57 protein-coding genes, 4 tRNA genes, 3 rRNA genes and 3 pseudogenes (1 of these 67 cut by a window edge) are annotated in these 57,252 nt (G+C 41.1%); 47 read left to right on the top strand and 20 right to left on the bottom strand.

The window, feature by feature from the left end; genetic code table 11:
• Positions 1-17 precede the first annotated feature (17 nt).
• From MHH54_RS02845 to MHH54_RS02880, 8 genes are all read left to right on the top strand, one after another.
• Positions 18-623, top strand: a complete 606-nt coding sequence (locus MHH54_RS02845) for a TetR/AcrR family transcriptional regulator (RefSeq protein ID WP_106030194.1) — start codon at positions 18-20, stop codon at positions 621-623.
• 31 nt (positions 624-654) lie between these two features.
• Entirely contained in the window at positions 655-1,851 is a 1,197-nt protein-coding gene (locus MHH54_RS02850; RefSeq protein WP_106030195.1) for an MFS transporter, read from the top strand.
• Between the two features lie 131 nt (positions 1,852-1,982).
• Positions 1,983-3,014 carry an acyltransferase family protein gene (locus MHH54_RS02855; RefSeq protein WP_342500649.1) on the top strand — a complete coding sequence of 344 codons (1,032 nt, stop codon included), beginning with the start codon at positions 1,983-1,985 and terminating at the stop codon, positions 3,012-3,014.
• Positions 3,015-3,154: 140 nt separating this feature from the next.
• Complete coding sequence (locus tag MHH54_RS02860; RefSeq protein WP_342500650.1) at positions 3,155-5,332, top strand: MMPL family transporter; 2,178 nt, start codon at positions 3,155-3,157, stop codon at positions 5,330-5,332.
• A gap of 103 nt (positions 5,333-5,435) precedes the next feature.
• Positions 5,436-6,620 (top strand): sensor histidine kinase, encoded by a 1,185-nt coding sequence (locus MHH54_RS02865; RefSeq protein ID WP_106030198.1) that lies wholly within the window; start codon positions 5,436-5,438, stop codon positions 6,618-6,620.
• A gap of 5 nt (positions 6,621-6,625) precedes the next feature.
• Positions 6,626-7,276, top strand: coding sequence for a response regulator transcription factor (locus tag MHH54_RS02870; protein ID WP_106030199.1), 651 nt, complete (start codon positions 6,626-6,628; stop codon positions 7,274-7,276).
• A 25-nt stretch (positions 7,277-7,301) separates the two neighbouring features.
• A complete protein-coding gene (locus MHH54_RS02875) occupies positions 7,302-7,670 on the top strand; it encodes a hypothetical protein (RefSeq protein WP_342500651.1) in 369 nt (122 codons plus the stop codon).
• Positions 7,671-7,830: 160 nt separating this feature from the next.
• Complete coding sequence (locus MHH54_RS02880) at positions 7,831-8,616, top strand: GNAT family N-acetyltransferase (protein ID WP_342500652.1); 786 nt, start codon at positions 7,831-7,833, stop codon at positions 8,614-8,616.
• Here MHH54_RS02880 and MHH54_RS02885 read toward each other — a convergent pair.
• Positions 8,611-9,084, bottom strand: a complete 474-nt coding sequence (locus MHH54_RS02885) for a GNAT family N-acetyltransferase (protein WP_106030201.1) — start codon at positions 9,082-9,084, stop codon at positions 8,611-8,613. The genes MHH54_RS02880 and MHH54_RS02885 overlap by 6 nt on opposite strands.
• 54 nt (positions 9,085-9,138) lie before the next feature.
• Here MHH54_RS02885 and MHH54_RS02890 point away from each other — a divergent pair, with 54 nt between their 5' ends.
• Complete coding sequence (locus MHH54_RS02890) at positions 9,139-9,408, top strand: YesK-like family protein (protein WP_106030202.1); 270 nt, start codon at positions 9,139-9,141, stop codon at positions 9,406-9,408.
• Here the strand turns inward: MHH54_RS02890 and MHH54_RS02895 are convergent.
• Both MHH54_RS02895 and MHH54_RS02900 read right to left on the bottom strand, forming a co-directional pair.
• Positions 9,405-9,944 carry a GNAT family protein gene (locus tag MHH54_RS02895; RefSeq protein ID WP_106030203.1) on the bottom strand — a complete coding sequence of 180 codons (540 nt, stop codon included), beginning with the start codon at positions 9,942-9,944 and terminating at the stop codon, positions 9,405-9,407. The genes MHH54_RS02890 and MHH54_RS02895 overlap by 4 nt on opposite strands.
• Positions 9,941-10,336: a VOC family protein gene (locus MHH54_RS02900; RefSeq protein WP_342500653.1), complete on the bottom strand. Its 396-nt coding sequence runs from the start codon at positions 10,334-10,336 to the stop codon at positions 9,941-9,943. Before MHH54_RS02900 ends, MHH54_RS02895 begins: the two co-directional genes overlap by 4 nt.
• Positions 10,337-10,529: 193 nt before the next feature.
• Between MHH54_RS02900 and MHH54_RS02905 the strand changes: the two genes are divergently transcribed.
• The 5 genes from MHH54_RS02905 (at position 10,530) to MHH54_RS02925 (ending at position 13,973) form a co-directional block, all read left to right on the top strand.
• On the top strand, positions 10,530-11,072 hold the full coding sequence (locus MHH54_RS02905) for a dihydrofolate reductase family protein (RefSeq protein ID WP_322000132.1): 543 nt from the start codon (positions 10,530-10,532) through the stop codon (positions 11,070-11,072).
• A gap of 108 nt (positions 11,073-11,180) precedes the next feature.
• Positions 11,181-11,654 carry a MarR family transcriptional regulator gene (locus tag MHH54_RS02910; RefSeq protein WP_003213943.1) on the top strand — a complete coding sequence of 158 codons (474 nt, stop codon included), beginning with the start codon at positions 11,181-11,183 and terminating at the stop codon, positions 11,652-11,654.
• On the top strand, positions 11,638-12,261 hold the full coding sequence (locus MHH54_RS02915; protein WP_342500654.1) for a nitroreductase family protein: 624 nt from the start codon (positions 11,638-11,640) through the stop codon (positions 12,259-12,261). Before MHH54_RS02910 ends, MHH54_RS02915 begins: the two co-directional genes overlap by 17 nt.
• Positions 12,262-12,278: 17 nt before the next feature.
• The gene (locus tag MHH54_RS02920) at positions 12,279-13,331 is read left to right on the top strand and encodes an LLM class flavin-dependent oxidoreductase (protein ID WP_050945655.1); all 1,053 of its coding nucleotides are present in this window, start codon (positions 12,279-12,281) and stop codon (positions 13,329-13,331) included.
• Between the two features lie 348 nt (positions 13,332-13,679).
• Positions 13,680-13,973, top strand: coding sequence for a hypothetical protein (locus MHH54_RS02925; RefSeq protein ID WP_003214005.1), 294 nt, complete (start codon positions 13,680-13,682; stop codon positions 13,971-13,973).
• Between the two features lie 33 nt (positions 13,974-14,006).
• On the opposite strand, the gene MHH54_RS02930 is transcribed toward MHH54_RS02925, so the two are convergent.
• The gene (locus MHH54_RS02930; protein WP_342500655.1) at positions 14,007-14,570 is read right to left on the bottom strand and encodes an XRE family transcriptional regulator; all 564 of its coding nucleotides are present in this window, start codon (positions 14,568-14,570) and stop codon (positions 14,007-14,009) included.
• Positions 14,571-14,681: 111 nt separating this feature from the next.
• Here MHH54_RS02930 and MHH54_RS02935 point away from each other — a divergent pair, with 111 nt between their 5' ends.
• Positions 14,682-15,269, top strand: coding sequence for a LysE family transporter (locus MHH54_RS02935; RefSeq protein WP_003214091.1), 588 nt, complete (start codon positions 14,682-14,684; stop codon positions 15,267-15,269).
• Between the two features lie 4 nt (positions 15,270-15,273).
• On the opposite strand, the gene MHH54_RS02940 is transcribed toward MHH54_RS02935, so the two are convergent.
• A complete protein-coding gene (locus MHH54_RS02940) occupies positions 15,274-15,825 on the bottom strand; it encodes a GNAT family N-acetyltransferase (protein ID WP_342500656.1) in 552 nt (183 codons plus the stop codon).
• A 122-nt stretch (positions 15,826-15,947) separates the two neighbouring features.
• Entirely contained in the window at positions 15,948-16,841 is an 894-nt protein-coding gene (locus MHH54_RS02945) for a LysR substrate-binding domain-containing protein (RefSeq protein ID WP_034620209.1), read from the bottom strand.
• Positions 16,842-17,003: 162 nt separating this feature from the next.
• Between MHH54_RS02945 and MHH54_RS02950 the strand changes: the two genes are divergently transcribed.
• The 3 genes from MHH54_RS02950 to MHH54_RS02960 all read left to right on the top strand — a co-directional run bounded on the left by MHH54_RS02950 (position 17,004) and on the right by MHH54_RS02960 (position 19,143).
• Positions 17,004-17,993 (top strand): aldo/keto reductase family protein, encoded by a 990-nt coding sequence (locus MHH54_RS02950; protein WP_106030209.1) that lies wholly within the window; start codon positions 17,004-17,006, stop codon positions 17,991-17,993.
• A gap of 153 nt (positions 17,994-18,146) precedes the next feature.
• Positions 18,147-18,332, top strand: coding sequence for a CsbD family protein (locus tag MHH54_RS02955; RefSeq protein ID WP_003213978.1), 186 nt, complete (start codon positions 18,147-18,149; stop codon positions 18,330-18,332).
• Between the two features lie 148 nt (positions 18,333-18,480).
• Positions 18,481-19,143 carry an O-methyltransferase gene (locus MHH54_RS02960; RefSeq protein WP_003214446.1) on the top strand — a complete coding sequence of 221 codons (663 nt, stop codon included), beginning with the start codon at positions 18,481-18,483 and terminating at the stop codon, positions 19,141-19,143.
• Positions 19,144-19,179: 36 nt separating this feature from the next.
• Here MHH54_RS02960 and MHH54_RS02965 read toward each other — a convergent pair whose 3' ends face one another.
• Both MHH54_RS02965 and MHH54_RS02970 read right to left on the bottom strand, forming a co-directional pair.
• Entirely contained in the window at positions 19,180-19,500 is a 321-nt protein-coding gene (locus tag MHH54_RS02965) for an AzlD domain-containing protein (RefSeq protein ID WP_106030211.1), read from the bottom strand.
• Positions 19,497-20,222 (bottom strand): AzlC family ABC transporter permease, encoded by a 726-nt coding sequence (locus MHH54_RS02970; protein ID WP_003214127.1) that lies wholly within the window; start codon positions 20,220-20,222, stop codon positions 19,497-19,499. The genes MHH54_RS02965 and MHH54_RS02970 overlap by 4 nt, the downstream gene beginning before the upstream one ends.
• Positions 20,223-20,515: 293 nt before the next feature.
• Here MHH54_RS02970 and MHH54_RS02975 point away from each other — a divergent pair, with 293 nt between their 5' ends.
• Both MHH54_RS02975 and MHH54_RS02980 read left to right on the top strand, forming a co-directional pair.
• A complete protein-coding gene (locus MHH54_RS02975) occupies positions 20,516-21,391 on the top strand; it encodes a DMT family transporter (protein ID WP_034620208.1) in 876 nt (291 codons plus the stop codon).
• Positions 21,392-21,463: 72 nt separating this feature from the next.
• Entirely contained in the window at positions 21,464-22,483 is a 1,020-nt protein-coding gene (locus tag MHH54_RS02980; protein WP_050945662.1) for a S66 peptidase family protein, read from the top strand.
• A 36-nt stretch (positions 22,484-22,519) separates the two neighbouring features.
• On the opposite strand, the gene gltP is transcribed toward MHH54_RS02980, so the two are convergent.
• Positions 22,520-23,770 carry a glutamate-aspartate/proton symporter GltP gene (gene gltP / locus MHH54_RS02985; protein WP_034620243.1) on the bottom strand — a complete coding sequence of 417 codons (1,251 nt, stop codon included), beginning with the start codon at positions 23,768-23,770 and terminating at the stop codon, positions 22,520-22,522.
• A gap of 369 nt (positions 23,771-24,139) precedes the next feature.
• Between gltP and MHH54_RS02990 the strand changes: the two genes are divergently transcribed.
• The 12 genes from MHH54_RS02990 to tsaD all read left to right on the top strand — a co-directional run bounded on the left by MHH54_RS02990 (position 24,140) and on the right by tsaD (position 33,385).
• Positions 24,140-24,216 (top strand) — tRNA-Arg (locus tag MHH54_RS02990).
• 11 nt (positions 24,217-24,227) lie between these two features.
• A tRNA-Gly gene (locus MHH54_RS02995) sits at positions 24,228-24,301 on the top strand.
• Between the two features lie 135 nt (positions 24,302-24,436).
• Positions 24,437-25,985: ribosomal RNA gene (locus MHH54_RS03000) — 16S ribosomal RNA — on the top strand.
• A 182-nt stretch (positions 25,986-26,167) separates the two neighbouring features.
• Positions 26,168-29,098 (top strand): 23S ribosomal RNA (locus MHH54_RS03005).
• Between the two features lie 61 nt (positions 29,099-29,159).
• Positions 29,160-29,275: ribosomal RNA gene (rrf, locus tag MHH54_RS03010) — 5S ribosomal RNA — on the top strand.
• The 16S, 23S and 5S rRNA genes sit together here with 4 tRNA genes alongside, the layout of an rRNA operon.
• 18 nt (positions 29,276-29,293) lie before the next feature.
• Positions 29,294-29,370: transfer RNA gene (locus MHH54_RS03015), tRNA-Met, on the top strand.
• 48 nt (positions 29,371-29,418) lie between these two features.
• Positions 29,419-29,495 (top strand) — tRNA-Asp (locus MHH54_RS03020).
• A 277-nt stretch (positions 29,496-29,772) separates the two neighbouring features.
• Positions 29,773-30,750 carry a thiamine-phosphate kinase gene (gene thiL, locus MHH54_RS03025; RefSeq protein ID WP_342500657.1) on the top strand — a complete coding sequence of 326 codons (978 nt, stop codon included), beginning with the start codon at positions 29,773-29,775 and terminating at the stop codon, positions 30,748-30,750.
• A 13-nt stretch (positions 30,751-30,763) separates the two neighbouring features.
• On the top strand, positions 30,764-31,240 hold the full coding sequence (tsaE, locus tag MHH54_RS03030; protein ID WP_003214433.1) for a tRNA (adenosine(37)-N6)-threonylcarbamoyltransferase complex ATPase subunit type 1 TsaE: 477 nt from the start codon (positions 30,764-30,766) through the stop codon (positions 31,238-31,240).
• Positions 31,221-31,910 carry a tRNA (adenosine(37)-N6)-threonylcarbamoyltransferase complex dimerization subunit type 1 TsaB gene (gene tsaB, locus MHH54_RS03035; RefSeq protein WP_327839965.1) on the top strand — a complete coding sequence of 230 codons (690 nt, stop codon included), beginning with the start codon at positions 31,221-31,223 and terminating at the stop codon, positions 31,908-31,910. The genes tsaE and tsaB overlap by 20 nt, the downstream gene beginning before the upstream one ends.
• A 25-nt stretch (positions 31,911-31,935) precedes the next feature.
• Complete coding sequence (gene rimI, locus MHH54_RS03040; protein WP_003214231.1) at positions 31,936-32,364, top strand: ribosomal protein S18-alanine N-acetyltransferase; 429 nt, start codon at positions 31,936-31,938, stop codon at positions 32,362-32,364.
• On the top strand, positions 32,357-33,385 hold the full coding sequence (tsaD, locus tag MHH54_RS03045) for a tRNA (adenosine(37)-N6)-threonylcarbamoyltransferase complex transferase subunit TsaD (RefSeq protein WP_342500658.1): 1,029 nt from the start codon (positions 32,357-32,359) through the stop codon (positions 33,383-33,385). Before rimI ends, tsaD begins: the two co-directional genes overlap by 8 nt.
• Positions 33,386-33,657: 272 nt before the next feature.
• Here tsaD and MHH54_RS03050 read toward each other — a convergent pair whose 3' ends face one another.
• Positions 33,658-35,580: an ABC-F family ATP-binding cassette domain-containing protein gene (locus MHH54_RS03050; RefSeq protein ID WP_106032862.1), complete on the bottom strand. Its 1,923-nt coding sequence runs from the start codon at positions 35,578-35,580 to the stop codon at positions 33,658-33,660.
• A 139-nt stretch (positions 35,581-35,719) separates the two neighbouring features.
• Between MHH54_RS03050 and moaC the strand changes: the two genes are divergently transcribed.
• Genes moaC through tatC form a run of 4 tightly spaced genes read left to right on the top strand, consistent with a single transcriptional unit; the run spans position 35,720 to position 37,852 of the window.
• Positions 35,720-36,211: a cyclic pyranopterin monophosphate synthase MoaC gene (gene moaC / locus MHH54_RS03055; RefSeq protein ID WP_003214058.1), complete on the top strand. Its 492-nt coding sequence runs from the start codon at positions 35,720-35,722 to the stop codon at positions 36,209-36,211.
• Positions 36,212-36,226: 15 nt separating this feature from the next.
• Positions 36,227-36,880: a redox-sensing transcriptional repressor Rex gene (locus tag MHH54_RS03060; protein WP_003214118.1), complete on the top strand. Its 654-nt coding sequence runs from the start codon at positions 36,227-36,229 to the stop codon at positions 36,878-36,880.
• Between the two features lie 27 nt (positions 36,881-36,907).
• The gene (locus MHH54_RS03065; RefSeq protein WP_003214302.1) at positions 36,908-37,087 is read left to right on the top strand and encodes a twin-arginine translocase TatA/TatE family subunit; all 180 of its coding nucleotides are present in this window, start codon (positions 36,908-36,910) and stop codon (positions 37,085-37,087) included.
• Positions 37,088-37,093: 6 nt separating this feature from the next.
• Complete coding sequence (gene tatC / locus MHH54_RS03070; protein ID WP_095117754.1) at positions 37,094-37,852, top strand: twin-arginine translocase subunit TatC; 759 nt, start codon at positions 37,094-37,096, stop codon at positions 37,850-37,852.
• Between the two features lie 39 nt (positions 37,853-37,891).
• Here the strand turns inward: tatC and MHH54_RS03075 are convergent, their stop codons facing one another.
• From MHH54_RS03075 to MHH54_RS03085, 3 genes are read right to left on the bottom strand one after another with little or no spacing between them, the layout of a single operon-like run.
• Positions 37,892-38,518 (bottom strand): NUDIX domain-containing protein, encoded by a 627-nt coding sequence (locus tag MHH54_RS03075; RefSeq protein WP_342500659.1) that lies wholly within the window; start codon positions 38,516-38,518, stop codon positions 37,892-37,894.
• Between the two features lie 56 nt (positions 38,519-38,574).
• Positions 38,575-38,769: a YdiK family protein gene (locus MHH54_RS03080; RefSeq protein WP_003213897.1), complete on the bottom strand. Its 195-nt coding sequence runs from the start codon at positions 38,767-38,769 to the stop codon at positions 38,575-38,577.
• The gene (locus tag MHH54_RS03085) at positions 38,766-39,500 is read right to left on the bottom strand and encodes a CPBP family intramembrane glutamic endopeptidase (protein WP_065099116.1); all 735 of its coding nucleotides are present in this window, start codon (positions 39,498-39,500) and stop codon (positions 38,766-38,768) included. Before MHH54_RS03085 ends, MHH54_RS03080 begins: the two co-directional genes overlap by 4 nt.
• Positions 39,501-39,729: 229 nt before the next feature.
• On the opposite strand from MHH54_RS03085, the gene groES reads away from it, so the two are divergent.
• Both groES and groL read left to right on the top strand, forming a co-directional pair.
• A complete protein-coding gene (gene groES, locus MHH54_RS03090) occupies positions 39,730-40,014 on the top strand; it encodes a co-chaperone GroES (RefSeq protein WP_003214120.1) in 285 nt (94 codons plus the stop codon).
• 55 nt (positions 40,015-40,069) lie between these two features.
• A complete protein-coding gene (groL, locus tag MHH54_RS03095) occupies positions 40,070-41,704 on the top strand; it encodes a chaperonin GroEL (RefSeq protein ID WP_003213977.1) in 1,635 nt (544 codons plus the stop codon).
• 517 nt (positions 41,705-42,221) lie between these two features.
• Here the strand turns inward: groL and MHH54_RS03100 are convergent.
• Positions 42,222-42,734 carry a DUF3231 family protein gene (locus MHH54_RS03100; RefSeq protein ID WP_003214445.1) on the bottom strand — a complete coding sequence of 171 codons (513 nt, stop codon included), beginning with the start codon at positions 42,732-42,734 and terminating at the stop codon, positions 42,222-42,224.
• 387 nt (positions 42,735-43,121) lie between these two features.
• Between MHH54_RS03100 and MHH54_RS03105 the strand changes: the two are divergent.
• Positions 43,122-43,289: pseudogene (locus tag MHH54_RS03105) on the top strand (FMN-binding negative transcriptional regulator); the annotation flags it as partial.
• A gap of 137 nt (positions 43,290-43,426) precedes the next feature.
• Here the strand turns inward: MHH54_RS03105 and MHH54_RS03110 are convergent.
• Positions 43,427-43,654 (bottom strand): hypothetical protein, encoded by a 228-nt coding sequence (locus tag MHH54_RS03110; RefSeq protein WP_003214202.1) that lies wholly within the window; start codon positions 43,652-43,654, stop codon positions 43,427-43,429.
• Between the two features lie 529 nt (positions 43,655-44,183).
• On the opposite strand from MHH54_RS03110, the gene MHH54_RS03115 reads away from it, so the two are divergent.
• The 6 genes and pseudogenes from MHH54_RS03115 to MHH54_RS03140 all read left to right on the top strand — a co-directional run bounded on the left by MHH54_RS03115 (position 44,184) and on the right by MHH54_RS03140 (position 52,524).
• Positions 44,184-44,417, top strand: a complete 234-nt coding sequence (locus MHH54_RS03115) for a hypothetical protein (RefSeq protein WP_342500660.1) — start codon at positions 44,184-44,186, stop codon at positions 44,415-44,417.
• Between the two features lie 120 nt (positions 44,418-44,537).
• On the top strand, positions 44,538-46,460 hold the full coding sequence (locus MHH54_RS03120; RefSeq protein ID WP_342500661.1) for a putative thiazole-containing bacteriocin maturation protein: 1,923 nt from the start codon (positions 44,538-44,540) through the stop codon (positions 46,458-46,460).
• On the top strand, positions 46,457-48,400 hold the full coding sequence (locus tag MHH54_RS03125) for a TOMM precursor leader peptide-binding protein (protein WP_095117755.1): 1,944 nt from the start codon (positions 46,457-46,459) through the stop codon (positions 48,398-48,400). The genes MHH54_RS03120 and MHH54_RS03125 overlap by 4 nt, the downstream gene beginning before the upstream one ends.
• Positions 48,401-48,422: 22 nt before the next feature.
• Positions 48,423-49,988 carry a SagB family peptide dehydrogenase gene (locus MHH54_RS03130; protein ID WP_003214318.1) on the top strand — a complete coding sequence of 522 codons (1,566 nt, stop codon included), beginning with the start codon at positions 48,423-48,425 and terminating at the stop codon, positions 49,986-49,988.
• A 349-nt stretch (positions 49,989-50,337) separates the two neighbouring features.
• A pseudogene (locus MHH54_RS03135) lies at positions 50,338-51,686 on the top strand (IS1182 family transposase).
• Between the two features lie 403 nt (positions 51,687-52,089).
• Positions 52,090-52,524 carry a hypothetical protein gene (locus MHH54_RS03140; RefSeq protein WP_342500662.1) on the top strand — a complete coding sequence of 145 codons (435 nt, stop codon included), beginning with the start codon at positions 52,090-52,092 and terminating at the stop codon, positions 52,522-52,524.
• Positions 52,525-52,548: 24 nt separating this feature from the next.
• Here MHH54_RS03140 and MHH54_RS03145 read toward each other — a convergent pair.
• The 3 genes and pseudogenes from MHH54_RS03145 to MHH54_RS03155 form a co-directional block, all read right to left on the bottom strand.
• A pseudogene (locus tag MHH54_RS03145) lies at positions 52,549-52,886 on the bottom strand (DUF4064 domain-containing protein).
• A 136-nt stretch (positions 52,887-53,022) separates the two neighbouring features.
• Entirely contained in the window at positions 53,023-53,490 is a 468-nt protein-coding gene (locus tag MHH54_RS03150) for a hypothetical protein (protein WP_003214158.1), read from the bottom strand.
• Between the two features lie 123 nt (positions 53,491-53,613).
• On the bottom strand, positions 53,614-54,288 hold the full coding sequence (locus tag MHH54_RS03155) for a hypothetical protein (RefSeq protein WP_339206736.1): 675 nt from the start codon (positions 54,286-54,288) through the stop codon (positions 53,614-53,616).
• 209 nt (positions 54,289-54,497) lie between these two features.
• Between MHH54_RS03155 and MHH54_RS03160 the strand changes: the two genes are divergently transcribed.
• Positions 54,498-54,866: a septal ring lytic transglycosylase RlpA family protein gene (locus MHH54_RS03160; protein WP_044141453.1), complete on the top strand. Its 369-nt coding sequence runs from the start codon at positions 54,498-54,500 to the stop codon at positions 54,864-54,866.
• Between the two features lie 73 nt (positions 54,867-54,939).
• Positions 54,940-55,989 carry a hypothetical protein gene (locus tag MHH54_RS03165; protein ID WP_003214431.1) on the top strand — a complete coding sequence of 350 codons (1,050 nt, stop codon included), beginning with the start codon at positions 54,940-54,942 and terminating at the stop codon, positions 55,987-55,989.
• A 217-nt stretch (positions 55,990-56,206) separates the two neighbouring features.
• On the opposite strand, the gene MHH54_RS03170 is transcribed toward MHH54_RS03165, so the two are convergent.
• The gene (locus MHH54_RS03170) at positions 56,207-56,581 is read right to left on the bottom strand and encodes a carboxymuconolactone decarboxylase family protein (RefSeq protein WP_342500663.1); all 375 of its coding nucleotides are present in this window, start codon (positions 56,579-56,581) and stop codon (positions 56,207-56,209) included.
• Between the two features lie 285 nt (positions 56,582-56,866).
• Positions 56,867-57,252, bottom strand: partial view of a multicopper oxidase family protein gene (locus MHH54_RS03175; RefSeq protein WP_342500664.1) — the 3' portion only. It continues 1,147 nt past the right edge of the window; 386 of the gene's 1,533 nt are visible here — the last part of the coding sequence; its start codon lies beyond the right edge, outside the window — the gene reads right to left on this strand; the stop codon is at positions 56,867-56,869.

Raw genomic sequence — 57,252 nt, forward strand, 5'->3', positions numbered from 1 at the left:
AGAAGGGATTGTAAAAGATGACAAGTACACAAAGCGGGGCTGAAAAGAGCGAGAAGACGAAGCGAAAAATCGTCACCGCTTCACGTGATTTATTTGCAAAAAAGGGGTACTCAGAAACATCTGTGCGAGATATTCTAGAGGCGGCTGAAGTGAGTAAAGGCAATCTTTATCACCATTTTAAAGGAAAAGAGTTTTTGTTCCTTCATATCATGGAAGAGGATCACCTCTTGATGATGGAGACGTGGCATCAGGAAAAACAAACGATGCAACAGGCCATTGATCAGCTCGCAGGATTTGCAGAGCTGCTCAGTCAAATGGGCATTAACTACCCATTAATGAGAGCAAGTGAGGAATTTTGTGCAAGTGCCTTTACATCAGACGAGGTCATGGAACGGCTGAACAAGATTGACGCCGACTTTGATGATGTGATGAGAGACATCATACTTGAAGGTAACAAAGATGGCAGCTGGTCGATCCAGCATGTCGAGTCAACGGTGAAAATATTATTATCCGTTTTTTACGGATTAGACGTGTTGTATAAAAATGATCCAATCGAAGAGAAAAAAGAATTACAAAAACAAGCGATCTCATTGATTATTCACGGAATCAACCATCATGAGTAACAATTGAATCAATAAAGGGGAAACAAACATCATGCAAAAACCGATTCGTGAGCAAAAAGCTGTACTCGTTATTTTATTAAGTAACATATTTATTGCGTTTTTAGGCATTGGTCTTATTATTCCTGTCATGCCGCTATTCATGAATGTGATGCATCTAACAGGGAGTACGATGGGATACCTTGTGGCGGCGTTTGCTGTGGCTCAGCTCATTGCATCACCTATTGCAGGGAGATGGGTAGACCGCTATGGAAGAAAGATTATGATTGTGTCAGGACTATTTCTATTTGCGTTATCAGAACTCGTCTTCGGTCTTGGGACACACGTGTATGTGCTGTATTTTGCAAGGCTGCTAGGCGGTATTAGTGCGGCATTTATCATGCCAGCTGTCACTGCTTATGTCGCTGACATCACGACCATTCAAGAAAGATCAAAGGCAATGGGATATGTGTCAGCGGCCATTAGTACCGGCTTTATTATTGGTCCGGGAATTGGTGGCTTTATCGCAGAATACGGCGTACGCCTGCCATTCTTCTTTGCAGCAGGGATTGCCTTTATTGCCGTCATTTCGTCTATGCTTTTGCTGAAGGAGCCATTAACAAAAGAAGAGCGAGCGAAGCAGATGGATCAAGTGAAGGAATCGACCTTCTTTAAGGATTTGAAAAAATCGATCCATCCAAGCTATCTCATCGCTTTTATCATTGTGTTTGTCCTCGCGTTTGGACTGTCTGCGTATGAAACGGTCTTCAGCTTGTTTACAAATCATAAGTTTGGATTTGGTCCAAAAGATATTGCGGTGATTATTACGGTCAGCTCGATTGTGGCGGTTATCATCCAAGTGCTGGTGTTTGGGAAGCTCGTTAATACCCTTGGGGAAAAAAGAGTCATTCAGCTCTGCTTGATTGTTGGAGCGGTGCTCGCTTTTGTTTCAACTGTCGTCTCAGGCTTTATGGTAGTCCTCATTGTCACATGTGTGATTTTCTTAGCGTTTGATTTATTGCGTCCAGCATTAACGACCTTCTTATCAAAAATCGCTGGCAATCAGCAAGGATTTGTCGCAGGGATGAACTCTACCTACACAAGCCTAGGTACGATTTTCGGCCCAGCCCTTGGCGGTATTTTATTCGATCAAAATATACATTTCCCATTTCTATTCGCAGGTGTTGTCTTATTTCTCGGATTAGGCTTAACCCTTATTTGGAAGGGGAAGGCGACGGTTGTATCTGATTAAGGGCTCTAACTAGGGCTCTTTTTTTGTTCCTGTGGATAGAGTATTGAAATAATCACAAGGTCCCTGTTGATGAGGTGTTATTCATGTTAACATGATACATATTTTACCAAAATGCTAGAGGAGGATTTTCAATGCAAATTAAAGAGATTTTTTATATTCGGTGTATCTCGTGTTTGAGTGTTGTGCTCATTCATGCAATAGCCATTTTATCTAGCCCACAATCATCATCTATTCTTGTAGCACTACTCATGTTCAGTACACCGAGTTTTATTTTCATTTCTGAGTTTTTATTGGCGCATTCTTATCCAAATGGTACACCTAAAGGATTTATGTGGAAGAGAGTGAAAGCCATCTTTTTTCCATTTGTATTTATTGGGATTGTCGATGGTTTTTTGCATTCGGCATCGTTAAATGGAGGGGCAGCTGACTTCTTTAAAAGAGCTTCAGCAAATGTCTTATTGGGAAATTATATTGGTTATTTTGTTCTGATTATTTTTCAATTTTACTTTTTGCATATGTTTTTTCACAAAATGGCTAAGCGTACCTCAGCCAAATGGGTATTGCCGGTCTCCTTTATCATCACAGTTGGTTATTTAAGTGTCATGAACCTCGTCAAAATCCCACAACCTCAATTACCTAATCCAATGTTCGGCTTAGAATGGATTCCATTTCCAGGTTGGTTATTCTATTTTTGTTTAGCCTATTATTGTGGAGTGAATTATCAGCAGTTTATCACAAGACTTCATCATTTTAAGTATGCCGTGTATGGACTTGTTCTGATTTCAGCAGTGACCCTTCTAAGCAATACATATGTAGGCTTTTTCGAGCCTTCTTCTAAGAGGCCAGATGTTGTTCTTTATACAATCAGTATTGTCTTCTTATGCTTTCTCTTGTTTTCTAAAGTAAAAAGCGTTCCACCTTTCGTAGCTGTCATTAGTCAATATTCATTCACCATCTATTTGCTTCACGGGTATTTTCTAGGTATCTCTGTGTTACTATGGGGACAATTAAAAGATTATCCATTCTTTGTGGGGACATTCATAATATCAGCACTTGCAATTGCTGGACCTATCCTATTGTCTCGGTTAGCAAATCATTATAAATATGGCTATATGTTTGTCGGTAAAATCAACAGAGCGAGACGAAAAACAGTCGCCTCATAAACGATTTAAAGGGGATCTTAAGAAGATGCCCTTTTTTTGTTGCCTAAAAGTACAGTGCTTTTTGCCCGAAAGTACAATTTTAATCGATCACCTCATTGCTTAGAATAAAAAGATGAAGTTGAAGAAAAAGGAGTAAGTGAATGGCAAAATTTTTATATCATTTAGGAAAAAGTGCTTTTTCTAAGCCGAAACGGATGATTATCGGTTGGTTATTTGTTTTAGTAGCTGTTGTGGCGGCAACAATAGGGACAGGTGTTTCATTTAATGGAGATATGTCGATTCCAGGAACAAAGTCAGAAAAGGCAATGGATCTCTTGGAGAAAAAGTTCCCAGCAGGTGATGATGGCGGGACGATTCGTCTGATCTTTAAAGCACCTAAGGGCGAAACATTAGAAACAAAAAAAGTAAAAAATAAATTGAACGAAACGATCAAAGAAGTCAAAAAGGATAAAGCAGTCAAGCAAGTGACGGATTTATATCAGACATTTGCTATTAGTAAAGATAAGAAAATAGGGTATGCGGATATTACATACCGGGTGAAGGCGGGTGAGGTAAAAGCATCCTCAAAAGAGAAAGTATTAGATAGTATTAAGATTTCAAGAAAGGCTGGCATCCAAACAGAATTAGGAGGCTCCGTCACATTCTCAGAAATTGAGGTAGGCGGGATTTCGGAAGTCATAGGTATTGTCATGGCCTTCTTTATTTTAGCCTTTACCTTCGCTTCATTATTGATTGCAGGACTACCGATCTTGACGGCTGTCATTGGGTTAATAATCGGCGTGATGGTCATATTAATTACCTCAAATTTTGTTGATATGTCTGCATTTAGTCTTACATTAGCTGTGATGATTGGACTTGCCGTAGGAATTGATTATGCATTATTTATCATTTCTCGATATCGACAGTTATTAGCAGAGGGTTACGAATTGAAAGAAGCAGCTGCTAGAGCTGTTGCTACAGCAGGCAGTGCTGTATTGTTTGCAGGTGTCACCGTCGTGATTGCACTATGCGGACTTGTATTAGTCGGTATACCATTTTTAGGCGTGATGGGTCTTGTAGCTGCATTCATGGTACTATCAGTTATGCTTGTGTCTCTGACAATTGTTCCTGCGATACTAGGGATTCTTGGTGATAAAGTAAGCCCTTCAAGAAAGAATAAATGGTTCTCTAAATTACAATCTCAACAAAAAGAAGAAACAACAGCTTGGGGAAGGTTTATCAAAAAGTATCCAGGTAAAATCATCCTAGGTGTCATTGTATTGACTGGTCTATTTAGTTGGCCAGCACTTCATATGGAGTTGGGTCTTCCTGATAACGGTATGAAGGGGAAGGAAACAACTGAACGCAAGGGCTATGACCTGTTAGCAGAAGGGTTTGGCAAAGGGTTTAATGGGCCACTGGTTGTTATCATTGATGCCTCCCATGCAAATAACGCAATGAAATCTATTGAGAAAACAACAAAAGTATTAGAGAAGATGGATGGCATCAAACAAATGGCACCGGCTGTTCCTAATCCATCGGGTAAGTACGCCATGCTGACCATCTTACCGAAAAGCGGTCCAGAAGATAAGGCGACAAAGCAATTAGTCAAAGATATACGAAATGAATCTAGTCAGACTGCTGCAAAGTATGATACGAAATTACTTGTTACTGGTTCTACGGCAGTTAATATAGATATTTCAGATAGACTCAGTGAAGCGTTACCGAAATTTGCAGGGGTCATTATTGGATTTGCTTTGATTTTAATGATTCTTGTGTTTAGATCATTCCTTGTTCCATTAAAAGCGGTTTTAGGATTCCTTATGACATTGACGGCTACACTAGGTTTTTCAGTCTTTGTTTTACAGGATGGACACCTTGCGCCATTGTTTGGAATACCAGCAAATGGCCCATTGTTAAACTTTATGCCTGTACTAGTGACAGGAATATTATTTGGTCTCGCAATGGATTATGAGGTCTTTTTAGTCAGTCGAATGAGAGAAGATTTCCTTCTATCAGGTGATGCGAAAAAGTCCGTTGTATCAGGTTTGAAGCACAGTGGAAGAGTAGTGACTGCCGCAGGCTTAATCATGATCCTCGTCTTTGCTAGTTTTATCTTTGCAGATGACTTGATCATTAAAACAATGGGATTAACGTTGGCATTCGGCGTTCTGTTTGATGCATTTGTCATAAGAATGACTTTTATCCCAGCTTGTATGATGCTGATCGGACGAGCTGCTTGGTACTTACCCAAATGGTTCGAAAGCTGGCTTCCACGTATAGACATTGAAGGTGAGTCTATTTCTCAGAAAGAAGAGAAAGAAGAGAAGGTGATTTAGTCACTGATAGTCTTACATGGTATGATTGGTGATACCGCCATTACCTCGATAAAGGGTGGGCGGTATTTTTTGAGTGAATATGAGGCTCGGATGGTGATTATTTATGGCGAAACGACGGGTAGACCCTTTTAATGAAATGATCTATTCGCGGATTCCAACATTATTATGGGTCATTCTTGTTTATATTGCAGCAATGATATTTCAGTTTATAACCAATCCATTAGCACTTTCTGGCCTGTTTTTTTCTGCACTTATTGCCATACATCTGATTCTGCATTGGTGGTCATTTTACTGGTTTCAGCAGAATCCATGGGTATATTTTCTGATTCAAGGAATTGTGATTCTACTTTGTGTTTCAGTCATGCAGGCGGCTTCCCCTGTGATCTTAATTGGTCTGTTACCGGTACTAATTGCGCAAAGTATTGGGGTATATTATCATACATTGAAGGTGATTTTGACAGGGCTTAGTTTTTATGTCCTTTTTTTTCTTGCCCTTATTTTGGTCAATGATACAGATGATTTGACGGTATACATTCCTATTTTGTTTTTGATTCTGATTGTAGTCATCGCATACTCCATTTTATTTTTTAGACAAGTCAAAGCTAGAATTCGTACACAAACATTTTTAAAGGAACTTGAATTGGCACATCAACAAGTGGAAGAGCTGACACTTGCAAATGAGCGTCAAAGAATGGCGAGAGATTTACATGATACCCTTGCACAAGGACTGGCAGGTATTATTATGCAGCTAGAAGCGGCCCATGCACATTTAGAGAATCAGAATGTTGAGCGTGCTCAAAGCATTATTAAAGGTTCAATGAGCCATGCGCGGACGACATTAGGTGAGGCGAGATTGGTCATTGACGACCTTCGAACATATAGCCAGGATCAATATGACTTAGCTGATTCTGTGAAAGATGAAGTGAATCGGTTTATGACGGCGACGAATATTCCAGTTCATACAAAAGTGGCTGTCTCCTATCAAGTGTCCCCTTTTCTCATCGAACATACCGTATACATTGTCAGTGAATGTTTGACGAATATTGCCAAGCATGCCAAAGCAAGTAAAGTCGAATTGGTGATGGAGCAAAAAGAAGATCACATCTCCTTGCAAATCACAGACAATGGAGTGGGTTTTGATGAGAAAAAACAAGAATCCACTTCCGGGCATTACGGTCTAATAGGTATGTCAGAACGTGCCCGACTGCTTGATGCACAGCTACACTTAAAAAGTGAAAAAAATGAAGGTACACAAGTGACGGTAACCATACCTTTGAAAAAGGAGTAAAAACAATGTCTTATCAAATTGTGATTGTCGATGATCATTTTGTTGTTAGAGAAGGATTAAAATTAATTCTTGAGACAGATCAACGATTTGATGTTGTTGGTGAAGCAGAGGATGGGGCAAAGGGATTAGATGTCTTGAAAGAGAAGGCTCCAGACCTTGTATTACTTGACCTCAACATGCCTAACATGAGTGGGCTTGAGATGCTAAAAGAGATGCAGTCTCTTCAATTAAAAGTACCGGTCCTGATTCTCACTACCTATAACGAAGAGAAATTAATGATTGAAGGGCTGCAACTTGGAGCAAAGGGCTATCTTTTAAAGGATGCCAGCAGGGAAAATTTATTTTATACAATTGAAGCAGCTATCAGAGGAGATATTCTTCTTCAAGCAAACGTCGCTGCTAAGGTATTTGAATCAACAGAGCATCAAGTGACTCCAAACCATTTGAAAAAAGAAATAAACATGCTGACTGAAAAAGAGATGCTTGTCTTGCAAGCAGTGGCTAGAGGATTACGAAGTAAGGAAATTGCATTTGATATGGGGATTTCCGAGAGAACTGTCAAAGCTCATTTAACAAATATTTATCAAAAGCTGGAGGTCACTTCAAGAGCGGAAGCAATTAAAGCAGCATTAGAATTAGGGGTGATTCATTTTTAGAGAGAGAGAATGATCATATGAGAAGATGACAAGAAACATTGCTCTGTTAAGTTTTGAGCGTCAAGTGATTTATTATCTCTTCCACTGCGGTTTCAGTATGTGCAGGAAAATGAACTCTACCTACATAAGTAATGGTACGATCTTTGACCCGGCACTTGGCGGCATATTAACCGATCAAAATATTCATGTCCCATTTTTATTCGCAGGTAGGCTTACCCCTTATTTGGAAGGTGAAGGCGACAGAAGAGACAGCAGCAGAATAATGAATGAAGAAGTAAGAGACCTTTTAAACGAGGTCTCTTTTTTTAAGACTGCGGCTTCAGGTGTTTTAATGCCTGTGCCATGTGGATGGTTGATGACGTTTACTTATGTCACAACCTTTTCTTGTTTCTAAATAAAACCAAACCCTCATTCATAAACCTCCTTTCACAATGAGCATAGCAATAGAGGAAAGCAAATGAGAAAGAATTTTATTTGTTGCAAAGAGTCACTGCATGCGCGCATTTTTTTATATATAATGGAAGGAAAGAACATGTTTGGAAAAGGGGAGCGCCATGCATCTTTTGGAAAAGCAAAGGACAGCATCGATAAAAGAAGGGATTCGCCAGATCGATCCGGCATATCCAGTGTTTGTAGATGCGGTCATGGATGGTTTCATACAAGGGAATCTTTATGTAGATGATGCAGTGCACCCTCGTATTTATTTTCTCGAAACAGCATGCGGCATTTATTATGTTGCAGGGAAGAGAGAGGGAGAGTTGTCACACTGCTCGGCGTTCATTGTGGATGTTTACGAAAGGCAGAGAAGACAAAATGGCCGGTTTACCGTATTTTCAGCGAATCAATCAACAGATGTGATGATGAAAAAATGTCTTGGGGCACATCTGAATGAGATGGAAAGACATGCGTACGTTTTTTCGCAAGCAAAATTTTATGTTCTTGCGACTCATTCAGGCTACAGAGTAGAGCGGACAAATGAACAGGTGATCAAGGCAAGCAGGGCTTTTCCTCCTAGCTATTACGAAGCCTATTGGGGGAGAGCGGCGCGCTTTCTATCAAAAGGAATCGGAGTTGCCATCTTAGATGGTGAGAACGTGGTGAGTGAATGTGTCTCCATTTTTTCAAGTGAAGATCGTGTGGAGATAGATATTTGGACAGAAGAAGCCTGCCGGGGGAAAGGTTTAGCGCAGCTGGCGGGTCAGCATATGATCAAGAGTTGTCTTGAAAATAAGAGGACACCGCATTGGGATTGCGATGTCCATCACCTAACTTCGATCAAACTGGCAGAAAAGCTAGGCTTTCAGCGGACAAAAACCTATCGATTGTTTTACAGCTCATGATGAGAAGGTTTTGAGATACCAAGCATCCATTGCAGAATGCTCAGAGCCTTCAATCGGCTCTGAAAGAAGAGAAAAGCCATATCGCTGATAAAGGCCGGTGGCTGCAGTTAATTCCTGGCGGGTTTCTAAATAACATGCTTCATAGTATGTAGAGGCATATTGCAGCGCTGTATCCATCAGTTTTTTGCCAGCACCTTTTCCTTGTGCCTTTGGACTTAAATAAAGCTTTTGTAATTCACATATTCCGTTAGTAAATGGAGCAATGCCAACGCCGCCCAGAATATCGCCATTCTCTTCAGCAATCCAATAGGCTGCATGAGTCAATGATTGATAGTATTCGAACAGCTGGTCAAGGTGGGGATCAGTGTAGGCGGTTCCTTCAATCGCCAGATTCGCCGATTCTAGTGACTGGCGGATAATCGCTGCGATATACGGGTTGTCTTTTTGCTCAATGGGTCTCATGTTCATTGGAAGTACCTCCATCGTCATAAAATAAAAAAAGAGAAAGTGAGTTGAAACAACATGTTTTGGCTGCAAACCGCTATTTTTACAATCGTTGTATTGTGTCTCTCATGGTGGGCAGGGAAAAAAGGCAGAAACCGTCATGCGGGTCTGATCCTCCCTATATGCTTTATTCTATTTGGATTGGTTTTATTGATAGCGAGTTTCTTCATTGGCAGATGGGAAGGCATGGCGCTTAGTATATCAAGCGTCTCTATCGTTCTCTCTTCCATGATTTGTTTGATCATCGTCACAGCGATTCAAATTTTAAAAAAAGATGTCCCTTCTTAAGCAGGGGCATCTCCACTGTTCATCTGATTGTATTCTTCACGAAGGATGCCCATGATGATCACATCTGAGTAGGTACCATTGAAATAAAGCGCTTGGCGCCTTTTTCCTTCATATTGAAATCCGGCTTTCTCATAGCTTCTGAAGGCTCTCGGATTGTGGGAAAAGACTTCGAGCTCAAGGCGATTGAGTTCTAATGTCTCAAAGGCGAATGCTTGAACCATTCGGACAGCTTCGGTGCCATAGCCTTTTTGGAAATGTTCTGGTCCATGAAGCGCAATGCGGAAGCTTGCCGTATGATTGATTGGATCAATATCCACAATCGCCGCATCCCCAATCATTTCTTTCGTGTCTAACAGACAAATGGCGAAATCTCGTCTGCTGTCATCTTGTAAAAATCGGGTGTAGGCTGAACGAATTTCTTCTAGTGTAAACGTTTTTCGTGTGCCAGTCATGTAAAGTGTTTCTTCATGCTGGCATCCTCTTTGAATACCCGGATAATCCTGTTCTTCAATCGGTCTCAAAAATAAGCGGGTCATGACGGATCACCCTCCTCTATATATCGAGATATTTCAATTAAATTCAGATCAGGATCACGGATATAAACAGATTCAACCGGACCTAATGTACCTGTGCGCCTGACGGGTCCCTCTTCAATAGGAACTACTTGCTTGCGAAGGTGCAGCAGCAAACTGTCCATATCTAAATCGGTGATAAAGCACAAATCACTAGAGCCTGGAAGTGGGTAAGCCGCTGCCGGCTCATATTCATGACCAGCTTCATGAAGATTGATCTTCTGTAAACCAAAACGAAGCGCTTTACGGCCTTCTCCAAAGGTTTCTTCCTTCATTCCTAATACGTTTGTATAAAAGCGAATGGTGTCCTCCATATGTTGTACAGTCAACACGATATGATCAAGTCGTCGTATCATCAGTTTCTCCTCCAAGTATGATCATTGATTGAACTGATTTTATTATATCATTACTTGAAGAGGATACCTTAGTGAATCACGGTGTTGAAGGCATGAAAACGGATGATGAAAAATCCATATATACTTTGTCTTTCCTTTCTGATACAATTAAAATAGAATATATGTTCTCATTTAAGGTAAGGGAGTGATGGAATTGAGTCAGAAAAGGAAGCTGCTTTTTTATGGGGCAATGAGTATCGATGGCTATTTAGCGAGAGAGGATCACAGGCTCGATTGGTTAATAGGAACAGAGGGCGAAGAAGAAACGAGGTATGATGACTTTTATGCGTCAGTTGATACGCTGATCATGGGGCGAAATACATATGAGCAGGTTCTACAGCTGTCACCAGATGAGTTTCCTTATGAAGGAAAGACATGTTATATCATGTCACGTACTTTACAAGACAGTTTGAAAGGAACCCATATCATTCGTGAAGATATCTTATCTTTTATAAAAAAATTAAAACATGAAGAAGGTCAGCATATCTGGATTGTCGGCGGCGGGGAACTGCTTCAGTTTTTCATCAAAGCAGGATTGGTTGATGAGCTTTATCTTCAAATTGCTCCTGTCATGATTGGGAGAGGCATTTCCCTGTTTTCCCCAGCGGATATAGAATCCAGGTTTTCATTAAAAGAAGTCAAACAATACAAGCAGATAGCTGAATTGCATTTTGTCTTAAAAGAAGAAGATCACTGATTTGAGGTGGTCTTTTTTTTATGAAACAAACTCGTTGACAATCATATATCCTAGTGTTAGGATAAATTTATCCTAGTTTTAGGATTTCTTAAAAAAGGAGTAGTTGCCATGGTGCAGCATGAACATGAATTAGACTTAAGGCTATTCCGCGTGTGGATGAAAGCCTATCAAGCTCTTTTTACAAATATTCAAACAGACATTGAACGTTATGATATCGGATTTGAAAACTTTCAGATCCTTGAATTGCTCTATAGTAAGGGGCCACATCCCGTACAAAAAATCAGCGACATCCTGTCAATCCCAAGTGGAAGTATGACATATGTCGTGAACAAACTAGAAAAACAAGAGCTCGTGAAAAGGCAATGTGCGCCCTCTGATAAACGTGTATTTCATGTATTACTGACGGAAAAAGGAAAGCAATTGTTTGACGACATTTTTCCTAAACACACAGATGTCATTTCACAAAACCTATCCTTTATTGAAAAAGAAGAAAAAGAACAGCTCATTGAATTATTAAAAAAAGTCGGTTTAGGTGCAAAACAACTTCACGAAAAGGGGAAACAAGATGACTCTCAGCTTTGATACATTGGTACGTGAAAGACGATCCGCATCAAATTTTTTGCCAAATATCTCGATTTCGAGAGAAGAGCTTAACAGCATTTTTGAAGAGGTCAAAATGGCACCATCTGCTTTTAACTTACAGCACACACAATATGTCGTCGTCCAAACAGAAGGTCTCAAAGAACAAGTAAGAGAAGCCGCATTTGGACAATATAAAGTGCATTCCGCCTCAGCAGCGATCATTGTACTGGGAGACCCAAAGGCTTATCAGCAAGCGGCGAACATTTATGAAGGTCTGAAAATGCTTGGCGTTTTAAACACGCAGCAATACGAAGAAATGGTCAGAGAGACGATGAGCTTTTATGAACAGAGAGGAGCGGATTTTCAGAAAGAAGAGGCAATCCGCAATGCTTCATTATCTGCGATGCTGTTTATGCTCGCCGCCAAAAACAAGGGCTGGGACACGTGCCCAATGATCGGCTTTGACCCTGATGTAATGAAAAAGGTGCTCAACATCGATTCGGATTTGGTTCCCGTGTTAATGATCACACTAGGAAAAGAAAAAGTAGAGAGCAGACAACCGAGAGGCTACCGAAAGCCAGTCTCTGAATTCGTAACATACTTATAAGATAGGGGGTTCCACTCATGGAACTAGGAATTAGTACATTTGTAGAAACAACACCTGATTTTCAAACAGGAAAAACAGTCAGTCACGCACAGCGTATTCGAGAAGTAGTCGAAGAAATTATTTTAGCAGATCAAGTCGGCCTTGATGTATTTGGCGTAGGTGAGCATCACCGTGAGGATTTCGCAGCATCGAATCCCGCTGTTGTCTTAGCGGCTGCGGCAACACAAACAAAGAATATCCGCCTGACAAGTGCAGTGACAGTCCTTTCATCAGCAGATCCTGTTCGTGTCTTTCAGGATTTTGCAACGCTAGATGGACTATCAAACGGGCGTGCAGAAATTATGGCAGGCCGTGGTTCATTTATTGAATCATTCCCGCTCTTTGGCTATGACCTTGATGACTATGAAGAATTATTTGAAGAAAAGCTTGATTTGTTGCTCAAATTACAGCAGTCTGAGCGTGTCACATGGAGCGGAAAGCATCGCCCAGCTATTCAAGATGTCGGCGTATATCCAAGACCTGTTCAAGATCCGCTTCCAATCTGGATCGGCAGTGGAGGAAACCGTGAATCTGTCGTACGTGCTGGATTATTGGGACTGCCTTTAGTACTTGCCATCATTGGCGGAAGTCCTAGACAGTTCGCACCGCTCGTTCAGCTGTACAAGCAAGCGGCAGTGCACGCTGGACATGACCCTGAGAAATTAACCGTGGCGTCACATTCGCATGGATTTGTTGCGGAAGAAACAGAACTGGCAGCAGACCAATTCTTCCCTTCCACACAGCATGTGATGAATACGTTAGCAAGAGAGCGAGGCTGGGGACCATATACTCGTTCTACATTTGATGCAGCGAGAACGTTAGAAGGCGCGCTGTATGTAGGAGATTCAGATGCAGTGGCAGAGAAAGTGATTCACCTAAGAAAAAATGTAGGAATCACGCGTTTTATGCTTCATGTACCAGTTGGTTCAATGCCGCATGATCAAGTATTAAAAGCCATTGAGCTATTTGGAAAAGAAGTCGCTCCTAAAGTAAGAGAAGAGGTTGCCCGCTGGGAAGCAGAGCAAGCATAACGAAAAAGGTCGATCAAGTGAATAGGCTTGATCGACCTTTTTGATGCTTAAGGATCAATGACACAAGGTTTCACTGTAGGGCATGAAGCAGCAGAAGCAAGTGGTGTGGTCGTCAAGGTGAAGAGAAAAACAAGTTGAAAACAGATGAGCCATTTTTTCATGAAATCACCTCCGTTCACAATTGTTTGACGGAATGAGATGAGGATAAAAGCACAGAAGTATAAAACACTCTCTATCCAACATAAGACAATCATATCATAATTTTCAAAAAAATGAAAAAATATCTTATATAAGTACTGAATTATGGTATGGTTATTATGTTCTACAAAAAAAGGGAGGGATTTTTTTATGAAAAAGGTCATGTCTTCTGTTTTAGTTGGAGCAATTGTCTTAACGGGTGCTGGGGTCACAACTGCTCCAGTGGAAGCAAAGGAGCAAACAAACAGTGAAATAACGGCTCAGGCCAGTCGAACTGTTTCAGTAACAAGAACATATACGACATCAAACATCCCAGAAAGTATTGTATATGCAGAGGATGGCTGGGTCGGTATTTTAAAACAAACCTCTATTAAAGAATTGGGATTAGGAAAATATAGTGTCACATTTACTGGAACAGTGGTACGCGATCCAGGATTTAATTAAATAAAATGCAAAGCTGACAGGTGGACAAGCCTGTCAGCTTTTTTCATGAGGATAATAAAGAATCATTTGCAGCCGGACCATTTGTTCTCCGGTTTGTTTATATGCATGCGTACGGTCCGCTTTAAAACGAATGGAGTCGCCGGCGTTTAAGCTGTATTGCTCATCTCCAATGGATATATCAAGCGCTCCCTCAAAAACGGTAATCAATTCCTCTGTCCCGCCAATGTGTTCATTTGCATGCAGCGACCCGCCAGGATCAATTTCTACTCGGTACACTTCAAATTTCCCCCGGTTATCAAAAGGAAAAGTCGTATATACGCGATATCGCCCATCATCTTCCGTTAAAATCTGTGCATCTTCATTGCGTACTACTTTGATTTCAGGCTGTGGTGCGTGAATGAGCTCACTAAAAGATACCTTTAATCCGTTGGCGATTTTCCATAAAGTCGTGATGGTAGGGGTTGATTCTCCTCTTTCAATTTGTCCAATCATGGTTTTGCTGACAGCTGTTAATTCTGCCATCTTTTCGAGGCTTAATTTCTTTTGGTCTCTAAGAAGCCTCACATTTTTAGAAATAATCGATTGTACATCTTCCATGAAAAAAACTCCTTTCTCTATTTACTTTATAAAGACCGAACGTTACAATAAAACGTAACATACGCAATAAAGTAATTAAAGTCTTAATAACGTACAAGGGAGGCGGCAACTATGATTCTTTCTATGTTGATCTATGCTTTTGTGAGCAGCTTTACCCCAGGGCCAAACAACATCATGGCCATGGTCTTTACGAATAAATATGGGGTCAAGCAAACATTTCGATTTTGTTTAGGTGTGGGTATCGGATTTCTCGTTATTTTGTGTTTGAGTTGCTTCTTTAATATCATTCTTTATCAAGTGATGCCGAAAATAGGCTGGGTCATGGCGTTCATCGGAGCTGCATACATGATTTATTTAGCGGTCAAAATCATGAAAAGTAAAGGCGGGGATGACGAAACACTTGATCGTTACAATCATTTTGTCCCTGGTATGATGCTGCAATTTATCAACCCAAAAGCGATCTTGTATGGATTGACTGTGATTTCAACATTTGTTTTGCCATATGGACAATCGAATATGCAGTATGTCATATGGACGCTGATTCTCGCACTTATTGGATTTCTCGGTACATTTAGCTGGAGCCTATTTGGCTCTTTGTATAAGCGCTTTTTGACTGCTTATGAAAGACCGTTCCAGTATGTCATGGGGCTGCTTCTAATATACAGTGCGATTTCAATGGTATGGGGTTATGTGATGTAAGTAGTCAGAAGCTTGGCCGCTGCCTGCCCATCACAACAGTATTGTAATAAAGTCCATCTGCCAGACGTTTATCATTTTTTAATACCCCTTCAATCAGAAAGCCATGGTGCTCATATAACCGAATGGCTTTTTGGTTCGTTTCTAGCACTTGAAGTGACATCTTCTGGATGCCTTGCTGATCAGCCCAGTCAATAGAAGCGGCTAAAAGCTCTTTGCCAATGTGATAGCCCCAAGCATCCTTTTGAATGGCAACGCCAAAAGTCACTTTGTGAGCAAAGCGCTTGAGTGAATGTCCCTCACATCTTGAGAAACCAACAATGTCTCCTTCAATATCAGCGACCAAAAATAAATGCCTGCTTTGTTTGGTATCCTCTTGAATCAACACCTCAAAATCTTTTTCATGAAGAAAGGCTTCGCCTGGTTCACGGTCTAAATATTCTGTTTCACCATCAATTTTCAGCCTGAGCGCTGATAACTGCTTGGCATCGCCAATTGCAGCAGACCGAATCCGATAGGTCAAGTCACGAACGGTGAATATGTTTTCAGAGATCATCATAGAACACCAACCTTTCTTTCTATTATGTCTATCATACCTGAAACGTGTACATAGCAGGTGAAAGCTTTTAAGTCTGTTTTATAGATCATTATTTTTTAATCCAGCTGACGCTGGCTGGATTTTCATGATTTAGACTGAGAACTTAAATAGGCTTCTCTCACAACTGTTAAAAAGTGGTCAGCGACGGTTGATGTTTCATCTTGTCTCCATGAAACATATAAATTTACTTTTGGTGTAGTTTCTTGGATTTTTCTATAAACAACCCCTGAGCGTTTTACGCTTTCTACTGAGGATGGAACCACAGAGATTCCCATTCCTGCAGCAACTAAATTCACAATCGTATGCATTTGAATAGCTTCCTGAACTACGTTTAAACTTATGCTATTTTCCCAAAAGTAGCTGATAATTAAATCATAAAATGCTGCACCTAGATGACGTGGAAACATGATAAATGGTTCATTGGCTAATAAATGAATTGGAACTTTGGGAAATGAAGCTAAAGGATGATTTTCTGGCAAAACCAAGCTTAATGATTCCTCACAACAAATTTCTGAGGTAAGTATCTTATTATTTTGGTTAGAACGAATAAATCCTATTTGAATTTCTTTCTTATATAGTGCTTTTAACTGCTGTTCTGTAGCCATTTCACATAAGACAAGATGGATGTTAGGGAAACTTTCTCGAAACCTTTTAATAATATCAATCACAATATCAGTAGAATCAACGAAACCGATCGTTAAATGACCTATTCTTCCGTCATCTGCAAGCTGTGTTGCTTTAATCGTTCTATCTACTTGAAGAAGCGTACGGCGGGCTTCTTCTAAAAATACTCTCCCCGAATCTGAAAGTTCAACCTGTCTTCTCGTTCTATGAAAAAGCGTAACACCTAACTCTTCTTCTAATTTGCGAATTTCCTGACTTAATGGAGGCTGTGCCATTTTAAGACGTTCAGCTGCCCGGCTAAAATTTAGTTCTTCAGCAACCATGATAAAATAACGTATTTGTCTCAGATCCATTTTTTATGCCCCCCTATACATTTCAACATTGCTTATTGTGTTTTTTAATGGAAATATTTTTAGTTATATAAAATATATATATATTTATCTGAATATATATATTATACATATTAACGGCCTCTTTTTATAATGAAAGTATTCTTTCAAAAGGAGGGCATTATTATGGAGTATAGTAAACTTGGAAATAGTGGATTAACAATTAGTAAACTTGCATACGGAAACTGGATTAATCATGGTGGTAAGATAAATGAAGAAACTGCCCATGATTGTGTGAAAGCTGCTCTTGATGTTGGTATTACGACGTTTGATACTGCTGATGTTTATTCAGACACCAAGGCTGAAGAGATACTAGGCAGGTCTTTAAAAGGGATCCGGCGAGAGAGCATTGAACTATGTACAAAAGTATGTCATCCAACCGGTACCGGGAAAAACGATAGAGGATTATCACGCAAGCATATTTTGGAAAACTGTCATGCCTCTTTGCGACGTTTACAAACGGATTATATTGATATTTACTATGCACATAGGTTTGATCCAACTACACCTCTGGAAGAAACGATGTTAGCTTTCGCAGATCTAGTAAGACAGGGGAAAGTGAACTATATTGGTGTAAGTGAGTGGACAGCAGAACAAATTACTCGAGGGGCAGCGCTTGCACGAGAGCTAAATGTCCCCCTTATCGCCAGCCAACCTCAATACTCCTTGTTATGGAGAATCATTGAAAGTGATGTAATACCGACTTGCCAGCGTGAAGGACTTGGCCAGGTAGTATGGTCGCCTTTGGCCCAGGGGATCCTTACTGGAAAGTATCTTCCAGGAAAATCACTTCCGACTAATTCGCGTGCTAACTCATCTGCTGGAAAACCTTTTTTTAAAAACCTTGCTCAACGCTGGATGAATAATAACACCTTAGAGGCGATCCAAAAGCTTAAGCCCATCGCACAAGAGGTTGATCTTACTCTTGCTCAGCTTGCGATAGCATGGGTACTGCAAAACCAGAACGTTTCTGCAGCAATTATCGGTGCTTCTAGTCCAGAACAGGTGAGGGAGAATGCTTTAGCATCTGAGGTGAAAATTGAAACTGAGATGATGAATCAGATTGACGAAATTCTAGGTGATCTGGTTGAGTACGATCAGAGTAAAACAGGTTAAAGCTTTTAAGTCTATCTTATAGATCATTATTTTTTAATCCAGCCGACCTTGGCTGGATTTTCTTGTTGCTGTAGTTTCTTGGATCGCACACTCAGATGTTTTGTATCTGTGAAAAAGGCTAAATGAATAGTATCAAACGTGGAGGTGGAACAAATGAGTGAAGAAAAAGGACATATGGATAAAGCGAAAGGAAAAACAAATCAAGCCAAAGGTCAATTGAAAGAGAAACTTGGCGAAGCAACAGATCATCAAAACCTGAAAGCAGAAGGGAAAAAGGATCAAGCCAAAGGAAAGCTTCAAGATAAAAAAGGGGATTTGAAAAATCACCTGAACCAGTAAATCCGAAAACATGGCACTGCTTCATGTCTCCATCATGACATGTCTTTCATCAATAAAATGAATAGATGTGTGAAAAGAATTGATTATACGCGCTCGCTATCATCATGTAGACTTGAGACAGAAGACATGATCAAGGGAGATGGTTGAGATGAAGCAAGTGTGGGAGAAAGTTGACGAGTATATCACAGACAAGTTGATTCCTAAAGATGATGTTTTGGAGCAAGCTCTTACTCATAATAAGCAAGCAGGCCTGCCAGAAATTGATGTGTCACCAGCTCAAGGGAAAATGCTTTATTTATTAGCAAAAACCAAGAATGCAAAGCGCATTTTAGAGATCGGGACACTTGGTGGATACAGTACCATTTGGTTGGCGCGTGCTCTTGAAGAGGATGGAGAACTCATCACATTAGAGGCTGTCAGCCACCATGTACAGATTGCTCAGCAAAACATTAGTAGAGCGGGCTTATCGGAACGGGTGAGCATTTTGCAAGGAAAGGCATTGGATACGCTAGCCCAGTTAAAAGAGAGGGATGTGCTTCCGTTCGATTTGATTTTCATTGATGCAGATAAACCGAACAACCCGAAATATCTAAAGTGGGCGTTACACTTCTCAAAAAAGGGAACAGTCATTATTGCAGACAATGTCGTGAGAAATGGAGCAGTCCTTCATGACTCTAATGGGGATGAGCGAGTTCAAGGAACTCGTGAATTTTTCAATTTACTCAAACAAGAGTCAAGAATAGAGGCTACAGCCATTCAAACTGTTGGTGAAAAGGGTTACGATGGATTTGTATACGGAATCGTAAAATGAAACAAAGCTTAACCACATGCGGTTAAGCTTTTTCTTTTAAAAAAACCATCTGGCAGTCCCCATCAGCAGGACGCCTACAAGAACAGTAAGTGATAAGCTCTTTGTCCAAACAGCGATCACGACGGTCGGAACCAAGACAGCAAGGTACATCCAGTGAATGGTGACACCTGTTGTGGTATGAATGAACAAATGCTCTGCAATTAAAGCCGTAAAGATACAAATGGGAATAAACGATAACCACTTGAGCACCACTTCAGGCAGCTCGATACTTCGTACAAATATAAAGGGAACGACCCTTGGAATCACAGTGACAATCATACAGCCGAGAATGAGCCACATCATAAAACTGCTGATCATTTATCTGTCACCACCCCAATGGTTGCGACAATTATGGTGGCTAATAGAACAGCCACGTGTGATGGAACAAAATGAAGCAGGACAAACATCGCAACGACCATATACAAAACAAGTGACAGGCGATGGGTTAATTTACTTTTAGGCACAGTTTGCAAAGAAAGAACCAGCAGTGCAGCAAACATAGCGGAAAGAGCAAAATCAAGACCAAGTGCTTCAGGATTTGAGATCCAGTGTCCAAAAATGCCGCCAAGTATACAGGCAGCAATCCAGCACAAATAAGCCGTTATGTTCAGCCCGTGCATCCACCGGTTATTCAGCTTTCCATGCTGAGCTAATTTATTCATGGCTACGCCAAAGGATTCATCAGTCAGCAATAGACCGAATCCAATATTTTGTTTTAAAGAGTAGCGTGTAAAATGAGGAGCCAGCGTCAGGCTTAGTAATAAATGACGCAGATTCACAATAAATGTAGTGAGAATAATAGCGGAAAGGGGGCTTCCCGTGACAAGCAGTGCACAGATAATAAACTGTGAAGCACCTGCGTAAATAAAGATTGCTAGAAGCGCAATGTCCCATAGGCTCAACTGTGCGCTAATTCCAACAATTCCAAAGGCAAACCCGATACTCATATAACCAAGCAGGGTTGGCACACAATCTTTTATTCCCTCGAGAAATGGTTCATGTTCCGTGCTGGGAATATGTTTTCTAGCTTCAATATCCAACGACCTCTACTCCTTTTCTGCGTGACGACCTATAGTTTTACTTACTATATGAAAACGAATTTAGCATGTCAATATCCCCTTATCTTCTATTATATAAAGAAAAAAGGTGCAAAAAGGATTGAAGTCATCCAGAATATGTTATAAAGTATCAGAAAATAAAAAAATTGGAGTGACGACAATGCTGTGCAAACCTTTGTTTGAACATGATGTTCCAAATGCCCTCCGTCCATAACGGAGAGTGATCTCCGTTTGTGGATATGGTATTCAAAATATCCAATAACGGAGGGAAAATGATGAATGAAAAATATATAGGCGCCCTTTACCTAGCAATCGCAGCAAGTATTTGGGGCGGCATGTACGTTGTTGTCAAAGTAACAGTAGCGGTTGTTCCGCCACTTGAACTCGTCTGGATGAGATATGCTGTAGCAGGAGTCGTGTTGGTGATCACCATTTGGCGCTTGGGCTATTCCTTTCGATTAGATAAAAAAGATATCCCCCTTATGGTGTTGATTGGGCTGATCGGAAATTTCCTTTCAATCGTGACCCAAGAAATTGGGACGATGTATACCTCTGCACAAATGGGGGCTGTTATTACATCTGCAACTCCTGCGTTTATGGTGCTGTTTGCTTTCTTTCTATTAAAAGAAGCCATGACTGTTCGAAAGTGCGCATCCATCCTGCTTGCTACAGCAGGTGTATGGCTCATGATTGGACCAGTTGCAGTACAGACAGATGAATTTGTCGGTGGTCTTTCATTGGTCTTCGCTGCTTTAACATGGGCGCTGATGTCTGTTTTGCTCAAACGTGTTCCAGGAAAGTATCCTCAGGTGGTGACAACCACATATGCGATCATCATTGCATTCATTGTTTTAACACCGCCTGTATTATTTCGTTTACCTCACCTAGATGTGGAACAGATGGCAAGGCCGGAGATTTGGGGCGGTATTCTTTATCTAGGCATCATCTCAACAGCTCTAGCATTCTTTTTATGGAATAGAGGGCTTCAATTAATGGATGCCTCAAGCGGCGGTTTGTTCTTTTTCTTTCAACCGATCGTAGGTGCCGTTCTTGGCTGGCTGCTTTTGGGAGAAGAAATGGGATTACGCTCATTCATTGGCATTCTATGTATCTTTGCAGGTGTCTATACTGTGCTGCGTCAAAAGGAATAAAAGAAGATGTCCCTTGTAATAGGGGCATCTTCTTTATAAATGAGAGATTGAGAGAGGATGGAGGGAAATAGGATGATACAATTTCCACAATTACAAAAAGGACAAACAATTGGCGTCACAGCACCTTCCTCAGGTGTACAGCCATCTTTGCATGACATGTTTCAGCTCTCATGCGAGCGAATGAAAAAAAGAGGCTATGATGTCATATGTGGAGATACGGTATGGCACCAGGAAAAGGCAAAATCAGCTCCTGCCGTAGAACGAGCAAAGGAGCTTCAGTACATGATGACCTGTGATGAGATTGATCACATCATCCCGCCATGGGGAGGGCAGCTTCTGATGGAGGTGTTAGAGCACCTTGATTTCTCATCGATGCAAAAAAAGTGGATTCTTGGTTACTCGGATACGAGTGCGCTTCTGCTGGCGTTAACTTTAAAAACAGGCATTGCCACTGCGCATGGACCGAACCTAGTAGATCTTCAGGGAGAAGAGCTTGATCAAACGACTGTCATGTGGGAAGAAGTACTTTCAACAAAAGGGGAAATGGACATCAGCCAATATTCTTCATCAATGTATCAAAAGGAATGGCAGTATGACAATCCGATTGAACATGTTTTTCATTTAACAGAACCGACCGCATGGCATACGGTTGATAGACAAGAAAAGATGGTAAAGGGGAGGCTAATGGGCGGCTGTATTGATGTCATACGCCACTTAGCTGGGACGCCTTTTGGAGACGTCAAAGCTTTTCAAAAAACATTCTTAAAAGATGAACCAATTCTCTGGTACTTTGAAAACTGTGAATTAAACGCTGCAAGTATGAAGAGATCGCTTGTTCAATTGAAACTAGCAGGATGGTTTGACCATTGTTCAGGTATTATGTTTGGGCGAAGTGCAGTAGATGTGCCTGTGGAAGGGTATCAGTATCATGATGTATATGAAGAATTACAAAAGGAATTACAAATCCCCATTTTTTACGATATAGATTGTGGGCATGTCCCGCCGCAAATGACGCTGATTAATGGCGCATATGCAGAAGTGCAGCTGCAACCTCAAGGCAAAGCAGTCCTAAAGCAAGCATTTTTATCATAAGAAAAGGAAAGGGGAAGCCCTTTCCTTCATATAACACTACATTCCTTTTGTTTCTTCACCTGCTTTTGGAACTTCCCAAGCAGACTCGCGGAATACTTTCTCCCATTTCGATACGACAATACATGCAACGGCATGACCTGGAACATTCACACCTGTTCGTGCCATATCCATAATTCGATCGACACCGGCGATAATGGCGACGCCTTCTGCTGGAAGACCTACTGCATGGGCGGTTGCCAAAAGTACGACGAGTGAACCGGATGGCACCGCTGCAATCCCTTTACTCGTTAACACAAGAACAAGCATCATCAAAAGCTGCTGTGACAAACTCATGTCGACACCAAACGCTTGTGCAAGAAACACACAGGAAACCGATAAATATAAACTGGACCCATCACAATTGAGAGAAAGACCAGATGGGATGACAAAGGAGACAATTCTTTTCGGACAGCCGTATTTCTCCATTCGTGACATAAGCTGAGGAAGGACGGTTTCTGTACTTGTAGTAGAGAAGGCAACCAAGAACAAATCCCAAATCATTTTTAAAACTTCGAAGTAGTTAAAACGGAAGATCAGTGCGACCAGAGGGAACAAAGCAAAGAGAATAATGAATAAACCTAAAAATACAGTCCCAACAAGCTTCATCATTGGAATTAATAACACAATGCCATATTGACCAACGGAAGCAGCCATTAATGCAAGCACTCCAATAGGTGCTGTCACCATGACCATCTGCGTTAGCTTAAACATAATTTGTGCCACTGATTCAAAGAAGTTGAGAACAGGAGCGGATGCCTTACCGATACCGCTTGCCGCTACACCAAATAATATGGCGAAGAAAATGACAGCTAGTAAATCATTTTGAGCCATGACATCGACGATATTCGTTGGAATGATATCGAGTACCATTTGTTTAAAGTCGACGACTTTCTGTGTATAGCCGTCTAATTCACCAATATCTTTCTTAGCTAATTTAGAGAAATCAAGGCCAACGCCAGGCTTTAGAACATTAGCCAGCAATAGACCAATTCCTAGAACGATGGTTGTGATGACCTCAAACCAAATGATCGTCTTTAATCCTAGGCTTCCCATTTTCTTCATACCACCACTGCCGGCTGCACCAATAACAATGGTAGAGAAAACGATAGGAACAACGATCATTTTAATCAATCTGATGAATCCATCTCCAATTGGCCTGAGAGCCATCCCGAAGTCAGGAAAGAAATGGCCGATAAGAGCTCCTATCACCAAAGCGATCATGATTTGAAAAGCGACGAACTTTTTCATCATCTCCTACCCCCTTTAAACGCTTGGAAAATTTTAAGAATTTTCCAATAAATAAAAATTCTATGTGACCATGTTTTGTCCTCCTTTGGATTTAGAAAGATTTTATTTAAGAATCATTGGAATTATGAAGAAAGGGAAGAAAATAGGGCTATTGCATTTCTATTTATCTAAGAAAAAACCACTTCTTAAAAAACATGAAACTTTTTTAGAAAAATGTATTGACCCTTTTATGTGATCCATGGTATATTTTTATTCGTCGCTGATGACGTATTTGAAACAAAGACATTCAAACACATGCGACAAACAAATCTTAAAAAGATGTTGACTTGATAAAAACGATATGTTAAGATAATTAAGTCGCCTGATTAAGCGCCCGTAGCTCAATTGGATAGAGCGTTTGACTACGGATCAAAAGGTTAGGGGTTCGACTCCTCTCGGGCGCGCCAATACAAACCACGCGGGTGTAGTTTAGTGGTAAAACCTCAGCCTTCCAAGCTGATGTCGTGAGTTCGATTCTCATCACCCGCTCCATTTTTGAAATATGATCTTTGAAAACTAAACAAGACAAAACGTACCTGTTAATTCGAGTTTTTATAAAAAAATCCTATGTAATATCATAGGTAGTCAGTCAAACGCTGACGAAAAACAAAACTTCGGTTTTGTACTTTTTCGGAGAGTTTGATCCTGGCTCAGGACGAACGCTGGCGGCGTGCCTAATACATGCAAGTCGAGCGGACAGAAGGGAGCTTGCTCCCGGATGTTAGCGGCGGACGGGTGAGTAACACGTGGGTAACCTGCCTGTAAGACTGGGATAACTCCGGGAAACCGGAGCTAATACCGGATAGTTCCTTGAACCGCATGGTTCAAGGATGAAAGACGGTTTCGGCTGTCACTTACAGATGGACCCGCGGCGCATTAGCTAGTTGGTGGGGTAATGGCTCACCAAGGCGACGATGCGTAGCCGACCTGAGAGGGTGATCGGCCACACTGGGACTGAGACACGGCCCAGACTCCTACGGGAGGCAGCAGTAGGGAATCTTCCGCAATGGACGAAAGTCTGACGGAGCAACGCCGCGTGAGTGATGAAGGTTTTCGGATCGTAAAGCTCTGTTGTTAGGGAAGAACAAGTGCGAGAGTAACTGCTCGCACCTTGACGGTACCTAACCAGAAAGCCACGGCTAACTACGTGCCAGCAGCCGCGGTAATACGTAGGTGGCAAGCGTTGTCCGGAATTATTGGGCGTAAAGGGCTCGCAGGCGGTTTCTTAAGTCTGATGTGAAAGCCCCCGGCTCAACCGGGGAGGGTCATTGGAAACTGGGAAACTTGAGTGCAGAAGAGGAGAGTGGAATTCCACGTGTAGCGGTGAAATGCGTAGAGATGTGGAGGAACACCAGTGGCGAAGGCGACTCTCTGGTCTGTAACTGACGCTGAGGAGCGAAAGCGTGGGGAGCGAACAGGATTAGATACCCTGGTAGTCCACGCCGTAAACGATGAGTGCTAAGTGTTAGGGGGTTTCCGCCCCTTAGTGCTGCAGCTAACGCATTAAGCACTCCGCCTGGGGAGTACGGTCGCAAGACTGAAACTCAAAGGAATTGACGGGGGCCCGCACAAGCGGTGGAGCATGTGGTTTAATTCGAAGCAACGCGAAGAACCTTACCAGGTCTTGACATCCTCTGACAACCCTAGAGATAGGGCTTTCCCTTCGGGGACAGAGTGACAGGTGGTGCATGGTTGTCGTCAGCTCGTGTCGTGAGATGTTGGGTTAAGTCCCGCAACGAGCGCAACCCTTGATCTTAGTTGCCAGCATTTAGTTGGGCACTCTAAGGTGACTGCCGGTGACAAACCGGAGGAAGGTGGGGATGACGTCAAATCATCATGCCCCTTATGACCTGGGCTACACACGTGCTACAATGGACAGAACAAAGGGCTGCGAGACCGCAAGGTTTAGCCAATCCCATAAATCTGTTCTCAGTTCGGATCGCAGTCTGCAACTCGACTGCGTGAAGCTGGAATCGCTAGTAATCGCGGATCAGCATGCCGCGGTGAATACGTTCCCGGGCCTTGTACACACCGCCCGTCACACCACGAGAGTTTGCAACACCCGAAGTCGGTGAGGTAACCTTTATGGAGCCAGCCGCCGAAGGTGGGGCAGATGATTGGGGTGAAGTCGTAACAAGGTAGCCGTATCGGAAGGTGCGGCTGGATCACCTCCTTTCTAAGGATATATGGAGCAGTGTGCGTTTTCGTCTTGTTTAGTTTTGAAGGATCATTCCTTCAAGACATGTCTCTAGCGAGACAGGATTGTTCTTTGAAAACTAGATAACAATAAGTAATACATTCACATTGAATGCAATGCAAAGTTCATCACACATAGTGATTCTTTCTAAAGTAAGAAATGGTTAAGTTAGAAAGGGCGCACGGTGGATGCCTTGGCACTAGGAGCCGATGAAGGACGGGACGAACACCGATATGCTTCGGGGAGCTGTAAGCAAGCTTTGATCCGGAGATTTCCGAATGGGGAAACCCACTGCTCGTAATGGAGTAGTATCCATACTTGAATACATAGAGTATGAGAAGGCATACCCGGGGAACTGAAACATCTAAGTACCCGGAGGAAGAGAAAGCAAATGCGATTCCCTGAGTAGCGGCGAGCGAAACGGGAACAGCCCAAACCAAGAGGCTTGCCTCTTGGGGTTGTAGGACACTCTATACGGAGTTACAAAGGAACGATATAAGCGAAGAGGTCTGGAAAGGCCCGCCAAAGAAGGTAACAGCCCTGTAACTGAAATGTTGTTCTCTCCAGAGTGGATCCTGAGTACGGCGGAACACGTGAAATTCCGTCGGAATCCGGGAGGACCATCTCCCAAGGCTAAATACTCCCTAGTGACCGATAGTGAACCAGTACCGTGAGGGAAAGGTGAAAAGCACCCCGGAAGGGGAGTGAAATAGATCCTGAAACCGTGTGCCTACAAGTAGTCAGAGCCCGTTAAAGGGTGATGGCGTGCCTTTTGTAGAATGAACCGGCGAGTTACGATCCCGTGCAAGGTTAAGCAGAAGATGCGGAGCCGCAGCGAAAGCGAGTCTGAATAGGGCGCATGAGTACGTGGTCGTAGACCCGAAACCAGGTGATCTACCCATGTCCAGGGTGAAGTTCAGGTAACACTGAATGGAGGCCCGAACCCACGCACGTTGAAAAGTGCGGGGATGAGGTGTGGGTAGGGGTGAAATGCCAATCGAACCTGGAGATAGCTGGTTCTCTCCGAAATAGCTTTAGGGCTAGCCTCAAGGTAAGAGTCTCGGAGGTAGAGCACTGATTGGACTAGGGGCCCCTACCGGGTTACCGAATTCAGTCAAACTCCGAATGCCGATGACTTATCCTTGGGAGTCAGACTGCGAGTGATAAGATCCGTAGTCGAAAGGGAAACAGCCCAGACCGCCAGCTAAGGTCCCAAAGTATACGTTAAGTGGAAAAGGATGTGGAGTTGCTTAGACAACCAGGATGTTGGCTTAGAAGCAGCCACCATTTAAAGAGTGCGTAATAGCTCACTGGTCGAGTGACTCTGCGCCGAAAATGTACCGGGGCTAAACGTATCACCGAAGCTGCGGACTGTTCTTACGAACAGTGGTAGGAGAGCGTTCTAAGTGCTGTGAAGTCAGACCGGAAGGACTGGTGGAGCGCTTAGAAGTGAGAATGCCGGTATGAGTAGCGAAAGACGGGTGAGAATCCCGTCCACCGAATGCCTAAGGTTTCCTGAGGAAGGCTCGTCCGCTCAGGGTTAGTCGGGACCTAAGCCGAGGCCGAAAGGCGTAGGCGATGGACAACAGGTTGATATTCCTGTACCACCTCCTCACCATTTGAGCAATGGGGGGACGCAGGAGGATAGGGTAAGCGCGGTATTGGATATCCGCGTCCAAGCAGTTAGGCTGGGAAATAGGCAAATCCGTTTCCCGTAAAGGCTGAGCTGTGATGGCGAGCGAAATTTAGTAGCGAAGTTCCTGATTCCACACTGCCAAGAAAAGCCTCTAGCGAGGTGAGAGGTGCCCGTACCGCAAACCGACACAGGTAGGCGAGGAGAGAATCCTAAGGTGATCGAGAGAACTCTCGTTAAGGAACTCGGCAAAATGACCCCGTAACTTCGGGAGAAGGGGTGCTTCTTAGGGTGTTAAAGCCCCGAGAAGCCGCAGTGAATAGGCCCAGGCGACTGTTTAGCAAAAACACAGGTCTCTGCGAAGCCGTAAGGCGAAGTATAGGGGCTGACGCCTGCCCGGTGCTGGAAGGTTAAGAGGAGCGCTTAGCGTAAGCGAAGGTGCGAATTGAAGCCCCAGTAAACGGCGGCCGTAACTATAACGGTCCTAAGGTAGCGAAATTCCTTGTCGGGTAAGTTCCGACCCGCACGAAAGGCGCAACGATCTGGGCACTGTCTCAACGAGAGACTCGGTGAAATTATAGTACCTGTGAAGATGCAGGTTACCCGCGACAGGACGGAAAGACCCCGTGGAGCTTTACTGCAGCCTGATATTGAATGTTGGTACAGCTTGTACAGGATAGGTAGGAGCCTTGGAAACCGGAGCGCTAGCTTCGGTGGAGGCATCGGTGGGATACTACCCTGGCTGTATTGACCTTCTAACCCGCTGCCCTTATCGGGCAGGGAGACAGTGTCAGGTGGGCAGTTTGACTGGGGCGGTCGCCTCCTAAAATGTAACGGAGGCGCCCAAAGGTTCCCTCAGAATGGTTGGAAATCATTCGCAGAGTGTAAAGGCACAAGGGAGCTTGACTGCGAGACCTACAAGTCGAGCAGGGACGAAAGTCGGGCTTAGTGATCCGGTGGTTCCGCATGGAAGGGCCATCGCTCAACGGATAAAAGCTACCCCGGGGATAACAGGCTTATCTCCCCCAAGAGTCCACATCGACGGGGAGGTTTGGCACCTCGATGTCGGCTCATCGCATCCTGGGGCTGTAGTCGGTCCCAAGGGTTGGGCTGTTCGCCCATTAAAGCGGTACGCGAGCTGGGTTCAGAACGTCGTGAGACAGTTCGGTCCCTATCCGTCGCGGGCGCAGGAAATTTGAGAGGAGCTGTCCTTAGTACGAGAGGACCGGGATGGACGCACCGCTGGTGTACCAGTTGTTCTGCCAAGGGCATCGCTGGGTAGCTATGTGCGGACGGGATAAGTGCTGAAAGCATCTAAGCATGAAGCCCCCCTCAAGATGAGATTTCCCATTCCGCAAGGAAGTAAGATCCCTGAAAGATGATCAGGTTGATAGGTCTGAGGTGGAAGCGTGGTGACACGTGGAGCTGACAGATACTAATAGATCGAGGACTTAACCTATATTCTAATGTGAAGCTTGAACATTGTTATCTAGTTTTGAGAGAACATTCTCTCCATCAGGTTTGGTGGCGATAGCGAAGAGGTCACACCCGTTCCCATACCGAACACGGAAGTTAAGCTCTTCAGCGCCGATGGTAGTTGGGGGTCTCCCCCTGTGAGAGTAGGACGCCGCCAAGCTTGTTATATTTATATCGTCGCGGGGTGGAGCAGTTCGGTAGCTCGTCGGGCTCATAACCCGAAGGTCGCAGGTTCAAATCCTGCCCCCGCAACCAAATTATTTTATATACCAATGGGTAGTGCTCAGTGAGTGCAACCAAAATGGTCCGGTAGTTCAGTTGGTTAGAATGCCTGCCTGTCACGCAGGAGGTCGCGGGTTCGAGTCCCGTCCGGACCGCCATTTTTATGACTTGTAAACGAAAACGTATAGTTTCGTTTTTTTTTTATGTCTTTTTCTTTTCATACGTATCCAATATACATTGAATGGCTTTTTGTTTGGCTACACGTTATGTAAAAAGAAAAGATAGATCACTTCAACCCAGCCTGGTTTTTTCATACCAGGCTTTCTTTATATCATTTTTAATTGAAACTGAAACTCATATTGGCTTACACTAATACTAATTATGTCTGACATCGTGTCTACTCAATCAACTGATTGCATGAAGGGGCTGCTTTTTATGGATGAATTTGATCTTATTCGCCGAATTACACCAAAAGAAACACATCAGCGTTCTTTGGTTATGGGCATCGGAGATGATGCAAGTGTTTATCAACCTCATTCACATTGTGAAGAGGTCGTTTGTGTTGATACAATGGTGGAGCATGTTCATTTTCGCTTTGATTTTTCCACACCTTTTGAGATTGGCTTTAAAGCACTAGCGGTCAATGTCAGTGATATCGCCGCAATGGGAGGAACCCCAAAGTATTATCTTGTATCAATTGCGATCCCGCCTCATGGTGATGAGACGATCGTTTCAGCTCTTTACGAGGGAATGAGAGCATTGGCTGATACTTATCATATGGATTTGATTGGTGGAGATACGGTTGCCACTCGCAGTGACTTTGTCATTACAGTGACGGTCATTGGCGAGGTACCAAAGGGGAAAGCTTGTTATCGTCACAGTGCTCAGACAGGAGACGTCGTCTTTGTCACAGGTGAGCTTGGTTCATCAGCTGCTGGATTATCACTTTTAATGAACGAAGTAGCCCCTCCCAAGGCAGTCGACACAGCCTTTTTTCTTGAGCGTCATAAAAAGCCTCAGCCCCACATTGCTGCTGGCCTCATTTGCTCAAGCTTCCCGCGGGTCACCTTGAATGATGTGAGTGATGGATTAGCGAGTGAGCTGAATGAGATAGCCGAAGCGAGTCGTGTGACGATAGAGATAGAAGCAAACAACCTCCCTGTACATCCAAATTTACCAGTGCTGCGTAAAGACTGGCTGGAATGGGTGTTATTTGGCGGGGAAGACTTTGTATTAACTGGTACAATTTCAGAGGCTGATTGGGATAGCTTTGAAATGCAATGTAGAAAAAAAGACATTCAAGTCAAACGCATTGGACAAGTCAAAGGTGATCAAGCAGCAAGCGTTCTATTAAAAGACAATGAACAGCAAACAATGTTAATGAAAAAAGGATATAATCATTTTAAGAAATGAGGTGACATCAACTGTGAAATTAACGTGGACGACAAAAGGTGCGGATGAGACGAAACGAATTGCCGCTGCATTGGCCAAACTTGTGATGCCAGGCGATGTTTTGACATTAGAAGGAGATTTAGGCGCAGGCAAAACGACTTTTTCAAAAGGTTTTGCAGGAGGCTTAGGGATTACCCGTATCGTCAACAGCCCTACCTTTACGATTATTAAAGAATATACCGATGGCAGACTGCCACTTTATCATATGGATGTGTACCGCATGGAAGATGCGGAAGAAGATATCGGGCTCGAAGAATATTTTGAGGGCGAAGGTGTATGCTTGGTTGAGTGGGCACATCTCATTGGACCTCAATTGCCTTCCTCCTACTTGAAAATAGAAATGCTAAGAACAGAACGTGAAGAAGAACGTCATCTCACGTTTAGTGCAAAAGGGGAACGCTATGAGACCCTTTGTAAGGAGATGAAAGAATTTGACCATACTGGCAATTGATACGTCAAACCATACACTAGGAATTGCCCTTGTCAAAGATTCCACAGTGATTGGTGAGAGCATTACGTATTTAAAAAAGAACCATTCCGTCCGAGCGATGCCGACTGTTGAGGCATTGATGAAAGAATGTGGTGTAGCCCCAAGTGAACTAAGTAAAATTGTTGTAGCAAAAGGACCTGGTTCCTACACTGGCGTCCGAATTGGTGTGACCATTGCCAAAACACTCGCATGGACGCTGTCTATCCCGATATCAGCTGTTTCGAGTTTAGAAACACTTGCGGCAAATGGTCAATACTTTGATGGATGGATCTCACCACTATTCGATGCGAGAAGAGGACAAGTATATACTGGGCTATATACGTTTGAAGAAGGAAAAATCAAAGAGATCAAACCAGACCAAAATATCTTGCTCACGGATTGGCTTCATGAGCTGAAGCAGACAGGAAAGCCTGTCCTATTCCTTGGACAGGATGTGCATCTTCATGAAGAAAGCATTGGCTCCATTTTAGGAGAAACGGCTGTGATAGCGGAGGGAGCTTTTCATAACCCAAGACCTTCAATGCTTGCGTTTTTAGGGGCAGATCGTCCTGCTGAAGATGTCCATCAGCTTGTTCCTAACTATATTCGTTTGGCAGAAGCGGAAGTGAAATGGCTTGAAGGACAAAAATAATCTCAACATAACCGAGATTCGAAAAATGACGGTAGCGGACATTCCAGAGGTATATACGATTGAAGTGCATTCGTTTACTGCGCCTTGGAAAAAAGAATCATTTGTCTATGAGATTCTCCATAACCAGTATAGCCATTATTTCCTCATTGAAGAAGATGAGCAGCCTGTTGGCTATTGCGGGGTCTGGATCGTCATGGACGATGCACAAATTACGAACATTGCGATTCTTCCTGAGCATAGAGGAAAGGGTTACGGGGAAGCATTGCTGCGATATGTCATGGAATTTTGTAAAGAAAAAAAGACAGATCATCTTTCTTTAGAGGTGCGGGTGTCAAATACACCTGCACAATCCCTTTATGAAAAGCTTGGTTTCAGACCAGCTTCTATTCGAAAGAATTATTATACGGATAATGGGGAAGATGCATTGGTCATGTGGGTGAATATAAATGAGTGAACAAACAGATCGATTTATATTAGGTATAGAGACAAGCTGTGATGAAACAGCGGCATCTATTGTGAAAAATGGGAAAGAAATTGTAGCGAATATAGTCGCATCGCAAATAGAAAGCCATAAACGATTTGGCGGAGTTGTCCCAGAAATTGCTTCAAGGCATCACGTGGAGCAAGTCACCATCGTGTTAGAAGAAGTGATGGCACAGGCCAATATGAGCTTTCAGGATTTAGATGCCATTGCTGTCACAGAAGGACCGGGCTTAGTTGGTGCTCTTCTGATCGGTGTCAATGCAGCCAAGGCACTGAGCTTTGCTCATCAAATTCCTCTTGTTGGTGTACATCATATTGCGGGGCATATTTATGCAAATCAACTTGTAGATGAATTGCAGTTTCCATGTTTGGCTCTTGTTGTCTCTGGTGGACATACTGAGCTTGTACTAATGAAAGAGCACGGGTCTTTTGAGGTTATCGGAGAAACATTAGATGATGCGGCTGGAGAAGCTTACGATAAAGTGGCCCGGACGATGGGTCTCCCGTATCCAGGCGGACCTCATATTGATCGGTTAGCACATGAAGGAGAGCCAACGATTAAGCTTCCACGTGCATGGCTTGAAGAAGGTTCCTATCATTTTAGCTTTAGTGGATTAAAATCAGCTGTTATTAACACACTACACAATGCATCTCAAAAGGGAGAAACAATTGCTCCAGAGAATTTGGCAGCAAGTTTTCAAGCAAGTGTCATTGAGGTGCTTGTTGGGAAAACATTAAAAGCGGCTGAGGCCTATGGCGTCAAGCAGGTTGTCCTAGCTGGTGGAGTCGCTGCCAATAAAGGACTGAGAGAAGCCTTAACGATAGCATTCACGAAGCTTCCTGACGTGAAGGTCATTATTCCACCATTATCTCTTTGTACAGACAATGCAGCCATGATCGCTGCTGCTGGAACCATTGCGTTTGAAAAAGGTATAAGAGGCGATATGGCGATGAATGGCCAGCCGGGCTTACCACTTGTCTCATATGAATGAAAACTCCTGTGGATACACAGGTTTTTTTCATTTTTAATGAAAGCGATTTATTCACAAGTAAACATGATATATCCACAATTGTTAGAAAATTTCGTTTTAAAATGAAGTGGATGTGCACAAATACGTTCTTTTATGTGGATATGTGATTAAATCTCTGTGGATAAAGTGGATAAGTCCGATTTTTAAAAGAATAATAAAGAAGTTATTGTGGATATTAATGTGGATAAGAAATCTTCACTAAAAAGAAAAAAGAGCACCCATTAGGGCACTCTTTACGATTCGGATAGCTCTTCCCACTCTGAGAAAAGGGATTCCAGCTCTTGATGAAGCGTATCATTTTCTGTTTGAATGTTTTGGACCTTCTCGTGATCTTGAAAAATAGCAGGATCACATAGAAGCTCTTCATTTTCACCAAGCTTCGCTTCGATGACAGCAATCCGTTCTTCAATTTCCTCGATTCTGCGCTGCTTTTGTCTTTCTTTCTTTTTCAGTTCTTTTTCTTCCGCATACGAAAGCTTTGCCGTTTCAACTGGCTTTGCTGCTTGTTTTTTCAGCGCCTCATTTTCTTGAATCGCTTCAAGTTCTAATTGTTCATTTTTCTTTTCAAGGTAGTAGTCATAATCACCGAGATACTCTTTTGTTTCTGTAGGTGACAGCTCGAATACTTTCGTTGCCAGACGGTTGATAAAATAACGGTCATGCGAGACAAATAAGATGGTTCCTGGATAATCAATCAGTGCATTTTCTAAAATTTCCTTACTATCTAAGTCCAAATGGTTTGTAGGCTCATCAAGTATCAGGAAATTGGCTTTTTGGAGCATCAGCTTTGCCAGGGCAAGGCGCGCTTTTTCTCCACCGCTTAATGCATGAACGGGCTTTAAGACGTCGTCACCGGAAAAGAGGAAGTTCCCTAAACATGTCCGAATTTCTTTTTCATTCATATGAGGATAGTCATCCCAAAGCTCATTGAGCACTTTTTTGGAGGATGTCAGTTTGGCTTGTTCTTGGTCATAGTAGCCGATTGTGACATGAGATCCAAAGGTGATGTCGCCTTTTACAGGCTTTAATGCGTTCGTTAACGTTTTTAAAAGGGTTGATTTTCCGATCCCATTAGGACCAATGAGTGCCACGCTATCCTCGCGTTTGATCTGAAAAGAAAGAGAGGATAGAAGCGGTGTTTTTTCATCATAACGAATGTCGAGATCATGTACCTTCAGCACATCATTGCCGCTTTGTCTCGTAATATCAAAATGAAAGTTTGCGGATTTTTCATCACCTAATGGCTTATCTATACGATCCATTCGTTCCAGCTGCTTGCGTCTGCTCTGAGCGCGCTTTGTGGTTGAGGCTCTTGCTAGATTGCGATCTACGAAATCTTGAAGCTTTGAGATTTCTTCTTGTTGCTTTTCGTAAAGCTTCATATCACGCTCTAGCTGCTCAGCTTTCAGATCAAGATACTTACTATAGTTGCCTGCAAACTTTTTCATGGCAGTTCTTGAGACTTCATAAACATGGTTCACCACTTTGTCTAAGAAGTAGCGGTCATGGGACACGATCAGAATGGCGCCTGTATAATTTTGCAAATACTGCTCCAGCCATGATAAGGTATCAATATCTAAATGGTTGGTCGGCTCGTCCAGAATTAAGAGTTCTGGTTTCATTAATAAGAGCTTTCCAAGCGCTAGACGGGTTTTCTGGCCGCCGCTTAAGGATTGAACGGTTGTCCCATCTTCAAAGTGACTAAAGCCGAGCCCATGAAGAATGGAGCGGACGTCTGCTTCGTATTGATAGCCGCCTTGGTCTTTAAATTCCTGCTGTAGCCTGTCATAGGTTTTCATGAGGGAATCTAGCTCAGAACCTGTAGAGGAAGCCATTTTCTCCTCGATGGTTCTCATCTCTTGTTCCATCTTTTTCAAATGATCAAAAACCGATAATAATTCGTCTTTTAACGTACGTGTAGACGTCACATCGGTATGCTGTGCTAAATAGCCGATCGATAGGTCTTTCGGTTTGATGATCTCACCTTGCTCGTAAGACAATTGACCGGCAATGATTTTCAAAAGGGTGGATTTGCCTGCGCCGTTACGACCTACAATGGCAATCCGATCCCTTGCTTTGACTTCCAATTTTATATTCGTTAAAACGGTATCAGCACCAAACGATTTGGACAGCTGATTCACTTGTAGAATCATCATGTAACTTCACCTCTGCTATAATATGTTAAGTGTAGCTTATCAGCAGTAAACCAGCAAATGTTACATACAATCGCCATATTCAAATGAAAGACAGATAGGAAAAAATAGTGTATCATTTGAGTGAGGGAGCGTTGAAAAGATGAGTCAATTTAGCCACTTTAACGAACAGGGAAGAGCAAAGATGGTCGACATTAGTGACAAATCGTCTACCGTGAGAACCGCCGTTGCTGCTTCAAGTGTTCGTATGATAAAAGAAGTGTTTCATAAAATAGAGCAGCGTGAAATTGGAAAAGGGGATGTGCTGTCTGTTGCACAGGTTGCTGGCATTATGGCAGCAAAGCAAACATCTACCATCATTCCAATGTGTCATCCGCTTGCACTAAAAGGTGTGGATATCTCCTTTGATTGGGAGGAAGACGGAAATGCGCACATTCTGAACATACAAGTACAGGTGAAAACAAAAGGAAGTACGGGTGTGGAGATGGAAGCGCTCACTTCTGCTTCAGTATGTGCACTGACTGTTTACGACATGTGCAAAGCGATTGATAAAGGCATGATCATCGGTCCTACCTATTTAATTGAAAAGACAGGTGGGAAAAACGGTGATTTTCACAGAGCATCTGATATTTAAGTTGGAGGACCTTATATGAATATAGATCAGTCAAAAATTCCACAAGCGACAGCCAAACGTTTGCCGCTATATTACCGTTTTTTAAAAAATCTGCATGCATCAGGAAAACAAAGGGTGTCATCAGCAGAGCTTAGTGATGCAGTCAAAGTGGATTCTGCTACCATTCGCCGAGATTTTTCATACTTTGGTGCACTTGGGAAGAAGGGCTATGGCTATAATGTCGATTACCTTTTGACCTTCTTCAGAAAGACACTTGACCAAGATGAAATGACCAATGTCATGCTCATCGGTGTCGGGAATTTAGGGACTGCATTTTTACACTATAATTTCATCAAAAACAATAATACAAAAATTTCAATGGCTTTTGACGTCAATGAGAGTAAAATAGGAAGTGAGATAGGCGGCGTGCCTGTCTATGATTTGGATAAGCTTGAAGAGCATGTTCAAGAGGTAGGAGATATTCCTGTTGCCATTTTGACAGTACCTGCCGTAGCAGCTCAACCCATTACAGATCGTTTGATTGCCCTTGGCATCAAAGGAATCCTTAATTTTACGCCGGCTCGATTGAATGTGCCGGAACACATTCGAATTCATCATATAGATTTGGCGGTTGAACTTCAGTCACTTGTGTATTTCTTAAAGCATTACTCTGTTACACAGGAGGATTGACGAAAAGGGGTAAAGGGGGTGGAGCAAATGGGTCCGATCGGTCCTGGAAGTTTGGTTCTGATTGCGATTGTTGCGCTCATTATTTTTGGGCCGAAAAAGCTTCCTGAATTAGGAAGAGCAGCAGGAGATACATTACGTGAATTCAAAAATGCCACAAAAGGTTTAGCTGATGATCAGGAAGAAAAAAAGAAAAAAGAAGATCAGTAGAATAGGATGAGCTTCATGAATGTCAAAGATATGCCGCTTATGGAGCATATTGTGGAACTGCGAAAACGTTTAGTGATCATTGCGATGTTTTTTGTCGCCTTTATGGTGGCTGGTTTTTTTCTTGCTAAGCCGGTCATTGTGTATTTACAAAATACCGATGAAGCGGCCACACTGACACTGAATGCATTTAAGCTCACAGATCCGCTGTACGTGTTTATGCAGTTCGCATTTGTCATCGCTTTGGTTTTGACGTGTCCCGTGATTTTATATCAGCTTTGGGCGTTTGTGAGCCCCGGCTTATATGAAAAAGAAAGAAAGGTGACACTTGCTTATATTCCAATTGCACTGCTTTTATTTTTGAGCGGTGTGGCTTTCTCTTATTTTATTTTGTTTCCGTTTGTCGTTGATTTTATGATGCGAATGTCGAATGATTTAAATGTAGAGCAAGTCATTGGGATTCATGAGTATTTTACATTTCTGATGCAGTTAACACTTCCGTTTGGCTTTTTGTTTCAGATGCCCGTTGTGTTGATGTTTCTCACAAGACTTGGCATCATCACACCGATGTTTTTATCAAAAATACGGAAGTATGCCTATTTTGTCCTCCTTGTCATTGCCGCACTCATTACACCGCCAGAGCTTGTTTCTCACCTCATGGTTACCTTGCCGATGCTCGTTTTATACGAAGTGAGTATCGTCATTTCGAGAGTGACCTATCGCAAAATGCAGCAAACAGAGGAGAAAGAAAGTTATGATGTCACATAAAAAAGCATCGTGATCCGAATAAGGGTCACGATGCTTTTTCTATTGTGAAAGGAATTGATTGATCGCTTGAAATAGATGCTGATAATAGGAAGGCTCATGCGGGACAAAATCTTGTATACAGACTACTCTGCTTTCCTCACGTCGTTCTCCGGCTTCATCAATTTCAAAGCCCTCCAGCTGCATGTTTTCAAATTTTCTAGTGAAAAGCTGCTGTGCATCCATTAGATTTGCTCTGTAAAGTCCAGCGACTTCTTCCTTTTGTAATTGAATGTTCATCTGCTCTTCTTGATGGACGTAAAGATAGACATGGCAACATTCACGATCAGTCAAATCGGGTAGATGGATTTCATCCTGTATAACTCCTGCAAAGGTCAAATCCTCAAAAGGTATAGTAAGACCGATCTCTTCTTCTACCTCTCTCACACCGTCAGAAGGCTGTTCATTTGCAAGAAGATGACCTGCTGCGGTGATATCAAAAAGAGAAGGGAAATCCTTTTTTGCGGGACTTCTTAGCTGAAAATAGAGATAGGTGGTGTCATGTTCCTTTTTGAGAAGCCAAAAATGAAAGGTTTCATGCCAAAGGCCTTGGGCGTGGATATCTGATCGGTCAGCGACTCCAATCGTTTCATGCTGCTCATTTAAGATGTTCAGTTTTTCTTGTTTCATGAAAACTTGACCTCCATAAAAAAACCATTTTCCAAGTGCAGAAAATGGTTTTTGATTTATTTTTGCTGCTGTTTTTTGAGTTTGACAGAGAAGGCAAACATTTTAAGCGCGATATTAATATTATAGGCCGCAAACACCATCAGCAAAATGCTGTAAAATGACCACATGTCACCTGGATTTTGAATGGCCATATAGGTGAAAGCCACACCTACGGCAAAATAAATGATGCCCCATACAACAGGGTTTCTCATGAGAAAAAGCCTCCAATAATCATTTGCATTGTTTGAGATTGTTCTTCAATCATTTTTCTTACTGGCTCAATCTGCACAAGAATAACGAGTGAGTTCATCAGCATATGAGCACCGATTGGAACAATGATTCGTTTTGTTTTCGCATATAAAAAGGCAAAGGTAAAGCCCATTGCGGTATAAAGAAAGAAGTGGTCAAAATCAGAATGTGCAGCAGCGAAAAATACTGAACTAACAAGTGCCGCAATAAAAAAATTCGACCTTTCATAAATTACACCAAAAACGATTTTTCGGAAAATAATCTCCTCAAGTATCGGTCCAATTAGTGCAATAATAACAACCAGAAAAGGAAAAGCATCCATAATAGATAAGATATTTTGCGTGTTTTCTGACTCACGTCCAATGCCGAATGCATATTGTTCAATCATTCCTGCAATCGATTGAGTTAGAAGTGATAGAAAGAAACCGACAATGATCCAAGCGATTGCCGCGCCGACTGAAGCCGGTTCTTCATTTCGAAGTGAAGCTCTTGGCACAGTCCGAAGGATGAGCAGAATAATGATTAATCCGACACAGAAGCTGATGATTGTCCATGTACCTGACAATTTAGAGAGCTCTGCTTGTGTCATCGGTGTCTGAATGTAACCTAACCACTTCATAATGAACACATACGGAAACGCAGAAACCTGCACCAATATATACGTTAAGATGATGTACCAATATTGTTTTTTCAAGTAACGAAAACCCCTTTACTAAAAGAACTAGATTTATTGTAACACAAGTCTTCTTTTTCGATGAAAAGGAAAGAATCTGAGTTGAAAAAAGATCATGAAAGCGTAAAAATTTTTAAAGGTTTTTACTTGAAATTACAGAAGACATTCTTTATTATAATAAATGTGTTAGCACTCACTGGTGATGAGTGCTAAAAAAGACTACATATAAAAATTGAGGAGGTTGTTTCTTATGTTAAAGCCATTAGGCGATCGCGTAATCATTGAACTCGTTGAATCTGAGGAAAAAACCGCTAGCGGTATTGTGTTACCGGATTCTGCAAAAGAAAAACCGCAAGAAGGTAAAATTGTTGCAGCAGGTTCAGGTCGTGTACTTGAAAGTGGTGAGCGCGTTGCGTTAGAAGTAAACACAGGCGACCGCATTATCTTCTCAAAATATGCAGGCACTGAAGTGAAATATGAAGGCAAAGAATATTTAATCCTTCGTGAGAGCGACATTTTAGCTGTTATTGGTTAATCACATAAAAAACATTGAGATACATTTTTAAAAAGACTGAGGAGGTTTCGTTATTATGGCAAAAGATATTAAGTTCAGTGAAGAAGCACGTCGCGCGATGCTACGTGGTGTAGATGCACTTGCAGATGCTGTAAAAGTAACTTTAGGACCTAAAGGACGTAACGTGGTTCTTGAGAAAAAATTCGGTTCTCCACTTATCACAAATGATGGTGTAACGATCGCAAAAGAAATCGAATTAGAAGATGCATTTGAAAACATGGGTGCAAAACTTGTGGCTGAAGTTGCAAGCAAAACAAACGACGTAGCTGGTGACGGTACAACGACTGCAACAGTTCTAGCTCAAGCGATGATCCGTGAAGGTCTTAAAAACGTAACAGCTGGTGCAAACCCTGTTGGCGTTCGTAAAGGGATCGAAGAAGCAGTGAAAGTAGCACTTGAAGGCTTGCACGAGATTTCTAAACCAATCGAAGGCAAAGAATCAATTGCTCAAGTTGCGTCTATTTCTGCAGCAGATGAAGAAGTTGGAAGCCTAATCGCTGAAGCAATGGAGCGTGTAGGTAACGACGGCGTGATCACAATCGAAGAATCTAAAGGATTCACAACTGAGCTTGAAGTGGTTGAAGGAATGCAGTTTGACCGCGGATATGCTTCACCATACATGGTGACGGATTCTGATAAGATGGAAGCGGTTCTTGAAAATCCTTACATCTTAATCACTGATAAAAAAATCACAAACATTCAAGAAATCCTTCCTGTACTTGAGCAAGTTGTACAACAAGGAAAACCATTATTGCTCATTGCTGAAGATGTAGAAGGCGAAGCACTTGCAACACTTGTTGTGAACAAACTTCGTGGAACATTCAACGCAGTGGCAGTAAAAGCACCTGGATTCGGTGATCGTCGTAAAGCAATGCTTGAAGATATCTCTGTTCTAACTGGCGGAGAGTTAATCACAGAAGATCTAGGACTTGACCTAAAATCAACTGAAATCGGTCAGCTTGGCCGCGCTTCTAAAGTCGTTGTGACAAAAGAAAACACAACCATCGTAGAAGGTTCAGGAGATTCTGCTCAAATCTCAGCACGTGTGAACCAAATCCGTGCACAAGTAGAAGAAACAACTTCTGAATTCGATAAAGAAAAATTACAAGAACGTCTTGCAAAACTAGCTGGTGGCGTCGCTGTCATCAAAGTTGGTGCTGCAACTGAAACAGAACTAAAAGAGCGTAAACTACGCATCGAGGATGCACTCAACTCAACTCGTGCAGCAGTTGAAGAAGGTATCGTATCCGGTGGTGGTACAGCACTTGTGAATGTATACAAAAAAGTCGCTTCAATCGAAGCTGATGGTGACGTTCAAACAGGTGTAAACATCGTTCTACGTTCTCTTGAAGAGCCAATCCGCCAAATCGCTCACAACGCAGGTCTTGAAGGATCAGTCATCGTTGAGCGCTTGAAAAACGAAGAAATTGGCGTAGGCTTCAACGCAGCAACAAACGAATGGGTAAACATGATCGAAAAAGGAATCGTTGACCCAACAAAAGTAACTCGCTCTGCACTTCAAAACGCAGCTTCTGTTGCAGCAATGCTTCTAACAACTGAAGCAGTCGTTGCTGACAAACCAGAAGAAGGCGGCTCAGGCGGCGGAATGCCGGATATGGGCGGCATGGGTGGTATGGGTGGAATGATGTAATTAAGGTAAAACCTTGATATATCAACGCCTGAAACGATAATATGCTTTTCTTGTCCACGGATTTACCGGAAACTTGTGGAAAAAGAGCTAACTAAAAGAGAAGGTCTTTCATCAGTTTGCTAACTGTTGGGAGGCCTTTTCTTTCATATTAACAAGTCATTTCAGCATAGATTAGATATTCATCGTAGTAGTCCACCATGTGCTGCAATTGCAAGGACTATAATAGAGAAAGGTTATTTTCGAGGTTTTAAAACACATGTAAGCTGCTATCAATGTTTAAAACAACCTACAGTAAAAGGAGCTTTTAAATCTGAGGAAAATATTTTAGGGAAATTATAGGAATTGATCTTGTAGGGCTAGATGATGTAGGCTCAGAGACAATTGATGGGAATGGCAAAATGTAGAGGTTATAGAGAGATTGAAGGAGAAATTTTCATTTTGTAGAAAGTTCAAGGCTTAGCAAGAAAAGAGTAAACCCTAAAATCGGCTTACTCTTTAATGTTTAATCATCTTATGATTAGCAATCTTCTGCTTTGCTATGATGAAGAGGTGGTGGAATTAACCATCCTTTTTCTTTATTAAGTCTAAGGACTTTTGCTCCAAATGCTGCCTTTTGAGTATGAAACTGTCCAAACATCATAGCAATGTCTTCTCGAATGGATTGCCCCATAATTGTGCTACACGATACTAATCCTGACGCAATGTTCGCCGAAAGACCAGCGGCTATTTCTGGATCTTGAAAACGTGCCCCTACTGGAATATCGTCTATACAAGCTTTAGGTCGTTCAGGAGGTGTTGGAGGTAAGCCAATTCCATTTTCTTTTAGTAAAGTTTCAATTTCTTTGATTTCTTGTTGCGCACCTTGAATAGCTTCTTCAATTAATTTTTGTAAGTCTTCGTCACCTGCATGGTTTAAGTGGGTTTGATAACCAGCAACTAAACTTTTAGCTACCATCAAGTAAGACCATGTACCAAACACTTCGCCATAGTGCATAGGTTCATCCGTTGGATTTCCACTTAAAATTCCCATTGTCATCCTCCCTAGTTGTAAAATATTCATTGAGCGACCTTCCTTTCTTTACGATTGGTCACCTTTTTATAGTTCCTAAATTAAACCATGATATTCATCATTTTAAATGATGGTGATCAAAGGTATAAATTCTAATTTCAACCTATGTGGACTTCTAACGAATAGTGGCTAATAAAACTGGAGATTATGTTATGAAAGAGGAAGGGAACTGCAGGTTTAGCAAATTATACATGATAAGAAAATTTGGAAACTCTGCGTATAGAATTTAAAGACCAACATGCTCAAAGACTTTCGGTTACCTAAACCACCTTTGTTCACGATGATTAGAGATTTTTATTTTTTGGATGGATACCACTAAGAAGGTACTCGCCTTCCTTATGGGGACGAGAACAAATGAAAGGCATTGTAGGCTTTAAGATCATCATTAATAAAGTTCAGACTGCTTTCAAATTAAGTCAAAATCGCCACGAAAGGGATTATGCCTGCATCATTGAAAAGCTGGAAGCAGAGGGTGAAGTGGAAATGGCTGAGGCGATGAAAAAGAGTTCCATGTAAGAAGCTTCTCGAAAGATCAGTTATTCTTATGAAGCGTTAAAAATGAATGAGAACGTTACTTATAAACAAAAACACTTTCTACTAGGAAAGTGTTTTTTAGTGGTGATAAATAAAAAAGCCCTCATCATTCAAGGGCTTTAATGAAACATTTGGTTTACTTTAACTGTGAATGTCACATCTTTACTATTCATGTAATCGTCAGTTGTGACATCTCCAAATTTCAGTTTTAATTCTTTGATGTTTTTAATGTTGATTTCTTTGCCTTCAGGAGCTAAGAATTGAATGACGCCATCTTGTTTAACGCCACCTTCAACTTCTCCACCAATATCACCGTCAGTCATAAACATATTCGTATCTAATTGCATGCTTCCAGCTACAGCTTTACCTTGATCTAGATGGAAGTTTAGAACTTTATCTGTCGTATTTTCTACGTTCTTTTATTTGTTTATAAAATAGGAAGAAAGATGAAACAATACATTTATCATAATGGCAAGACTCCGTTCGCTTTTATTAAATAATAGTGAAATGAAACATTCTACCTTATTATATGTTTCATGGTCAGAATGAGGTCAAAAAAGATTAATCCTTTTATTATTAATATATTATAAAAAACTAAGTTAATAAATTTGTGGTAAGTTTGATAATTAAAATTTATTAAGTAACTTAGTTCAAGCGTACTCCATATATTGTTATGGGGAATATGAGCGGATTTATCAGTGAAATATCTGTATTATGAGGGAATTCTATTTGTTCCGTTCAAATATTTCAGCCCATACAAAATGAATGAGGAGGTTTTTTTGTTGAATAGTTTCCAATGGGATCTCCAGGGATTAGGTGTCGGTGATTTAAATGTCAGCAGTGCTGTACCCTGGTATACTCAGTACCCATACGTAGTTGATCAAGCTCGTCAGTGCAGTGATCATCATCATTGCAGTCATCATTGTCATTACCATTGCAATCATCATTGCAGCCATCATTGCAGCCATCATTGCAGCCATCATTGTCATTACCACTGCAATCATCATTGTAGTCATCATTGCAGTGGCGGTGGTCATTGCAGCGGCGGTGGTGGCGGTCATTGCAGCGGCGGTCAATCTTAAAAGGCATCCCTATCTAATTATAAATTGATTGCCCTGCATTTATCATTGCAGGGCTTTTATATTATGTACAAACATAAAGGACAAAAGTGATCCATAATATTAAACGATGAAAGAAAGTTTAATGAAACTGGTGAAAAGGAGGAGTATCATGAAAAAAATAAATCCTTCAATGCGCTTAAAAGTAAATAGAGATACTTTTTTTCTCCCCGATTCAAATAAAGGTGTGTATTTCCGTAATAACTTAACGTCATTCCGAATGGAAGGCGAAACAATTCACCAATGGATTGAAAAATTAATTCCTGTTTTTGATGGAACCAATACACTTGAATATTTAACTAACAGTTTACCGGATGCTTACAAGAATCGAGTGTATGAAATAGCACAAGTTTTGTATAAAAATGGTTTTGTGCGTGATGTAAGCCACGACCTCACCCATCAGCTTTCTGACACAATTCTTAATAAATACGCTTCTGAAATAGAATTTTTAGACAATATCAGTGATTCAGGAGGTTATCGGTTCCAAACTTACCGTCAGGCGAAAGTATTAGTGATTGGTTCAGGTCCGCTTCTCCTCTCTCTCGTTATATCATTGATTAGATCGGGGCTTACTAACTTCAGCATAATCATTACTAACTTCCCTCAGACTGATCTGCGTCGGATTGAGGAAACTATATCAGAGGCCCGCAAATCAGAGCCAGATACTGAGATTAACTTCTTAAAGCCTGACAATAATTCATGGAGGTTAAGTTTGAAGCCATTTAATTCGATTTTATATGGATCACTGGATGATGATTTAGCCCAGCTTCGTTTGATTCAAGCTATTTGCAAGGAGGAAAAGAAGGATTTTCTTCCGATTACTATTTCACAAGGAGTAGCCTTTGCTGGCCCACTTGTTCATCCGGAATCAGAAGGATGCTGGGAGTCTGTGTATCGTAGGTTACACCAACGACCGTGTGAAGAGAATAATCTATCTAATTCCTTCTCACCAACAGCAGGGGCTCTATTAGCAAATGTAATGGTTTTTGAACTTTTCAAAAAAATCACTGGGGTAATGAACAAAAAAGAAAAACAATTTTACCTCCTTAATTTAGAAACTCTTGAGGGAAACTGGCACACATTCCTCCCCCACCCCCTTGTGACTGGTAGTGCTTATACTGAACATATTAAAGATCCCCTTCCATTAATAGAGAAAAATCAAATCAAACAACGGGACTTACATTCCTTGTTTAACGAGCTGACCTCAAAAGAATCTGGTGTTTTTCATCTTTGGGAGGAAGCAGACTTAATACAGCTCCCGTTATCACAATGCAAAGTTCAAGCAGTTGATCCTCTTTCGGAAGGTCCTGCCCAACTATCCCCCCAGTTTGTCTGTTCAGGGCTCACACATGAAGAAGCTCGTCGCGAGGCAGGACTGTATGGAATTGAATCTTATATTAGAGGTTTTGTGAACGACGATTCTATCTTGAATAAACATTTAAGACATTTTGAATCATGTGGTATAGGAACAGGTGAAACTGCTGCGGAGAGTTTATGCAGAGCTCTGCAAAATTGGTTGAGTGAGGAGTTTGTAAAACAGGTAGATATCCAAATGGTCCCTGCATTCATATTAGAATTGGGCTCAATAGAAGATAAACGTTGCCGATTTCTTCTGCGGACGCTGACAACATTGAGGGCTGACCCAGAAATTCATTTGGGCAATGACGTGTTTGGTTTCCCTGTAGTTTGGGTTGGTTCAAATGGTTATTGGTATGGAAGCTGTGGATTGGATTTGACAATGGCCATAAGCAGAGCATTACAAATTGCTATTATGGATGCACAAAATAAAGAAAGCTTCCGTACCCCTTATGGCATTGTGGTTTCCGCCGTTAATTTGCGGAAAAATTCATCGATGAGTTTTCCGGTTCCTTCTTTAGAAGAGCGACCACAAAAGGAAATATTTCTTTCATCTTTACAACTATTAAGGCAGAACAAAAAGCGAGTACACATCTTTGATCTCAATCTAGAGCCAATTTTTAAAGAGAGAACGGCTGGGATTTATGGGATTTCGGTAAGAGAGGAGGAACTTAAATGAGCTCTTCCATTACTATTATTGGAAAAGGAATTTTAGCTGATCTTGTAAGCGAACAATTGACTGTAAATTATCAAATCACACGTTGGTCACACTTAGAAGAAGTCGTTCCCAATCAAGAAGACTTGGCATTAGTACTACATGATTCCTGGCTTCCATATGAACATATTAAAGCGGATGAGATGTACCGATCCTGCGAAACCCCTTGGCTTCGAGGGTTTGCTTCATTTGGTGAGGCAGTCATTGGACCGCTTGTTCTTCCTAACAAACAGGCCTGTTCTCAATGTGCGGATATGCGCCGTTTTATGACCGGTCCTGATCGAAAAGAAATGTTCCAAATAAAAAAATATAAGATGAGTCAAACTGATTTCTCCAGAGACCCCTGGGCAACGACTCTTGGACTATTACAAACTTCTTATTTAATCCAGGAAGAAGTTCATAGGTTTCTAAAGGGTGAAGGGGCCAAAACATATGAAAAAATACTTCTTCTCAATTTGAATACATTAATGATGTCCAGTCATTTATTTTTGCCTGACCCGTCTTGCCCTGTTTGTGGTAATTTACCCAATGATACTGCTACTAACGCACGAATCACGCTTAAATCATGCCCGAAGAAAAATATTGAAAGTTATCGTTGTCGTCCAATAGAGGATCTTGAGAAGGTTCTAGCGAAAGATTATTTAGATTTCAGGACTGGTTTTTTGAATTGCAAAAGGTATGACCTCATTTCCCCTTTTGCTGACACCATTGTAAACCTTCCTTTACTGTCAGGTAATGAGTTAACCGCTGGACGTACCCATTCCTATGTAGCAAGTGAGACGGCAGCCATTTTAGAAGGATTGGAGAGATACTGTGGCTTCGCACCACGAGGAAAAAGAACCATTGTTCATGAGCCATATTATAAGTTAAAAAAACAGGCTCTTAACCCTTATACCATCGGACTCCATTCACAGAAACAATATGCTACACCTGGGTTTCCTTTTAGACCATTTGATCCCAACCTTCCAATTAATTGGGTTTGGGGCTATTCTTTAACACAAAATCGGCCGATTTTAGTTCCAGAGACCCTTGCCTATTACGGCTTGGGAGGTAGCGAAGACTTTGTTTATGAAAATTCTAATGGCTGTGCGCTAGGCGGAAGTTTAGAAGAGGCGATTCTTTATGGCATTTTTGAAATCGTAGAGCGAGATTCGTTTCTTATGACCTGGTACGGCAAGCTTCCCATTCCCCGTCTTGATCCTTATTCTACAAATAGCCGAGAGTTAAAGTTGATGATACAGCGTATACAAACAGTAGCTGGATTTGACGTTCATTTATTTAACTCTACTACTGAGAATCGCATTCCAAGTATTTGGGCTATTGCCAAAAATACGAAACATAAGGGCTTGAATCTTTTATGTGCAGCTGGAGCCCACATTGACTCTCTAAAAGCTGCGAAAGGAGCAGTTCATGAGCTGTCAGGCATGCTTCTAACAATGGACGATAAAATTGAAAAGAATAGGGAGAAATATTTGCAGATGTATAATAATCCATATCTCGTTTTTCATATGGAGGACCATTCCATGCTGTACGGTTTAACCGAAGCCGAGGAACGCTTATCATTCCTACTCGATAATCAGCGTCCTTTGCAAAGCTTTGAACAGGAGTTTAGTCCAATTTGTAAACATGCTGATTTATTGGATGATTTAAAAGATATACTAGACGTTTTTAAGCAATTGAAGCTTGATGTAATTGTTGTTGATCAAACTACTCCTGAACTAAAACGAAATTCTTTATATTGTGTAAAAGTACTGATACCTGGGATGCTACCCATGACATTTGGGTACCACCTTACCCGTCTTACAGGGCTAGATAGGCTAATGAACGTACCAGTGGAACTTGGATATTCGAAAAAGCCGTTAAAGTTCAGTCAGCTAAACCAATATCCACACCCGTTTCCATAAGCGATTTCAAGGGGGAAAAGAAATGAATCTAGACGATTTTTTGCACAATCTTCATTATGAAAATGATAAAATAATGCCGCAGGACTGGGTGGTGAATTGGGAAGATGCCCCGCTTCCATATAAACTTTATCGGGGTTTACCAACGTTTCAATTACCTTCCGATATTCCACTTAATCTTAAACAAAAGAAGAGTTCTTCAAAACCAACTCTTCAAGAAATTGGACATTTTCTTTGGTATACTTTTGGGTTGACACAATTTAGCCAAACCCTACATTTTACTGAACAAACGGAAGTACCGCCAACGTTTCGACGCTTTATTCCTTCCGGCGGTGCCTTGTATCCGAATGAACTATATATTTATTTAAAAATAGAGGATATACCTCAAGGAATATATCACTATGACGTAGCACACCATCGTTTAGTATTCCTGAGGGAAGGAAATTTCGATACCTACTTATGGCGGGCTCTAGGCAATCGTTGTGATATTTCCTCTTCTTTTGGTACTGTTTTCATTTCAACGATTTTTTGGAAAAATTTTTTCAAATATCATAACTTTTCTTATCGGTTGCAAGGGCTTGACACCGGATTTGTTATCGGTCAGCTTCTAGAAGTAGGAAAACGATTCGGTTTCGAAACAGGAGTTTATTACCAATTCATTGATCGAGCCATCAATCACCTTTTAGGAATCTCGGAGCTGAATGAAAGTGTTTATGCTGTTATTCCTCTTTCAATCGATCCATTGATGAACTGGTTTAATAATAATGATGTAGAAGAGCCCTCCTCTGCTACTCAATTATGCACCGAACTAATATCACTTGAACAACGTCATTGCATACGTTCTCAGAAAAATAAAGAATATCCTTTGCTTATTAAGATGAACGAAGCTTGCATGATTGACTCATTTCCATCTCTTCAGCAAATTGAAAAAGAAACGAATGAAGGGTCAAGTAGCTCGCTTATTTTTCTACCCCGTGTAAATAAGTTGTCCTATGATTTCTCTTCCGCCTGTCGAAATAGATATTCACCCGGAATGGATTTTATGCTGGAGCAAATAAACCAGAATAAATTGTCAATTCTTTTCTCGGAAATAGTCACAACATTTTCTTATCGAAATGATTTAGATGAATCATTTCAGAAACCTCCTTTCCGCATTTCACTATATAGTTGCTTTTATAACGTTGAAGGTATAACTAATGGGGCTTTTTGCTATGACAGTTCTATTCATGCTCTAAAAACAATTCAATACGGAGATTTCCGCAGTCGCTTACAATATGGACTGTTTACTGAATTGGTGAATATGTCTCAAATTCCACTTTCCTTCAATGTGGTTGGTCGTAAGGATCATTACCAAAGTGCATATGGATGTAGGGGATACCGAATTCAACAGATGGAAGCAGGAATCCTATCCCAACACTTGCTTTTGGCAGCTTCGGCATTAAATATGGGTGGGCATCCACTTCTAGGATTTGATGTAACTTCATATGATGACCTATATAAAATGAATGAAAAAGGTAAAACAAGCTTGCTCCAAATTCCTATCGGTTGCTTCCGGCCTCATCCTAGATTACAGGGGAGCTTGCATAATTAAGAACAAATCTTCCTTCATTCGCATAACTGAATTAGGGGTTTTCCTTACTACTTGAGGGATACTTTTGTAACTGACTGTATTAAAAAATATTATCAAGATTTTAATATCTTTTTATAAGGATAATTAAAATAGAATGCTAAACAAAAATATATAGTTTATAGTCAAAAAATTATAGCTATATCCTTATCTTCGCATTTTTAAAACTTAAGTAGATACTCAAAAAAAGAAAACAGAATTAATTCTCTGCAGGCTGTCGAGAAAATCTCGACAGCTTTATTTTTTTCCTTAAAGTTTCCATCTCTTCATTTTATAATAGAGAAAAGCCCACTAAAGGAAGGTGTTTTTTCTCATGTTCCACACTAGAAATTCTTCTCAGCACGAAGCCGAATTTGTATTACTAGATCAACTGGTCGAAGAGGATCACCTGCTTCGTAAAATTGATCAATACATTGATTTTTCATTTATCATAGACAAAGTCAAACCATATTATAGTGAGAATAAAGGTCGTCCTTCTCTTGATCCACTTATTTTGTTCAAAATGATGTTTATTGGATACCTGTACGGTATCCGTTCTGAAAGACAACTTGAAAAAGAAATTTACTATAACATGGCGTATAGATGGTTTCTAGGTTTGAACATCAATGATCCCGTTCCTCATCACTCCACCATTAGTTGGAATCGTCGTACTCGGTTTAAAGATACAACGATTTTTCAAGATATTTTCGATGAAATTGTGCTCCAAGCCATCAATCATGACATGGTAGGAGGCCGCGTTCTTTTTACTGATTCAACTCATCTTAAAGCCAATGCCAATAAACATAAATATACGAGAAAAACGATTGAACAAGATACCCAGAACTATATAAATGAATTAGAAGAAGCGGTCCAAGAAGATCGGGTGGCACACGGAAAAAAGCCCTTATAGGTAAAAGAGGAGGTGAAAACGAAAAAAGACATTCGCCAAAGTACGACTGATCCTGAAAGTGGCTATCTTTATCGTGAAAACAAACCGGAAGGCTTTTTCTAGACCACCGTACAACGGATATGAAGTACAATATCATCACGGATGCACATGTCACACCCGGCAATGTCCATGATTCCGTTCCGTACCTTGATCGATTGGATCACCAAATCGCCCGATTTGGTTTTCAAGTAGAAGCGGTTGCCCTTGATTCTGGTTATTTGACAACGCCAATCTGTAAAGCTTTATCCGATCGCCGTATTTTTGGTGTCATCGCACATAGACGCTTTCATCCAACAAGAGGATTATTTGAGAAGTGGAAATTCCAGTATGATTCTGAATATGATCATTACATATGTCCAAATGGTGAGAAGCTATTATATACGACAACTGATCGAAAAGGTTATAGGTACTACAAATCAGACCCTAAAAAATGCATCTCGTGTCCTTTCCTTGAAAGCTGTACAAGATCGAAAAATCATCAAAAAGTGATCTCAAGACATGTATGGGAGGAACACAAAGAAAAGATTAGACAAAATCGTCTGTCTGTCTCTGGAAAAAAGCTATATAAAAAGAGAAAAGAAAAAATAGAGCGAAGCTTTGCAGATTCAAAACAACTGCACGGGCTTCGCTATTGCCGGTTGAGAGGAAAACAGAATGTGAGTGAGCAAGTTCTTCTCACAGCTGCGTGCCAGAACATGAAGAAGATTGCCCTACACCTAGCGAAGCTAGGCTAGGTGTGTGGGAGGCCTTTTTCATTCAATTCCATCCATCATCATTACGTTGAAAATAAAAAAGATTGTAGAAAAACATGAGTTTCTCTACAATCTGAACAGAATTAATTCTCTGTTTTCTTTTTTGACTCTTTACTGATTACCTATTCTTATATCCAAATATTCCCTGACTAGTTAACACTGTATTTTCATCAGTGTCATTTTTTATTAATCTTACAACAAATGAAACCTCCGATAAATCAACAAAAAATGATAATAATAGAAAATAATTGTTTTGAGAGCTGAATAGTCTCTTTTTTTTATGAACCAGTTAGCTTAAAATTACATAAAATCCACTTCTGATGACTTAAAACAAGATTGAATTTCCTTATAATAGAATTACTATAAGAGATTGGGAGTGATTGGGATGGATGGTTCATCAATCAAGACGGTAAATAGAGAAGATCAACATGAATTCTTGTTTCTGAATATATCTTCAAATACAATTGGTGCTCTTTCGAAGGAATCTGCTGAGAAGATTTTAAAGATAAAGGACACCAATGAAATTCATCAACTGATGTATGTACCTATTGAAAATCTTGGTGACCTCAAGTGGCTTATTCAATCTTTGCATAAAGCCATCATGGAAGAAAAAGATGTTCGTGTCGTTCTTGAATTGGTTGACCTACTTTATTTTTTTGTTGTTCCATTTTATAAAGAAAAGTTGATGAGCCATGAGGGTCTGTTACAGCTGATGAACGATATGTTATTTATCCTAGATCTTTGGATAGATCAAGAGATAATAGAGCTAGTTGATGCCATTCAATTTGAATTAAAAAGAGTAGAGAAAAAAGGCTTGTAGAGCGATCTCTACAAGCTTCCCTCGTTATTCTGATGCAGCTGTGTTATTGACCACAGGGTCTTTTCTAAACACGCCCATACAGCCTGCGATAATGATTAATACAGCTGGAAGGATAAAGAACATAGAAATAGAAATGATTCCACCAACAGCAGATACTAATAATAAAATTCCACCAAGCTTTGCTTTTTTCTTTACGATGACAGATGCGACAATGGCAAGAATAGAGAAAAGCATTGCTGCCCAGCCTAATCCTGTAATTTCACTGGTGTCTGAATCGCTAAATGCCGCATCGATTCCCCCGAAAGCAAGAGCGAACATTGCGCTGAAAAATCCAAAAATACAAATTCCGTCGTTCTTTTCATAATACTTTCCTTCGATATGTAAATAATAATTATCGGTACTAAAGAACTAGCACAATCTTACTAATCGGCATTTCTTTCATAATGTTAATAGTTTTGTTAAAAAACAAGAAAATCCATAAAGGATTATCTCGTCCAGTTATTGGGCTCTTTCCCATGTGATTTTTGTTTCATTTGTCTTTTTCTTTCCCTTTGCCAGCACTTTGCCGTTTTCTTGTTTTACGGTGATGTTTAGGTCGTAAAAGGAATAAAGGGCGCCGAGGCTGTCATTTTCCGGTTTGTGCAAGTTGTTTTCTTTTTCAGTTGATGCCCCAATGGCCAGTGTCTTGGCAAAGTTTAAACCGATGACTTCAGCGTAATCACTATTGGTATCAGAAGAAGCTGTTACGTTTAAAGAAATGATTTTTTTCTTTTGATCAACGGTGATGTCCGTGTCTTTTATAAGTTTAGACTGCTCCATGACTTCTTTCGTTTCTTTTTGAATGCGTTCATTGATCGTTGGAAGTGCCTTCGTTTCTGTTTTTTGTTCGTTTGTCGTATTTGAGCAAGCTGCTAGCATGAAGAGACTTGCAACTAGGCTCATGAAAACAAGTAGACTTTTTTTCACGTTCGTTCTCCTTTTTTCTTCGAAGTATGTATGTTTATGTTACCACGAATCCTTGTTTTGATTAAAAGAGAAGTGTTGATAAGCTGTGAACAATAAAAAGCACCCAAAAAGGGCGCTTTTTTCTTATTGTGCGGAAAGGCTTGTACTTAATGGAACAGAAGAAATGACGGTGAATTTAGGAGCTGCAGCACCTGATTCTAAATTTTTACGTAAAAGCGATGATTTGATGGACCCATCCCATTTTTTATAGACGCTTCCTGATGTATCTGCACGAAGCTGTACATTCGAGAAGCTTGCTTGTGTGTAGCTGTTTGCCCCATTATCCTGAACACCGTGTACCATTTTGACGACATCGAGGTTTTTCAGACGGCTAGGTTTGTAAACAGGCTGTTTATAGCGCAATTTCCCATTGACGTATAGTGAGACTGTGCCATCACCATTGTTGATGAGCTTTAAATTGACACGTGCACCATCCTTAATGCTCTTATCATATTCGCTGTTCCAATATTGACTGCCACCTTGTGAGCCGCTGCCTAGAAAGACTTTATAGCCAGAAGACGTTTTTGAAATACCGCTCTCTATAACGGCAGAGCCGAGACCGAGGTACCAGTCCGCATAGCCATTTTTAATCGTCGCTGTTTTCGGAAGCACAATATCAGCGGAGATGCCTGACCATTTGGCCTCATCCGTTTGTGTCACAATCGCACCGTGACGAGGACTAGCTGCTGAGGCAGGTAGACTTGAAAGCATCAAAACCAACGCTAAACTCACACTCAAAACGATGAACCACTTTTTCATAAAAATTCCTCCTTATATTTGATTCATTTTAATTATATAAAATGAAAGAGAGGAGTTGCTTACATTGCTCTGGCTGATTTTGGTATTTTTTATGAACAAAATCGGTCATGAAGTGGTCAATTTGTATTCGAATTGTAATGTGACTGTAAAATAACTGGGGGCATCTTCATGTATAATAAGTGCAGAAACCAAATACGGAGGATTTTTTAATGAATAAAAAGCTTATCGCGACAATCGTAACAGTAGCTAGTTTATTTTTGGCGTTTAGTTTCTCACATGGAGCAAGTGCAAAAAAAGTAAGCGGCAATATTACTTGGTATAATGGTGTCGGTAAAAAAGGCGCAGATGGAAAAAAACTCGGTCATTGGGATGCAGCAACTAAAATGGGATTTGACGTACCGAAAAAAGGTACAAAACTAAGAGTGACAACAAAAGCGAAACCACATAAAGTGATTACAGTATATAAATATGATGTAGGTAGAATGCCAAACGCTGTATTAGACGTCAGCCCAAAAGCATTCAAAGCACTAGGGTTTAAAACAAGTAAAGGTGTCGTAAAAGGACATTACACTTATTAATACATAGGCATGCAAAGAAGCGGGAAAAGTTCATTTTCTGGCTTCTTTTCTTGTAGAGAGGGTCTGAAAGGCAATGAAAAAATCAACATGGTGGATCATCACGGTCATCGGAGTCGCAGTGATTGCGGCCATCATTTTCTTTATGATGAAGCCGGGGCAAGAGCCGAAGCATGCGGTAAAAGTGAAAACAAATCAGGATGCAAAAGACGAATTACTCGTTTCATTTACAGATCAACAGTTAAACAATACGTATTACTTGCATGACCGGGCGCTTCATACGGAGAAACTGACAGCCTATCCTTCGATTGCTTATGATTCTACGAAACAGCTTTTATATTACACGTATACGGATGAAGACACGCAAAAAGTGAGTATTCGAGAACTGAATGTAAAAACGGATGAAGAAAAAACGCTATTTACGAGTGAAGATTCCATCGACAGTATGAGGCTGTCTGGAGACGGGAAACAGTTATTTCTTAGATATAATAAGGATTCCGGGGAACAATTTTATGTTGCTATGTTTGATGTGAACACACACAAAGTGAGGGTATTGTATCCAGAAAAAAGCAAGGATGACACGGTAAGTTCTTTTGCTTATGATCCGGCGTCAAACCTTCTCGCAATCCAGCATTATTCCTTAAAAGAAGATTACAAGAAAACCGATGAAGCGAATGAAAAGGGAAGAGACCCTGAACCAACGACCATGAAGATCACCCTTCAAACGGGCACGAAGGGGAAGCGAATTGCACGTATCTCGCAAACGATTAATGATATTTCATTTTCACCAGATCATAAGACATTGATTTATACAGAAGTGAAGGTGCGAAACGAAAAAGAAGTAGCCTCTATTAAAATGCTTGATGTAGAAACAGGAAAACAGGTGACACTCGTTAAGAACAGTAAGGATGTGCATATTTTAAGTGCCGCACAGCCGCAATTTTCTACTGATGGGTCTTCTGTTTATTTCTTAGGTGTTGCTAAAAACGCAAAGGAATTAAAGGATGACACCGGTCGAAAAGCAAAGGTAAGAACGATATTTGAATACAATATCAAGAAGAAAACAGTAGAAGCCGTTTGGGAGAAGGATGGCGGGATTGTTAACAATTTCACTGTTAATCGATAAAGGGTACGTTCAGTTATTTTTATATAACTGAACGTTTTTTTATTTTGCGGTTTAACATGTTGCAGAAATTAAGGAATTTATGTAAGGAAAATCAGTTCTTAAGGTAGGAAACGTGTGGTATTTTCATATTTTGCTTATGTGACAGAGGAAAAGAAAGAGAGTAATATGAGTGGACATAAAAAAACGAGAGGACAGATGGCTTCTCGTTTTCACTGATTTATTTGGTGTTATTGTCTAATAAGTTTTGAAAGATAAACAGGGCATTAATGGAGTGAGGGAATCCAGCAACTTTTGTACAGTGCTTAATAATCTCCATGATCTCTATGACAGAAAGTCCGATATGTAATGCTTGTTCAAAATGAGTCTTTAATTCTTCATCACAATCGCCTTTTGTAATAAGGGCAGATAATGTACTGATGGCCTTTTGTTTTTCATCTAAAATGAAGTGGTTGAATGCTTTTTGTTCACCGAGTTCAATTGTTAGCTGTTCAATATTTGACAGAATGCTCTCGTTTTCCTGAATTGAAAGCTTCTCTATGTTACCTGCCGCTGTTTCTTGTGTGATCTGGCAAGTCTCTTTTTCTTCATTCAAATTGAACTCCTCCGTTTTTTATCGCAATTTTCCATTTGTTCGTTCAGTGTGGCAAATGTGCCTTTTGATAGATGCAATGGGTATATAGTAGTATTATCGGTTTGCTGCGTCAATTTTTTAAGTGTTGAATGTACAAATAAATGCCATTTCAAGTCATCATTGTTTTATTTTAGAATGATTCAATGAAAAGGAAGGAAAGGGCTAATATATCGCTGTCTGTTAGCCCTTCCCAATGATGTTACTCAATACATGTGTTTGCGCATGTGACGGGAGGGTGATTTCATTTTACTGGATGATATCCATCGGCCGCATCATGTCATAATCCTCGTGCTCTAATATATGACAATGCCACACATACCTGCCGCTGTATGGAACAAAGCGAGCGATGATCCGAATGACTTCACCGGCATGCGCTTGAATGGTGTCCTTGTAGCCTTGTTCATGTAAAGGAGGTACTTCGTTTGGTCCTGTATACACAATGTCACCTGTCGATTGATAGACCTCTGTATCAAATGGTCTTCTGTCTATCACTCTGAATTGAACAAGGTGTAAATGAATAGGATGTGTGACCCTTGTTGGATTGACGATAGACCAAACCTCCACACTGCCAAGACGAGGATTTTCCGTGACAGGGTCATTCCAAAATTGGTTATCTAGCAATAAAATAGGAC

The sequence above is a fragment of the Bacillus sp. FSL K6-4563 genome, from assembly GCF_038630405.1.
Classification (GTDB): domain Bacteria; phylum Bacillota; class Bacilli; order Bacillales; family Bacillaceae; genus Bacillus; species Bacillus pumilus.

Coding starts and splice junctions, on each gene's coding strand:
- MHH54_RS02845 (WP_106030194.1), top strand. CDS start 18: ATGACAAGTACACAAAGCGGGGCTGAAAAGAGCGAGAAGACGAAGCGA.
- MHH54_RS02850 (WP_106030195.1), top strand. CDS start 655: ATGCAAAAACCGATTCGTGAGCAAAAAGCTGTACTCGTTATTTTATTA.
- MHH54_RS02855 (WP_342500649.1), top strand. CDS start 1,983: ATGCAAATTAAAGAGATTTTTTATATTCGGTGTATCTCGTGTTTGAGT.
- MHH54_RS02860 (WP_342500650.1), top strand. CDS start 3,155: ATGGCAAAATTTTTATATCATTTAGGAAAAAGTGCTTTTTCTAAGCCG.
- MHH54_RS02865 (WP_106030198.1), top strand. CDS start 5,436: ATGGCGAAACGACGGGTAGACCCTTTTAATGAAATGATCTATTCGCGG.
- MHH54_RS02870 (WP_106030199.1), top strand. CDS start 6,626: ATGTCTTATCAAATTGTGATTGTCGATGATCATTTTGTTGTTAGAGAA.
- MHH54_RS02875 (WP_342500651.1), top strand. CDS start 7,302: ATGACAAGAAACATTGCTCTGTTAAGTTTTGAGCGTCAAGTGATTTAT.
- MHH54_RS02880 (WP_342500652.1), top strand. CDS start 7,831: ATGCATCTTTTGGAAAAGCAAAGGACAGCATCGATAAAAGAAGGGATT.
- MHH54_RS02885 (WP_106030201.1), bottom strand. CDS start 9,084: ATGAACATGAGACCCATTGAGCAAAAAGACAACCCGTATATCGCAGCG.
- MHH54_RS02890 (WP_106030202.1), top strand. CDS start 9,139: ATGTTTTGGCTGCAAACCGCTATTTTTACAATCGTTGTATTGTGTCTC.
- MHH54_RS02895 (WP_106030203.1), bottom strand. CDS start 9,944: ATGACCCGCTTATTTTTGAGACCGATTGAAGAACAGGATTATCCGGGT.
- MHH54_RS02900 (WP_342500653.1), bottom strand. CDS start 10,336: ATGATACGACGACTTGATCATATCGTGTTGACTGTACAACATATGGAG.
- MHH54_RS02910 (WP_003213943.1), top strand. CDS start 11,181: ATGGTGCAGCATGAACATGAATTAGACTTAAGGCTATTCCGCGTGTGG.
- MHH54_RS02915 (WP_342500654.1), top strand. CDS start 11,638: ATGACTCTCAGCTTTGATACATTGGTACGTGAAAGACGATCCGCATCA.
- MHH54_RS02920 (WP_050945655.1), top strand. CDS start 12,279: ATGGAACTAGGAATTAGTACATTTGTAGAAACAACACCTGATTTTCAA.
- MHH54_RS02925 (WP_003214005.1), top strand. CDS start 13,680: ATGAAAAAGGTCATGTCTTCTGTTTTAGTTGGAGCAATTGTCTTAACG.
- MHH54_RS02930 (WP_342500655.1), bottom strand. CDS start 14,570: ATGGAAGATGTACAATCGATTATTTCTAAAAATGTGAGGCTTCTTAGA.
- MHH54_RS02935 (WP_003214091.1), top strand. CDS start 14,682: ATGATTCTTTCTATGTTGATCTATGCTTTTGTGAGCAGCTTTACCCCA.
- MHH54_RS02940 (WP_342500656.1), bottom strand. CDS start 15,825: ATGATGATCTCTGAAAACATATTCACCGTTCGTGACTTGACCTATCGG.
- MHH54_RS02945 (WP_034620209.1), bottom strand. CDS start 16,841: ATGGATCTGAGACAAATACGTTATTTTATCATGGTTGCTGAAGAACTA.
- MHH54_RS02950 (WP_106030209.1), top strand. CDS start 17,004: ATGGAGTATAGTAAACTTGGAAATAGTGGATTAACAATTAGTAAACTT.
- MHH54_RS02955 (WP_003213978.1), top strand. CDS start 18,147: ATGAGTGAAGAAAAAGGACATATGGATAAAGCGAAAGGAAAAACAAAT.
- MHH54_RS02960 (WP_003214446.1), top strand. CDS start 18,481: ATGAAGCAAGTGTGGGAGAAAGTTGACGAGTATATCACAGACAAGTTG.
- MHH54_RS02965 (WP_106030211.1), bottom strand. CDS start 19,500: ATGATCAGCAGTTTTATGATGTGGCTCATTCTCGGCTGTATGATTGTC.
- MHH54_RS02975 (WP_034620208.1), top strand. CDS start 20,516: ATGAATGAAAAATATATAGGCGCCCTTTACCTAGCAATCGCAGCAAGT.
- MHH54_RS02980 (WP_050945662.1), top strand. CDS start 21,464: ATGATACAATTTCCACAATTACAAAAAGGACAAACAATTGGCGTCACA.
- gltP (WP_034620243.1), bottom strand. CDS start 23,770: ATGAAAAAGTTCGTCGCTTTTCAAATCATGATCGCTTTGGTGATAGGA.
- thiL (WP_342500657.1), top strand. CDS start 29,773: ATGGATGAATTTGATCTTATTCGCCGAATTACACCAAAAGAAACACAT.
- rimI (WP_003214231.1), top strand. CDS start 31,936: ATGACGGTAGCGGACATTCCAGAGGTATATACGATTGAAGTGCATTCG.
- tsaD (WP_342500658.1), top strand. CDS start 32,357: ATGAGTGAACAAACAGATCGATTTATATTAGGTATAGAGACAAGCTGT.
- MHH54_RS03050 (WP_106032862.1), bottom strand. CDS start 35,580: ATGATGATTCTACAAGTGAATCAGCTGTCCAAATCGTTTGGTGCTGAT.
- moaC (WP_003214058.1), top strand. CDS start 35,720: ATGAGTCAATTTAGCCACTTTAACGAACAGGGAAGAGCAAAGATGGTC.
- MHH54_RS03060 (WP_003214118.1), top strand. CDS start 36,227: ATGAATATAGATCAGTCAAAAATTCCACAAGCGACAGCCAAACGTTTG.
- MHH54_RS03065 (WP_003214302.1), top strand. CDS start 36,908: ATGGGTCCGATCGGTCCTGGAAGTTTGGTTCTGATTGCGATTGTTGCG.
- tatC (WP_095117754.1), top strand. CDS start 37,094: ATGAGCTTCATGAATGTCAAAGATATGCCGCTTATGGAGCATATTGTG.
- MHH54_RS03075 (WP_342500659.1), bottom strand. CDS start 38,518: ATGAAACAAGAAAAACTGAACATCTTAAATGAGCAGCATGAAACGATT.
- MHH54_RS03080 (WP_003213897.1), bottom strand. CDS start 38,769: ATGAGAAACCCTGTTGTATGGGGCATCATTTATTTTGCCGTAGGTGTG.
- groES (WP_003214120.1), top strand. CDS start 39,730: ATGTTAAAGCCATTAGGCGATCGCGTAATCATTGAACTCGTTGAATCT.
- groL (WP_003213977.1), top strand. CDS start 40,070: ATGGCAAAAGATATTAAGTTCAGTGAAGAAGCACGTCGCGCGATGCTA.
- MHH54_RS03100 (WP_003214445.1), bottom strand. CDS start 42,734: ATGGGAATTTTAAGTGGAAATCCAACGGATGAACCTATGCACTATGGC.
- MHH54_RS03110 (WP_003214202.1), bottom strand. CDS start 43,654: ATGCAATTAGATACGAATATGTTTATGACTGACGGTGATATTGGTGGA.
- MHH54_RS03120 (WP_342500661.1), top strand. CDS start 44,538: ATGAAAAAAATAAATCCTTCAATGCGCTTAAAAGTAAATAGAGATACT.
- MHH54_RS03125 (WP_095117755.1), top strand. CDS start 46,457: ATGAGCTCTTCCATTACTATTATTGGAAAAGGAATTTTAGCTGATCTT.
- MHH54_RS03130 (WP_003214318.1), top strand. CDS start 48,423: ATGAATCTAGACGATTTTTTGCACAATCTTCATTATGAAAATGATAAA.
- MHH54_RS03140 (WP_342500662.1), top strand. CDS start 52,090: ATGGATGGTTCATCAATCAAGACGGTAAATAGAGAAGATCAACATGAA.
- MHH54_RS03155 (WP_339206736.1), bottom strand. CDS start 54,288: ATGAAAAAGTGGTTCATCGTTTTGAGTGTGAGTTTAGCGTTGGTTTTG.
- MHH54_RS03160 (WP_044141453.1), top strand. CDS start 54,498: ATGAATAAAAAGCTTATCGCGACAATCGTAACAGTAGCTAGTTTATTT.
- MHH54_RS03165 (WP_003214431.1), top strand. CDS start 54,940: ATGAAAAAATCAACATGGTGGATCATCACGGTCATCGGAGTCGCAGTG.